At 53.0% G+C, this 42,701-nt stretch carries 38 protein-coding genes; 30 read left to right on the top strand and 8 right to left on the bottom strand.

Translation table 11 applies throughout. The features are described from left to right. Window positions 1-192: 192 nt before the first annotated feature. Both PRECH8_RS07950 and PRECH8_RS07945 read right to left on the bottom strand, forming a co-directional pair. Window positions 193-735, bottom strand: a complete 543-nt coding sequence (locus tag PRECH8_RS07950) for a nitroreductase family protein (protein WP_200966560.1) — start codon at window positions 733-735, stop codon at window positions 193-195. A gap of 110 nt (window positions 736-845) precedes the next feature. After that, complete coding sequence (locus PRECH8_RS07945; protein ID WP_200966559.1) at window positions 846-1,295, bottom strand: V4R domain-containing protein; 450 nt, start codon at window positions 1,293-1,295, stop codon at window positions 846-848. Window positions 1,296-1,703: 408 nt separating this feature from the next. Between PRECH8_RS07945 and PRECH8_RS07940 the strand changes: the two genes are divergently transcribed. The 3 genes from PRECH8_RS07940 to PRECH8_RS07930 all read left to right on the top strand — a co-directional run bounded on the left by PRECH8_RS07940 (window position 1,704) and on the right by PRECH8_RS07930 (window position 2,927). Continuing rightward, the gene (locus tag PRECH8_RS07940) at window positions 1,704-1,937 is read left to right on the top strand and encodes a DUF2249 domain-containing protein (protein ID WP_200966558.1); all 234 of its coding nucleotides are present in this window, start codon (window positions 1,704-1,706) and stop codon (window positions 1,935-1,937) included. A gap of 121 nt (window positions 1,938-2,058) precedes the next feature. Further along, window positions 2,059-2,388 (top strand): hypothetical protein, encoded by a 330-nt coding sequence (locus PRECH8_RS07935; RefSeq protein ID WP_200966557.1) that lies wholly within the window; start codon window positions 2,059-2,061, stop codon window positions 2,386-2,388. A gap of 233 nt (window positions 2,389-2,621) precedes the next feature. Next, window positions 2,622-2,927 (top strand): hypothetical protein, encoded by a 306-nt coding sequence (locus PRECH8_RS07930; RefSeq protein ID WP_200966556.1) that lies wholly within the window; start codon window positions 2,622-2,624, stop codon window positions 2,925-2,927. A gap of 75 nt (window positions 2,928-3,002) precedes the next feature. On the opposite strand, the gene PRECH8_RS07925 is transcribed toward PRECH8_RS07930, so the two are convergent. Beyond that, complete coding sequence (locus PRECH8_RS07925) at window positions 3,003-3,884, bottom strand: helix-turn-helix transcriptional regulator (protein ID WP_200966555.1); 882 nt, start codon at window positions 3,882-3,884, stop codon at window positions 3,003-3,005. Between the two features lie 208 nt (window positions 3,885-4,092). On the opposite strand from PRECH8_RS07925, the gene PRECH8_RS07920 reads away from it, so the two are divergent. Further along, window positions 4,093-5,640, top strand: a complete 1,548-nt coding sequence (locus tag PRECH8_RS07920) for a glycoside hydrolase family 28 protein (protein WP_200966554.1) — start codon at window positions 4,093-4,095, stop codon at window positions 5,638-5,640. Between the two features lie 63 nt (window positions 5,641-5,703). Here PRECH8_RS07920 and PRECH8_RS07915 read toward each other — a convergent pair whose 3' ends face one another. Beyond that, window positions 5,704-6,816, bottom strand: a complete 1,113-nt coding sequence (locus tag PRECH8_RS07915; protein ID WP_200966553.1) for a PRK06851 family protein — start codon at window positions 6,814-6,816, stop codon at window positions 5,704-5,706. 428 nt (window positions 6,817-7,244) lie between these two features. On the opposite strand from PRECH8_RS07915, the gene PRECH8_RS07910 reads away from it, so the two are divergent. The 8 genes from PRECH8_RS07910 to PRECH8_RS07875 all read left to right on the top strand — a co-directional run bounded on the left by PRECH8_RS07910 (window position 7,245) and on the right by PRECH8_RS07875 (window position 18,165). Next, a complete protein-coding gene (locus tag PRECH8_RS07910) occupies window positions 7,245-8,285 on the top strand; it encodes a nucleotidyltransferase family protein (protein ID WP_200966552.1) in 1,041 nt (346 codons plus the stop codon). Next, window positions 8,282-9,442, top strand: a complete 1,161-nt coding sequence (locus PRECH8_RS07905; RefSeq protein ID WP_200966551.1) for a glycosyltransferase family 4 protein — start codon at window positions 8,282-8,284, stop codon at window positions 9,440-9,442. Before PRECH8_RS07910 ends, PRECH8_RS07905 begins: the two co-directional genes overlap by 4 nt. Beyond that, window positions 9,417-10,556: a glycoside hydrolase family protein gene (locus PRECH8_RS07900; protein WP_200966550.1), complete on the top strand. Its 1,140-nt coding sequence runs from the start codon at window positions 9,417-9,419 to the stop codon at window positions 10,554-10,556. Before PRECH8_RS07905 ends, PRECH8_RS07900 begins: the two co-directional genes overlap by 26 nt. Window positions 10,557-10,723: 167 nt before the next feature. Next, window positions 10,724-11,347 (top strand): NAD(P)H-dependent oxidoreductase, encoded by a 624-nt coding sequence (locus PRECH8_RS07895; protein ID WP_200966549.1) that lies wholly within the window; start codon window positions 10,724-10,726, stop codon window positions 11,345-11,347. 157 nt (window positions 11,348-11,504) lie between these two features. Next, window positions 11,505-12,209 (top strand): ABC transporter ATP-binding protein, encoded by a 705-nt coding sequence (locus tag PRECH8_RS07890; RefSeq protein WP_200966548.1) that lies wholly within the window; start codon window positions 11,505-11,507, stop codon window positions 12,207-12,209. Between the two features lie 6 nt (window positions 12,210-12,215). Then, window positions 12,216-15,113 (top strand): ABC transporter permease, encoded by a 2,898-nt coding sequence (locus tag PRECH8_RS07885; protein ID WP_200966547.1) that lies wholly within the window; start codon window positions 12,216-12,218, stop codon window positions 15,111-15,113. Between the two features lie 265 nt (window positions 15,114-15,378). Beyond that, entirely contained in the window at window positions 15,379-17,448 is a 2,070-nt protein-coding gene (locus tag PRECH8_RS07880) for a thioredoxin domain-containing protein (RefSeq protein ID WP_200966546.1), read from the top strand. A gap of 162 nt (window positions 17,449-17,610) precedes the next feature. Beyond that, a complete protein-coding gene (locus tag PRECH8_RS07875) occupies window positions 17,611-18,165 on the top strand; it encodes a DUF309 domain-containing protein (protein ID WP_200966545.1) in 555 nt (184 codons plus the stop codon). A gap of 40 nt (window positions 18,166-18,205) precedes the next feature. Here the strand turns inward: PRECH8_RS07875 and lplA are convergent, their stop codons facing one another. From lplA to PRECH8_RS07860, 3 genes are all read right to left on the bottom strand, one after another. Beyond that, window positions 18,206-19,216 (bottom strand): lipoate--protein ligase, encoded by a 1,011-nt coding sequence (gene lplA, locus PRECH8_RS07870; RefSeq protein ID WP_200966544.1) that lies wholly within the window; start codon window positions 19,214-19,216, stop codon window positions 18,206-18,208. A 66-nt stretch (window positions 19,217-19,282) separates the two neighbouring features. Further along, window positions 19,283-19,849, bottom strand: coding sequence for a beta-class carbonic anhydrase (locus PRECH8_RS07865; RefSeq protein ID WP_200966543.1), 567 nt, complete (start codon window positions 19,847-19,849; stop codon window positions 19,283-19,285). 43 nt (window positions 19,850-19,892) lie between these two features. Further along, window positions 19,893-20,228 carry an iron-sulfur cluster biosynthesis family protein gene (locus tag PRECH8_RS07860; protein ID WP_200966542.1) on the bottom strand — a complete coding sequence of 112 codons (336 nt, stop codon included), beginning with the start codon at window positions 20,226-20,228 and terminating at the stop codon, window positions 19,893-19,895. Window positions 20,229-20,415: 187 nt separating this feature from the next. Here PRECH8_RS07860 and PRECH8_RS07855 point away from each other — a divergent pair, with 187 nt between their 5' ends. The 17 genes from PRECH8_RS07855 (at window position 20,416) to PRECH8_RS07775 (ending at window position 41,130) form a co-directional block, all read left to right on the top strand. Beyond that, complete coding sequence (locus PRECH8_RS07855; protein ID WP_200966541.1) at window positions 20,416-21,933, top strand: carboxypeptidase M32; 1,518 nt, start codon at window positions 20,416-20,418, stop codon at window positions 21,931-21,933. Window positions 21,934-22,395: 462 nt separating this feature from the next. Beyond that, window positions 22,396-22,941: a methylated-DNA--[protein]-cysteine S-methyltransferase gene (locus PRECH8_RS07850; protein ID WP_200966540.1), complete on the top strand. Its 546-nt coding sequence runs from the start codon at window positions 22,396-22,398 to the stop codon at window positions 22,939-22,941. A 315-nt stretch (window positions 22,942-23,256) separates the two neighbouring features. After that, window positions 23,257-23,820 carry an outer spore coat protein CotE gene (locus PRECH8_RS07845; protein ID WP_200966539.1) on the top strand — a complete coding sequence of 188 codons (564 nt, stop codon included), beginning with the start codon at window positions 23,257-23,259 and terminating at the stop codon, window positions 23,818-23,820. A 148-nt stretch (window positions 23,821-23,968) separates the two neighbouring features. Next, on the top strand, window positions 23,969-25,378 hold the full coding sequence (locus PRECH8_RS07840; protein ID WP_200966538.1) for a putative amidoligase domain-containing protein: 1,410 nt from the start codon (window positions 23,969-23,971) through the stop codon (window positions 25,376-25,378). A 217-nt stretch (window positions 25,379-25,595) separates the two neighbouring features. After that, window positions 25,596-28,328: a DNA mismatch repair protein MutS gene (gene mutS / locus PRECH8_RS07835; protein ID WP_200966537.1), complete on the top strand. Its 2,733-nt coding sequence runs from the start codon at window positions 25,596-25,598 to the stop codon at window positions 28,326-28,328. A gap of 15 nt (window positions 28,329-28,343) precedes the next feature. Then, window positions 28,344-29,882 (top strand): S41 family peptidase, encoded by a 1,539-nt coding sequence (locus PRECH8_RS07830; protein ID WP_200966536.1) that lies wholly within the window; start codon window positions 28,344-28,346, stop codon window positions 29,880-29,882. Between the two features lie 54 nt (window positions 29,883-29,936). Next, a complete protein-coding gene (gene mutL / locus PRECH8_RS07825) occupies window positions 29,937-31,826 on the top strand; it encodes a DNA mismatch repair endonuclease MutL (RefSeq protein WP_200966535.1) in 1,890 nt (629 codons plus the stop codon). Next, window positions 31,826-32,602, top strand: a complete 777-nt coding sequence (locus tag PRECH8_RS07820) for a class I SAM-dependent methyltransferase (RefSeq protein WP_200966534.1) — start codon at window positions 31,826-31,828, stop codon at window positions 32,600-32,602. The genes mutL and PRECH8_RS07820 overlap by 1 nt, the downstream gene beginning before the upstream one ends. Further along, on the top strand, window positions 32,602-33,588 hold the full coding sequence (miaA, locus tag PRECH8_RS07815) for a tRNA (adenosine(37)-N6)-dimethylallyltransferase MiaA (RefSeq protein WP_200966533.1): 987 nt from the start codon (window positions 32,602-32,604) through the stop codon (window positions 33,586-33,588). The genes PRECH8_RS07820 and miaA overlap by 1 nt, the downstream gene beginning before the upstream one ends. Window positions 33,589-33,752: 164 nt before the next feature. Then, on the top strand, window positions 33,753-33,989 hold the full coding sequence (gene hfq / locus PRECH8_RS07810; protein WP_200966532.1) for an RNA chaperone Hfq: 237 nt from the start codon (window positions 33,753-33,755) through the stop codon (window positions 33,987-33,989). Window positions 33,990-34,168: 179 nt separating this feature from the next. After that, window positions 34,169-34,867: an alpha/beta hydrolase gene (locus tag PRECH8_RS07805; RefSeq protein WP_200966530.1), complete on the top strand. Its 699-nt coding sequence runs from the start codon at window positions 34,169-34,171 to the stop codon at window positions 34,865-34,867. A 162-nt stretch (window positions 34,868-35,029) separates the two neighbouring features. Then, window positions 35,030-36,016 carry an AAA family ATPase gene (locus tag PRECH8_RS07800; protein ID WP_242457490.1) on the top strand — a complete coding sequence of 329 codons (987 nt, stop codon included), beginning with the start codon at window positions 35,030-35,032 and terminating at the stop codon, window positions 36,014-36,016. Window positions 36,017-36,067: 51 nt separating this feature from the next. Further along, window positions 36,068-37,363 (top strand): GTPase HflX, encoded by a 1,296-nt coding sequence (gene hflX / locus PRECH8_RS07795; protein WP_200966529.1) that lies wholly within the window; start codon window positions 36,068-36,070, stop codon window positions 37,361-37,363. 143 nt (window positions 37,364-37,506) lie between these two features. Continuing rightward, window positions 37,507-38,775 carry a methionine gamma-lyase family protein gene (locus tag PRECH8_RS07790; RefSeq protein ID WP_200966570.1) on the top strand — a complete coding sequence of 423 codons (1,269 nt, stop codon included), beginning with the start codon at window positions 37,507-37,509 and terminating at the stop codon, window positions 38,773-38,775. Between the two features lie 149 nt (window positions 38,776-38,924). Further along, a complete protein-coding gene (locus tag PRECH8_RS07785) occupies window positions 38,925-39,338 on the top strand; it encodes a MerR family transcriptional regulator (protein ID WP_200966528.1) in 414 nt (137 codons plus the stop codon). 33 nt (window positions 39,339-39,371) lie between these two features. After that, a complete protein-coding gene (gene glnA / locus PRECH8_RS07780; RefSeq protein ID WP_200966527.1) occupies window positions 39,372-40,700 on the top strand; it encodes a type I glutamate--ammonia ligase in 1,329 nt (442 codons plus the stop codon). A 238-nt stretch (window positions 40,701-40,938) separates the two neighbouring features. After that, a complete protein-coding gene (locus PRECH8_RS07775) occupies window positions 40,939-41,130 on the top strand; it encodes a hypothetical protein (protein WP_200966526.1) in 192 nt (63 codons plus the stop codon). A gap of 230 nt (window positions 41,131-41,360) precedes the next feature. On the opposite strand, the gene lexA is transcribed toward PRECH8_RS07775, so the two are convergent. After that, window positions 41,361-41,981 (bottom strand): transcriptional repressor LexA, encoded by a 621-nt coding sequence (lexA, locus tag PRECH8_RS07770; RefSeq protein WP_200966525.1) that lies wholly within the window; start codon window positions 41,979-41,981, stop codon window positions 41,361-41,363. A 192-nt stretch (window positions 41,982-42,173) separates the two neighbouring features. On the opposite strand from lexA, the gene PRECH8_RS07765 reads away from it, so the two are divergent. Next, on the top strand, window positions 42,174-42,632 hold the full coding sequence (locus PRECH8_RS07765) for a LysM peptidoglycan-binding domain-containing protein (protein ID WP_200966524.1): 459 nt from the start codon (window positions 42,174-42,176) through the stop codon (window positions 42,630-42,632). Window positions 42,633-42,701: the final 69 nt, after the last annotated feature.

The raw sequence follows: 42,701 nt of genomic DNA, 5'->3' as shown, positions 1-42,701 counted from the left end.
TCCTAAATTTAGGACAAAATCTGCTATCTGAACAAAATAAAGCGATCGTGTCAATCACTTAACCGTATTCTAATCCGTTGCACAATCATGCAACTCCCTGGAAGAATAAAGGCACAAGTAACTAGTGAAGGATGATAACCATCCCCATTGACCTAGCCGAGGATTGTATCCGTATTGTTGTTTATGATGGATTCACTTTATGGAATTCACTCCGCCGAACCGCTCCCGATGCAGGACTTCATCCATCGGATCCATGTCTTTAGGTGCTGGTTCCGCTGCCGGGTATCCTAGGCCGATGATCGCAACCACTCGATATACATCCGGTATGTTCAGCTTCTCCCGTGCGTAATCTTCACGACGTTTGGATTCTTCGTCGTCTTCTGAATGATAGACGGCTCCCCAGGCTGCTCCGAGCTCTAAGGATACTGCGGTCAACCATAGGAAACCGCCCGCGATCGAAGCATCTTGCAGCCAATATTTGCTCACATCGGGACGAGCGATGATCACGGCCGCTGCTGCTGCTTGTTCTAACCATTTCATATATGGCGTGGTTGAGGTCAACTGGTTCAGCATCTCGCGATCGGTGACGAAGATGAATTCCCGCGATTTGAGGTTATTGCCCGCCGGCGCCAGATACAGCGAGCGCTGTAGTTTGTCTATGATGTCTTGGGGGAGTGGATCCGGTTTAAACTGGGTAATCTCACGGCGTTTCTCGATAGCCTGCAACACATCCACGACTATCCCTCCTGTTATACTTTGTTTAGTTCAGTATCCTACTTTTTCTAAACCGTTTCAACACAAAGACTTATGAAATGATCTGTTTTTGTAATTTTGCATTGTTACATTTACAAACGTACTTCATACTCACAATGCTCGTCCCCGTTCACATTGCACTTGATCTCTCGCACGGATACGCGCTTGTCCATGATTTTATTGAGCGCTCCCTCCATGATCGCCCCTTCCAAATCGCACACAAACTTGCCTTCTAATACGGGAAGCCCGCTGCAGAAACAATCCTCAATCACGATCTTCATGGTATGTTCGCCGTGTATCACCTTTGGGATCCCGATCCTGAGCTCTTCGAATAGAGCAAGAAGATCATCGAGCGTATGTACAGGCAGATTCTCACCGATCTTGCGGCCGATGGTCACCGTCGTTCCCCTGCCGCCGAGCGGAAGACCCTGATACATTCCGATTAGACGGATCGTTCGAAACAGCTCCAACGGTACTTTATTACCAAGTTTAGCGCGCTCGACCATCTTCATATCGTCAAAGGTAAATTGCTCTGCACTCATCTCTTTCTCACTCCTTATTTCCCAATTCTACCTGTAATCTAACACAGCCCAATACCGCTCTGTGTGACCCGCATCACTGCATTAAGCCAAGATTTGATCTGTGTCTGATGCTCATATCTGCTTATCTCATATATATCGTCTATATTTTTCTCTTCAGTGCTTGATCAGCAATCTCTATACATCTTCTGCCTATCGCCTCCATTACCTCGGATTAAACTCTAAATTTTTTTAGCCCTGCCTAGCATCTACCGCCCATCCATGATTATCTCTTGTTAATCTCAATCTTTTGCTTTAAGCTGGCCCCCTATGTTCTGTGTTAGAATGTGATGAGCATCACTCGAGCGGTTGATCATGTTTGTTATCATGAATGCCATTGAAACCAGTTTGCACTACAGGAGGATGAATGAAATGAGTGAATTTAAAGCAACAGTACGGGTAACCGAATATCCGCCGCAGTTGAAACATAAAGTGATTTTCGAAACTTTCCACAGCCTTGCATCGAAGGAAGCCATGTTGATCATCAATGACCATGATCCTGTACCGCTTCACTACCAATTGAACGCGATGCACCCAAACGAGTTCACCTGGGAATATCTCGAGCAGGGTCCGGAAACCTTCCAAGTGAAGATTACTAAAGTTTGATTGTGTATTTTTGAATACACCTTTGGATGCGTACTTCAAATATACGCTTGCAGTATGGAACGACGGGGTTAACTGCGGAAATGATATGAATTAAGAAGATGAGCAAAAGGAGGCCCCGGTAATGGCGAACGTGACAATCGTTGATGAGAGAACCATTAAGATTCAAGTTTCCATTGAGGATGCCGTATCGATGATCCAAGAAGCCGCCCGGCATCTTGATGAATATGCAGCTGAAGTCGTCATGATTTATGAGAAAATGCCGGATTTCCAGTTCACGCATTTTTGCTTCTATGCTTATGATACCGCACGTCTATTCGAGAAAATGTTGGGAGACACGGATCCCAAGCAATACCTTTCCTTCTCCCTTGACGCCCCGGACGGCTTCTTCTATACATTGTATGGTGGCATGGCCGGCCTATATGAACAAGCCAAGCAACGCATAGCATCATAAGCTGCGTTATAAGCAGCGTCAAAATCATGATATCATCTATCGTACCCCAAAACACGAAAGACCCGCACCACTGTGCGGATCTTTCGTGCAGCAGCATGACGTTCCGTTAGTAGAAAGGGTTGGAGATGTTATTGCGCGTTGCACAATCATGCAACTTCCTGGAATAATAAAGGCACAAGCAACTAGCGAAGGATTAGAGAACCGCCTAAGCCAATGATTATGGAGTGATGATGATGAGAAATGCGAATGGCATCTTATGGCTCTGTTTTGTTCCAGCGGTATTAATCAGCATATTCGGTCAGGATATGGCTTACTTCTTGAACCGGCATATGGCTGATCTGCCGCCGGTCACTTATCTCAATATCTTAACAGCAGTGAGTTTCATCTTAATCGTAAGCTCATGTGTGATCTTGTATACCCGTTATAAGCGCGAACGAACTCAGAAAGGTACACGATACTTTATGTATCCTATACTGGGTGCCGTCGGTGTGCTGACTTCGTGCTGGTCGATCTTGGTGCTGGTGTTGTGGAACGGTTAATGGGGAAGTGCTGCGGAATGCTTGGCTATAAATATTAGGTTGTGCAAATTAGGTACAGCATACGATGATCGAGGATCAGCGTTTGGTGTGTTCGTGTTTGCGATGGGCTTTGCGATATTTGAGCGGTGTTGTGGACGTCAGCTTTTTGAAGGTCTTGTTAAAATGTGCGATATGTTCAAATCCCACTTGCTCCGATATGCGCTGAACCGAATCATTGGTTTCAACTAATCTCTTCTGTGCTTCACGGATGCGCACCACTTGAAGGTACTCGCGGAAATGAAATCCCGTAAGCTTCTTGAAGATCCGGCTTAAATAGGAGGGACTGATGTAGAATTGCTCGGCGATCTTGTCGAGGGTTAACGGTTCATGGAAGTGCCGATTGATATACAGTGCGATCTCTGAGATCTTATGATGCATCGGATGCGCATAGTTGATCGTCGCGCCTTCCATGCGGCTGACGCGGCTGATGATGATGATCAGCTGGCTCAGCAGCGATCGGACATAGGATACATAGTTCGGTTCCTGCCGCTTGCATTCCAGGATCATCCGCTCCAGAATCTGCTCTACAAGCGTCTGTTCCTGCACGGGGAAACGGATCAAACGCGATTGTTCAAGAGGGAGAAGCGCAGCGACTTCCTTATCTGCTTGTTTGACAAAGTCATGGGAGAAGTTGACAAGAATTCGCTCAAACTCCGGCATGGTCTCTGAACTGGCCGTTGAGTGGAGATCATCCGGATTGATGAACATCATCTCTCCCTTCGACACGGTGGTGACATTGCCGTTCATAAAATATACTCGTTCGCCCTGCAGCAAATAGTAGATCTCATAAGCATCATGCGAATGGGGCCGCTTCATCGCATTGAATCCTTGCCTGTACATTCGCTGAATCGAAAAATTCCACTCGTCTTCGATGCGGTATTTGGGCTCTAAGCGTTCGTTCGCCGAACCATCGGTCATCGACTATCCCTCCTGATATCCCCAAAAGGACAAAAAAAGCAAAATTTAAGGCGATAACAGCAAAAAATCAAGAAGAGTTTACTATAAATACTATATACAATAAATTTAAAGATAGACAAGGATGAATCTATCACATCACTTGGACAAGTAGGTGGAAGCAATGAACAATCTGCATGTAAATTCAATACAGGATTGGAAGCGTTTCAACATGCCTCCTGTACGTCTGCCTGAGATCCCGGACCGCTCCGTATCCATCATGGATTTTGGTGCTGTTGGAGACGGATTCACGGACAATACCGAGGCGATCAACAAGGCTATCCAGCATATGGCCAAGCAAGGCGGGGGCAGGGTGATCATCCCGAAGGGCGTGTGGCTTACCGGCCCCATCGTATTCCAAAGCCGCATCGAATTGCACACGGAAGCCGGGGCACTCATTATGTTCAGCAAAAATTTCGATGATTATCCGCTGGTGCTTTCCAGCTTCGAAGGACGGCAAACGGTGCGCTGCCGCTCACCGCTGGATGCCGAAAGCGCGGAGCATATCGCGATTACCGGCGACGGCATCTTCGACGGCGGCGGGGAAGTATGGCGTCCTGTTAAGAAGTGGAAGATGACCGAGAACCAATGGAACAGATTAGTGGCTTCCGGCGGTGTAGTGGACGACAGCGGGACGACCTGGTACCCGTCAGAGGCTGCATGGAAGGGCGGCGCCCTTGTCGAAGAGCTGTTTGCCAAAGAGATTCATGATCCCGAAGCGTACAAGCCTGTACGTGATTTCCTGCGTCCGAACATGCTCAGTTTCCGTTTCTGCAAGTACATCCTTCTGGATGGGCCGACGTTCCAAAATTCTGCTGCATGGTGCCTCCATCCTTGGGCATCCGAGCACATCACCGTGCGCAATGTCCGTGTGCGCAATCCTTGGTATTCGCAGAACGGAGACGGTCTGGACGTTGAATCCTGCAAGTATGTTCTCATCGAGAACAGCACTTTCGACGTCGGAGATGATGCGATCTGCCTTAAGTCAGGCAAGGATGAACCCGGTCGTAAGCTTGGCATGCCGAGCGAGTATATCCATGTGCGGAACTGCACCGTCTATCATGGACACGGCGGCATCGTGGTGGGCAGTGAGATGTCCGGTGGGGTGCGCAATGTGCGGGTGACGGACTGCACTTTCATCGGCACGGATATCGGAATCCGCTTCAAGAGCTGCCGGGGCCGCGGCGGTGTGGTGGAGAACATCGTGATCGAGGACATCCGCATGAAGGAAATCGACGGCGATGCGATCTCCTTTAATTTGTACTATGACTATCGTGAGGGTTCCGGTGAGTACGGCGGCGATGAGAAGCACCCCGTATCCGAGGAGACGCCGATCTTCCGCAAGATCTACATCAAGGATATCGTCTGCCGCGGCGCAGTGAAAGCGGTATTGATCAATGGATTGCCGGAGATGCCGATCGATCAGATCACGATGGTGAACCTGAAGATCCTTAGTGAGGAAGGCATCGTATGCCGGAACGCCTGCAATGTCGAATTCTCCAATGTCACTGTCCAGACCAGTAAGGGTAAGGCCGCATTGTTCCATCAATGTGCTAATGTGAACATCGATGAGATGCATCTGACAACGGAGAAAGCAGAGGATCAGATCGTTGAGATCACGGGTCCGGAGACGAAGCAGATTCAGATCAATGGACTGACTCCATCCCTGGAATTGAAACTGGCCGCAGAAGTGAATGAGGAGCAGGTTGTACGCAGCTGATTCATTTGTACAAAAATGGAGGACCCGCCGGCGATGGCAGGCGGTCCTCCCTTTGCTGCACCCTTAAAGAGAGTTAGCTATCTCTTGCAACTGTTTCTCGATCTGTTCGCGGATCTGATTAACCAGATTAAAATCCATCGCTTGGCTATAGATGGCTTCCAGCTTGCGATGCAAGCGATTGGCCTCCGCTAACAGCTGCGTTGAATGCTTCATTTTCGTCCTGTACCGGGATTCGATATCCTGAAGACGCTGCGCGAATCGCTCATCGGTTCCCGGTTTGATGCAGGCAGTGTACATATCAATGATCGTATCGCCGCTTCGTTCTGGATGATACTCATGGGGCTGCGTGCTGTCGAATACAGCAAGGCCTAGTTCGCGGACGATGATCATATCCACGCTGTTCGGATCAAAACCGCAATGATAAACCTCCACATCGAAGCCGCGTTCGCCGGCTTCCTTGGCTAGTCGCTTGAGCATGGTCGATTTGCCCGAACCGGGGCGTCCTTTGATGAAATATCGCCGCGGCAGTCCCCGTGTCAAGCTGGGGACGTAATCCACTGCCCCAATCGGCGTAGCCGCACCGAGGAAACGATGATTCGCGCGGCTTGGTCCTTCCTTTCGCTTCTTGTCCGCAAAGAGCAGTTCAATATACCGCTCAGCGAGCCGATCGGCGGCAGCGAAGTCCATATGTTCGATATAGATCGCTTCCCACTCATCATGTACTTGCAGCGCTTCGGCGAAGCCAGCATATGCTTCGGCATAGCATCGATCGATCTCATCTTGAATGCGCATCAGCTGGTCTCGCTGCTGACGCAGGAAGTGAGCGTCCCAAGCTTCGGAGAGATGGATGTATTCCTCCACAGCCCCCGGCAGCCGCGGTTCGACGACGTGGGGCGGGGTGCCGTCGACGATGCCGGCTTTCAGCTGCGGAATGATGACGCCGTCCAGCGAAGTATGGTCCCTTGCGCAGTGGAGCAGCCAGACCTCATACCCCCTGTCCCGCCAGGTGCGGGCGATCCTTTGGATCAGGGTGGATTTGCCGCTGCCCGGGCTGCCTTTGAGGATGTAGATTCGGTCGAGGTCTTGCAAGGATGAGTCAAACAAGCTGACAGAACCGCGGGCGGTATTCCCCTCAGCGAAATAGTGAAGCGCAGAGCCCTGTACCCGATTCGTCATATTCCATCACACCTTTCTAGACGAAGATCACAGGTTATGCCATATCGTATTCCCATCCCCGTAAAACGTGCTTGTATGTAGGAGATCTGAATGAAGCAACCAATATCGTTTGCGAGAAGAGACCAGAACTGCACCTAACACTAATTTGGAATTCCCAGCACCGTGATTTCGCAAGAAAATCCCTCATACAACGATCTAAATTAATAAAATCCTTCATAATCGAAAAATTTGAAATTATTCAAACAAAATCAACGTTTGAAGGATTAAATTATGGTTCGATATCATATTATTAGCACTCGTTTTTGTTGAGTGCTAATAATTGCTTATAATTTCTTGAAGAGGGGGTGTTGCAGGAGATGGCATAGTGTCCCTTGGCAGTGTCGCTGGTCCATCTCTATCACGTTAGGAACGGGGAGTTGATATGCAAGATGAATGTATTGCTGTTAGCTGGCGGTCTAGGTACGAGGTTGATGCCGTTGACGGAGCATCTGCCGAAACCGATGGCGCCCGTTGGTAATCGTCCTTGGCTTGAACACCTGATCATCCATTTGCGTGAACAGGGATTTGAACGTTTCGTCATTGCCGTAAAACATCATCCTGACAAGATACGGGATTATTTTGAGGACGGCAGCAAATGGGGCGTCTCCATTCAATATGCTTTGGAGACTACGCTGCTTGGCACCGCAGGTGCAATCAAAAATGCTGAACGCTATTTAGATGATGAGTTTGTGGCGATCAATTCGGATATCGTCCATGAGATCGAGATGAAACCGCTCTTGGACTATCACAAGTCCCATGGCGGCATGGTAACGATTGGACTTACGGAAGTAGAGGATCCGACGCAGTTTGGAGTCGTGGAACAAGATGAACAAGGAAAGATCCTGAGATTCGTTGAGAAGCCGAGTCTGAAGGAAGCACCGTCGAATCGCATTAATGCTGGCATATATATCATGAACAAACGCGTATTGGAGTTGATCCCGGCTCATCGCGAAGTTTCCATCGAACGGGAGACGTTCCCAATGCTCATCCAACAAGATGCTGGAGTATACGGCACCTTGATTCAAGGTTACTGGGCAGATATGGGAACGAAGGATCGATACCGGCAGATTCACTGGGACCTGTTGGATCGCAAGAATGGGATTGCCATTCCCGGTGAACCACGTGGCGAAGGGATCTGGGTTGGAAAGAACAGCGTCATCGGTTCTGGAACGATGATCGTCCCGCCCGTGCTGATCGGTGACAATGTCGTGATCGGGGAGCGTTCTGTGATCGGACCTTATACAGTAATCGGGGACAACTGCCGTATCGCGGATCATGTGCGCTGCTCGGAGACGATTCTATGGGATGGCTGTGTGGTGAACGAAGGAGCGATACTGAAGAATTGCATCTTCGGCTGCGGTCTGGAGATCGGTTCACGGCATATCCTTCATGAAGCGATCATCAACAGATGGGGGGCACTGCAAGCATGACGCGTGTTGCTTATATCAGCACTTATCCGCCCAAACGCTGCGGCATCGCAACGTATACTTATCACCTAAGACAAGCGGTCCATGCAGCGAAGGAATGGAAACCGAAGGACCCGGTTGTAGTGTTGTCTGACCATCTGTACGACGGCAATGGGGACACCCTTCTGTGGCCGCTCCCGCGTGACAGCGAGGATGATTACATCAAGCTGGCCAACCAGATCAATCGATCGGATGTTGGTGTTGTTTCATTGCAGCACGAATTCGGCATCTTCGGCGGCGAAGCCGGAAGTTATATCCTGTCCCTCATTCGACGATTGAAGAAACCGCTTGTTACGACTTTCCACACCGTATTCAAGCAACCGCGTGAACCTTATGCCTCGGTTCAGCGTGAAATCGCTGAGCGAAGTGCACGTATCATCGTCATGAACCGCAAGGCCGTCACCTATCTCCATGAATCCTTCGGCATCCCGCAGGACAAAATCGTCTTCATCCCCCATGGTACACCGGAGCCTGATCTCGCGCGACGTGGTGTTTACAAGAAACAGCTCGGCTGGCAAGGCCGCAAAGTGTTGATGACCTTCGGACTTCTCAGCCGCGGCAAGGGCATCGAGCGAATCTTGGAGATTCTGCCGGATATTGCGGAGGAAGTTCCTGATGTCTTGTATGCGATCGTCGGTCAAACCCACCCGGAAGTAAGAAAATGGGAGGGCGAAAGCTACCGCGAAGAACTGTGGTCGATGATTCGCAGCAGCGGGATCGAGTCCAATGTCGTCATGGTCGACCGTTATCTTGAAGAGAATGAGTTGATCCAGATGTTGACGGCTTGTGACATCTATGTTACCCCATACCCAGGGATGGAGCAGATTACAAGCGGAACGCTCGCCTATGCAGTTGGTCTTGGGCGACCTGTACTTACCACGCCGTACAGCTATGCGCAGGACTTGCTGGCGGATGAGCCTCAACTGTTAATACCTTATGAGGACGAAGAGCTTTGGAAGGAGAGGCTGTTGGAGCTGCTTCGCAACGAAGTGAAACTCCAGGCCGTCGCACGCCGCATCGAGAAGATCGGCGAAACGATGTACTGGTCAAAATCCGGCCAGGAGCATCACCGACTCTTCACAGAGGTGAGCAAACTTGAACCGGTATTCGGTTCGCTTTGATCATCTGGCGCGGCTGACCGATGATACCGGCATCATCGAACACGCCTTGGGTATCCTTCCTAGACGCGAGGAAGGATACAGTACAGATGATCAAGCGCGAGCCCTCTGGGCTTGTATCGACTGGTTGGAATTGTGCAAGGATGAGGATCGCTCTCTGCTGATGCGTCTTGCAGAGACCTATATGGCGTGGTTGGTGTGGGCGCAGCAAGAGAACGGACATTTTCACAATGACTATACTTACGAGCGGCTTCAGGAGCCGAGGAGATCCTCCGATGATTGCTTGGCACGCTGTATCTGGGCTTGTGCTAAGGTGATCACGAGCGAGCGGATGTCCTCTTACCATTTGGCAGCGAAGACGGTCCTCGAGCGGGCCCTTTCTATCGCCGACATCATCCACCATCCGCGGGGTCTTGCATATCTGTCGGCGGCATACGGACTGCTGTACCGCGCGAAGGTCGACGTCAAGGCAGTCGGTCTATCCGGTCAAGGAGAGCTGGAACAGCGCATCCGCACGACTGGAGAGCAGCTGGCCGATTCCTATCGGCGATACTCCTCGTCCAAGTGGCCGTGGTATTTGCCGGAGATGACCTACAGCAACGGCGTGCTTCCTTGGGGCATGTTGTGGGCGCATGAGGCGACGGGAAGAAGGGAATGGCTGGAGATTGCCCTTGAGAGTCTCGACTTCCTTATCAAGATTTGTCTGAACGAAAACGGGGATATTCGCCCTGTCGGCAACCAAGGCTGGTGCCGTTTGGATTATCGCGCGATGTGGGATCAGCAGCCGATCGATGTGATGAAGCTGGCCTTGGCTGCTGATAAAGCTTTTCGGCTTACAGGGAACGAGGACTATACGAGGATTGTTGAAAAATGCCATAACTGGTTCCACGGAAGCAACGACTTAGGCGTCATCATGGTGGATGAACGGGACGGCAGCTGTTATGACGGCTTGCACAGCAAAGGACCAAACCTTAACTGCGGTGCCGAATCCCTCATCTCCTATTTGCTTACAGAAGCGATCTATGCAGAGATGCAGCGTGATCGCGAACAGATTGCCAAAGGTATCCGGCAAGCGGAGGCTGAAGCTGCACGAACAAAATCCGCGTTAAGGTCTTAACATAGATGACACATATTCGGTGGAGATTTTCCATAGGTCTCCTCCGTTAATATTTATTTGGCATGGCTAGAAGTGTTAAGATGGATATGTCCGGTGCATGTTAATTGATAGGGCGCCGATCTTATGATCATCTAATTCGAAAAAGAGACAAAAGGAGAACAGAAACCATGGCCAAACTTCTAGTCATTCGCGCACATCCAACGGTGTACAATCGAGAATCCCGATCCATGAAGGTCACCGATGCCTTCGTGCAAGCCTACAGGGAAAGTCATCCGGAAGATCAGATCGAGGATGTCAATATCTACGATATCGAAGTGCCGGAGATCGATTCCGATCTGCTTAACGCATGGGATGATCTGGCTCAGGGGAAGCGGTTCTATGCTTTGACGCCGGCGCAGCAGCATAAGGTCACGCTTTTCAATTCCTTGACGGACAGTTTCCTCGATCATGATAAGATCGTTGTTGCCAATCCGCTGTGGAATCTGAGCATTCCAACCCGTCTGAAGGCGTGGTTTGACACGATCACCGTGGCCGGCAAGACGTTCAAGTATACAGAACAGGGTTCCGTAGGCTTGGTGGAAGGCAAGAAGGTGCTGCATATTCAAGCAAACGGCGGCGTATACAACGGTTCTGACCCGGCCAGCCAATATGTGAAGACGCTGTTTACCTTCTTGGGCGTTACGGATTTCCACCAATTGTTCGTGGAAGGCATGGATTACAATCCTGCAGAGGCCGATGAGATTGTCAGCCGCGCTGTAGAAGCAGCTCAAGAATTGGCTAAAACTTTCTAAACACATCTTAGAAAGGGGATAATCATGACCGAGCGGGGGGCATCCTGCTTGGTCTTTTTGTTTCTTGATCTTTAAGGACTATTTGATTTAGCTGGAGCAGTGGAAATATACTAAGGATTAAGGGAGTTTTTAATAGGAATCATGGAGTGGATGGACCATGGGCAGTTATATCGAATTTCGCAATGTCAGCAAAATATACAAGACAGGTGACGTGGAAGTACGGGCGATCACAGACGCCAGCTTTCAGATTGAGAAAGGCGAGATCTGCATCATCGTCGGCGAATCGGGAGCGGGCAAAACCACGCTGCTAAACATTCTAGGCGGAATGGATACGCTGACCGAGGGACAGGTATTCCTCGATGGGCAAGAGGTATCCGCCTTTAACAAGAAGCAGCTCGCCGCTTATCGCCGAAATGATGTCGGATTCGTCTTTCAGTTCTACAATCTCATCCCGAATCTGACGGCGCTTGAAAATGTGGAAATGGCCGCCCAGCTTTCCAAACGCCCGATGGACAGCCGTAAAGTATTGGCGGAAGTGGGCTTAAGCGAACGTGCCAACAACTTCCCTGCTCAATTGTCCGGCGGGGAGCAGCAGCGTGTCGCCATCGCCCGGGCGCTGGCTAAGAATCCGAAACTGCTGCTGTGTGACGAGCCGACGGGCGCCCTGGACTATATGACGGGCAAGTCCGTCCTGCAGCTGCTCCAAGATGCCAGCCGCAAGACCGGCATGACCGTCGTGATCATCACCCACAATTCGGCTCTCACGGCTATGGGGGACCGAATCATCCGCGTGAAGAGCGGACGGATCGTGGAAGAACGTCGCAATGACCGGGTCATTCCGGTGGCGGAGATCGAGTGGTGATGCGCCGTGAATAGAGCTTATCGCAAGAACATCCTTCGCACGATTACACGCAGCATGGGACGCTACTTGGCCATCTTCGCGATCATCGCTCTGGGAGTTGGCTTCTTCGCCGGTCTTAGGCAGACGAAACCGGCGATGATTGAAACGGTGAATCAGTATGTTCGTGAATATCAGTTGTTTGATTTCCGCGTGTTGTCCACTTTCGGGTTCACCGCAGAGGAGATCGAGCGGGCCGGCAGAATCGAAGGGGTGAGAACAGCGGCAGGCGCTGTATTCGAAGACTTCATCTATCAAGATGAGACGGGCAATACCGGCGTGCTGCGCGCTCATTCGCTCACAGCCGGTGTGAACCGGCCTGATCTGCAGGCGGGACGCATGCCTGACCAGCCCAATGAACTGCTGCTCGATGCCTCCTTCTTCCCGGAATCGATGATCGGTACCGTGATTCGCGTATCCAAGGACAACCCCGACGGCACGAAGAACAGCTTCAACTATTCCGAATACATCGTAACGGGATTGGCACGTTCACCCTATTATCTGAACACCGAACGCGGTACGACGGCATTGGGAAACGGGAAATTATCCGGTTTTGCTTATCTTCCAGAGGATGGGTTTTCCTTTGAGTATTACGAGGAATTATATCTGGTCATGGATCATGACTACGAAGTGTACAGTGAAGCGTATGATGAGGCTGCTGAGCGTTGGCAGGATGAACTTGAAGATGAGATCAGCAAACTGGTGAATGAGCGATATGAGCGCGAATTGGAGAAAGCGCGGCAGGAGATCGCCGATGCCCGCGCGGAACTGGCCGCTGAAACGGCGAAGGCTGAGGCAGAATTAGCAGAGGCCAAGGCGAATCTCGAGGACGCACTGGCCGAAATCGAACGCGGTGAACGCCGGCTTGCCGAAGCAAGAACCGTACTGAGTCTGAAGGAAGCGGAGCTTATGGAACAGGAGCAAGTGCTCCGCTTGCAGCTTGAACAGGCGCGTCAGCTCGGCGCTCCGGAGGTCGCTGCACCCATCGAGGCCGTACTGGGGCAGATTGAGGCAGGCCTCAAGGAGATTGAAGCGAATAAGGCGGAATTGTCGAAACAGGAGAATGAACTGGCGAAGGCGCGGCAGGAATGGACGGAGGCTGCGGCTGAATACGAAGAAGCTGTACAGAAGCTGGCGCAGGAGATCGAAGGCGCCGAGGCGGAGATCCGCGATGCCGAGGCAAAGCTCGATTCCTTCGCAGCGCCGGAGATCTATGTGCTGTCGCGGGAGACCAATGCCGGTTACGCCGCCTTCCGCACTGATGCTGGTACCGTAGAAGGCATCGGCAAAGTTTTCCCTGTCTTCTTCTTCTTGATCGCTGCTCTGGTTTGCTCGACGACGATGACGCGCATGGTGGATGATGAACGCACGCAGATCGGAACTCTGCGCGCCCTCGGATACAGCAATGCGGCCATTGCAGGGAAATATCTGATCTATGCGGGCAGCGCGGCGGTCATCGGCTGTATAGCAGGTTACTTCATCGGAATTCGGGTTTTTCCGCTTACCATATGGATGGCCTTTGATATCATGTACGGCTTTGCTGAGATCACGTTCGTGGGAGATGCGGCGCTCTTCGCATGGTCGCTGGCGGTCTCGCTGCTCTGCTCCATGGGTACCGCTTATGCGGCATGCCGCAGGGAGCTGAGGCATATGCCGGCGCAGCTCATCCGCCCCAAAGCGCCGCCTGCAGGCAAACGCATCCTGCTGGAGCGGATCGGCTTCATCTGGAAGCGGATGAAATTCCTGCACAAAGTCACCGCCCGCAATATCTTCCGCTTCAAGAAGCGCTTATTCATGATGATCCTCGGCATCGCCGGCTGTACGGCGCTGGTCGTGACGGGGTACGGCCTCCGCGATTCCATCATGAATATCGTCGATTATCAATTCGACGAGATCATGCATCATGATCTGAGCGTAACCTTTACGGAGCCGTTGACGGAAGAACGGGCAGAAGAGGTGTTGGCGGAAGCGGGAGAGGGGATCATGCGCCATGCGCTCTTACTGGAGACGACTGTTGATGTGATGCGGGCAGCCGGAGATGGCGTCAGCAAATCCGTCTTCCTGATCGCAGCCGATGGTACCGCGATGAAGGATTTTGTGCATCTGCACTTGGACGGTGAACCGGTTCCGTATCCGCAGCCGGGGGAGGCCGTGCTGAGCAGGAAACTGGCTGAGATCATCGGCGCCGCTGTCGGCGATGAGATCTCCGTCCGCTACGGCAATACCACCGCTGTGCTGAAGGTCTCGGGCATCTTCGAGAACTATGTACAGCATTATATCTATGTGGCAGCGGACCGCTTCGCGGAGACCTTCGGTGAACCCTATGAGCCGAAGACCCTGTATCTGATCTTAGAAGAAGGGGCGGACGAGTACGCTGCAGCTGCAACGCTGTCGGATCTGGAGAATACGGCGAATGTTACCGTGATCCAGAATATCCGCAGCACCGTTGAGAATACGATGCAGCAGATGAATTATGTGATCCTGCTCGTGATCTTCTGTGCGGGAGCCCTCGCCTTCATCGTGCTGTTCAATCTGACCAACATCAATATTACGGAACGGGTGCGGGAGATCGCCACCTTGAAGGTGCTCGGCTTCTTCCCGAATGAAACGCGGAGCTATGTCTTCCGGGAGAACATCGTCCTATCGGCCATGGGGATCTTCGTCGGTCTGCCCCTGGGCGTGCTGCTGCACCGCTTCGTCATGGATCAGATCAAGATCGATATGGTATCCTTCCAAGTGACGATCTTGCCGCTAAGTTACGTCTACAGCGTATTGACGGTATTGGCTTTCACGGTGTTCGTTAATCTGCTGATGAACCGCAAGATCGAACGGATCTCCATGGCGGAGTCGCTCAAATCCATAGAGTAAGGGGCAGCAGTATTCGGGCAGCTAGACAATTTTCAGCCGGCGTTGTCGGCTGATTTTATTTTTGATAGATAAGATTGAGTTTGTTTGGGGAGGCGTCGATGATGGATTGCATCGTTCGCAGGGCAATTGCTTCTGATGTTGAGCCAATATCTGCTCGATCTGTTCTAAGATGACGAGATTATAGCCGATGCGCAATTGAATGTTGTTCCATTGGTCGGGTAAGCTAAGGTTAAGAGGCTGATGCTGATGATAAGGAGATGGTCCGATGAACATGAAACAGAAAAAGCCCAACCGATTATTCGCTGAAAAATCACCGTACCTGCTGCAACATGCTTATAATCCTGTGGACTGGTATCCTTGGGGTGAAGAAGCCTTCGATAAGGCGAAACGTGAACATAAACCCATCTTCCTGAGCATCGGCTACTCGACTTGTCACTGGTGTCATGTTATGGAGCGCGAGTCCTTTGAAGATGAGACCGTGGCGAAGGTGCTCAATGAGCATTATGTAGCAGTCAAAGTTGATCGGGAAGAAAGGCCGGATGTGGACAGCGTGTATATGACCGTGTGTCAGGCGCTTACGGGACACGGCGGATGGCCGCTTACCATCATCATGACCCCGGATCAGAAACCTTTCTTCGCCGGTACATACTTTCCCCGGGAGCGAAAATACGGCCGTGCTGGCCTATTGGAAATCCTGGATGCTGTACATAAACAGTGGGTGGAAAAGGGAGAGCAATTACAGCAAACCGCCGCTTCAATCACGGAACAGATCGCCAATCAATTGAATGTGAAGCGAGCGGGCGAGCTCAGTGAGGCTTCGCTCCGCTTGGCGCTGGAGAACTACAAAGCAACCTTCGATCGAGCTTACGGCGGTTTCGGTCCGGCACCGAAGTTTCCAGCCGCTCATAATCTTTCGCTGCTGCTGCGTCTATATGAGAGATATCAAGATGAAGAGGCTTTGGAGATGGTCGAGCAAACCCTTGAGGCGATGTATCGCGGCGGCATCTATGACCATATCGGCTTCGGCTTTGCCCGCTATTCGACGGATGAGCGGTGGCTGGTCCCGCATTTTGAGAAGATGCTCTATGACAATGCCTTGCTTGCGACGGCTTATACGGAGGCGTACCTTGTAACGGGCACGGATTTCTATGCGGATGTTGCGAAGCAGATCTTCACCTATATCCTCAGAGAGATGACCCATCCGGAAGGCGGATTCTATTCCGCGGAGGATGCGGATTCAGAAGGAGAGGAAGGGAAGTTCTATGTCTGGACGCCGGCGGAAATCATAGATGTTCTGGGAGAAGAAGACGGCGAGGACTTCTGTAAAGTATACGGGATCACAGAGGAAGGCCACCTAGAGGGGCGAAGCATACCGAATATGCTGCGGCCCGATCCCCTGGTCCATCGCTGGGGGGATGTGAAGTCCCTGGAGCAGTGGTTCGAGGCCTGCCGCAAGAAGCTGTTTGCTGCAAGAGTAGCCAGAGTGCATCCGGCCAAGGATGATAAGATCCTGACGTCGTGGAACGGGCTGATGATCGCCGCACTGGCCCAGGGTTATCGCGCCTTCGGCGAAGAAGCCTATTTGCAGGCGGCGCGGGCTGCCGCAGCCTTCATCGATACGAACATGACAGATGTTAACGGCAGGCTTCAGGCAAGGTACCGCGACGGCGAAGCCAAATATACGGCTTATCTGGACGACTATGCCTGCTATATCTATGGCTTGCTGGAACTCTATGAAGCAACCTTCGAACTCCGCTATATGGAGCGGGCGCTTGAGCTGTGCCGGGACATGATTCGCTGGTATTGGGACCAGGAAGCGGGCGGGTTCTATATGAATGCCCACGACGGCGAACAGCTCCTGATGCGGGTGAAGGAAGTTTATGATGGCGCGATGCCGTCGGGCAACTCTGTCGCCGCCTATGTCTTGCAGCGGCTGGCGCGCTGTACGGGGGATGAGGCGCTGCAGCGGCTGGCCGATGAGCAGCTGACCGCCTTCGCCGGGGAGGTCAGCCGTTATCCGAACGGCTATGCGATGTTCATGCATGCGTTCCTGCTTGCCCTTGGACCGAGCCGGGAGATCGTGATCGCCGGTCATCCCGAAGATGAGCGTACGCAGGAGATGATTCGCATCTTAAGGGGACGTTTCCTGCCGCAAACGACGGTTATCTTGCATCCCGCGGGTCCCGAAGGGGAGGCGGCAAGAGCTTTGATGCCCGTAATCGCGGACAAAACCATCATCGAAGGGCTGCCCGCCGTCTATCTGTGTGAAAACTTCGCCTGTAAGGCGCCGATCACGGATCCAGAGGGGCTTCGCAGTGCATTGAATACACATTAAGAATTATGGAAGAAACTCGAAATGCCTGACATTTATAAACTATCATTCGAGGGAAAAAAGCTCGTACATGTTAAGAGAATATGGAAATAACCTTCAATACAAATGGCTGCAAAGTTACTGGGATCGGCTGTATTTTTATCAACATGGGAGGGGGGAGATGGGATGGAACAGCTCCATCAGAAAGACTATGGGCGCTATCCTGATGCGTATATCGATTATCTCGTACAGTTTCAAGCGGTGCGGGATTATTTTGAGTGCCATGAGATTCTGGAAGAATATTGGAAGGAGCACCCTGACAGTCCCTATCGAGAGACCTGGGTGATGCTGATTCAGTTGGCGGTAAGCATCTATCATCATCGGCGGGGAAACCTGCGAGGGGCTGTGAAGCTGATGAAGGGCGCACTCAGGCGCTATGAGGCGGAACACATGGCGCAGCTAGGCGTCGACGGTGCACGTCTCCGGGAGATGATGGAGAAGCGGTTGGCGGAATATATCGGACAGCCCGAACTGCCGTTCATAGATCTTAACATTCCGATCGCCGATGAAGCGCTGCGCGTGTGTTGTGTACGCAGAGCAGAGATGCTGGGTTATGCCTGGGAAAGAGCGAGCGACCTCACGGACCGCGCTTTGCTCGACCGTCATCTGCTCCGCGATCGCTCTGCAGTAAGCGAAGAACGCGAAGCTGCGCTTCAGAAGAAGCGGGATTCGCGTTCTTGAGAAGAATCGTTCTTAGGACAGCCGACCATCTTAGGATCATTCATTCTGGAATGGTCCGGTGGAAAAGCAGGGCGAGAAACTGCTCCGGTGTCAACTTGCCAAAATAATGGTTCAAATCGACCTCACGCAGCACTTCAAAGACGGCATTCATCTCATAGCGGGTTCCGCGCAGTTTGTCCTCCAGTTCCGAGATCTCGCCAACACCGAAGAAATCCCCATAGATCTTAATGTTCTCAAGTATGCCGTTCATTACCTCAAGCCGCACATCGATGATGCCGGATGGGAACTTGTAGGCGTTTTGGATATTGAACTTCGGCGATTTGCCGTAGTTCCAATCCCACTGGCGATAGCGGGAATCCGCGATCTTATGGACTTCTTCCCAGTCCTTCTCCGTGAGCTCGTATTCCGGCACTTCATCGGGTTCGCAGTTGAACAGATGGCGGAGCAAGGTGTCGCGGAACTGCTCGATCGTCATGTCCTCCTTCAGGAATTCCCTGATATTTGCCACGCGGGAACGCACGGATTTGGTGCCTTTGGATTCGATCTTCATCGGTTTGACCTTGAGCGCATTCGCCACATCGTCGAGGTTTAGATCGAACATCAGCGTCCCGTGGCTGAACATCCTGCCCCTGGTGGAGAACTGGGCATTGCCTGAGATCTTGCGGTCGCCGACCTGGATATCGTTTCGGCCCGTAAGCGCCGCATCGACGCCTAAGGAACGCAGCGCATCGATCACCGGCTGGGTGAACTTCGCGAAGTTATGGAAGGAGTCGCCGTCATCCTTCGTGATGAAGCTGAAATTCAGATTGCCGAGATCGTGGTAGACGGCGCCGCCGCCGGACAGCCGGCGAACGACTTGGATGTTGTTCTGCTCGACGAACTCCTCATTGATCTCCTCGATCGTATTCTGGTTCTTCCCGATGATGATGGACGGTTTATTAATATAGAAGAGAAGATAGGTATGATCCATCGGCAGATTGCGCAGAGCGTATTCCTCAAGGGCGAGATTGAGTGCCGGGTCGTGGTTGTTCTGGTTATTGATAAACAGCATCGTCATTCCTCCGTATAGGTTCCTTATATGATCTCCGGGAACTGCGCACTTCCCTTAGTATGCACATCACTGGGATTCGTAGCCGTTGATGACGACATCGAGCTTTCCGGTCTCCGGATGGATGAGCAAGCCGTGAACCGCCGTGCCCGGCGGGAGAAGAGGGTGATTGCGAATGATCCGCACGCTGTTTCGCACGCCTTCCTCGACGTCATTAAAACCGCGCAGCCATCTGCGCAGATCGATGCCTGCGTTCTTGAGGATCTCCATAATCTTCGGATCGACGCCGCGAACAACGGCCTGATCGATGATATGATCCGCATTCATCCCGGTCATGCCGCAATCATGGTGACCGATGACGAAGATTTCTTCTGCATTCAGTTTATAGATGGCGACGAGGATGCTTCTCATCACATTGCCGAAGGGCTGGAGCACGATGGCTCCGGCGTTCTTGATAATCTTGGCATCCCCGTTGCGCAGGTTTAACGCCTTAGGCAGAAGTTCAGTAAGGCGCGTGTCCATGCAGGTGAGGATCACCATCTTCTTGTTCGGATAGCGATTCGTCAGATACTGCTGATACTCTTTGTTCGCTACGAAATGTTCGTTAAATCTGAGGATATCAACTAAATTTGGCATCATACACCTTCCTAACATCCGAATCTGATCATATTCGATAAGATTAGCTTCGTTTGTCTACCACAGCGATGTCTCGGGCATAGATTTGCCCGTTGCTGCTTAAGGTAAGGGCTTGCGTTTCGGCTGTATACCTTAGATTCATCTGTTCTTCGAAGAATACCTCTTGCTGCGGATCGTAGATAATCTCTGCGGGATTCGTGGAAGCAAAGCTTACACCGGCCTCTTTGGCTGATGGACTTAAGATCCATAAGGCCGGCACGCCGTTCACACCGCAGCCGCAGCCATCTATATCGTACACCAGTTTGAAGACCGCTTCTTGATCTCCTGCAAGGGAACGAAGACGATTTGCTGCTTCAGGAGTTACCTGGATGTGGATCATCGGATCGAACCTCCTTTTCGAGGAATTGTATCATATTTCATCTGGAACGTCATTTTTTTTTTTTTTGCATGAACTTTTCACAGAATTTTACCTGAGCTTTTCGTCATTTGCAGTTGGTCTTTTGATCATTCATACTATATGAAGTGGAGTATGGATCCATAATGATGCAGTTGGGAGTGAACGATACATGTCGAATACGAACGAGATCAAAACAAGATTTATGGAACGCCTGCGAACGATCAAGAGCTACGGAGAAGCGGTAGGGCTCCTGCTCTGGGATCTGCGCACCGGCGCCCCAAAGAAAGGCGTGGCACAGCGTTCCAAGACCGTGGGCTTGCTGCATACGGAAGCGCACAAATTAACGGTCTCCGATGAGATGGGAAAGATGCTGGAGGCGCTTGCTCAGCCGGACGTGTTCACCGGTCTAAGCGAAATCGAACAGCGCGCGGTGGAGACGATGAAGCTGCAGTATGATCGCAGCCGGAAGATCCCTACGGATCAGTTCCAAGCCTATGTCACGCTTACCGCGGAGGCGGAATCGGTCTGGGAAGAGGCGAAGCGAAACGCTGACTTCAAAGCGTTCCAGCCTTATCTGGAGAAGATCGTCGATTATAACCGCAAATTCGCTGAGCTGTGGGGATATGAAGATCATCCGTATAACGCTCTGCTGGAGGACTATGAACCCGGCTTAACGGTGCGTCAGCTCGATGAATGGTTCGGTCAAGTGAAAGATCAGTTGGTGCCCCTCGTCGCTCAGGTGAAGGACAGCGGCATCAAACCGGATACGTCCTTCCTGAATCAACCGTTTGACAAAGAGAAACAACTCGCCTTCAACCGCTACATCGTACAGGAGCTTGGCTATGACTTCAACGCCGGCCGGATCGATGAGACGGAGCATCCTTTTGCTATAGGATTGAATCCGGGAGACGTGCGGATCACGACGCGTTTCAAACCGGATGAACTCACCTTTGCTCTTTTCAGTACGATTCATGAATGCGGTCATGCGCTCTATGAGCAGAACATCGCTGAAGAGATCGCTGGAACGACTTTGGCACAGGGGGCTTCCTACGGCATCCATGAATCCCAGTCCCGTTTCTGGGAGATCTTCATCGGCATGAGCCGTCCGTTCTGGAACCGTTACTTGCCGGAACTGCAGAAGCATTTCCCGGGGCAGTTGGATGAGGTTACGGTGGATCAATTCTACCGCGCCATCAACAAATCCGAGCCGTCCCTGATCCGGATCGAAGCCGATGAGCTTACTTATAATCTGCATATCATGATTCGTTATGAGATCGAGAAGCAGTTAATCGCAGGACAGATTGAAGTGAAGGACCTGCCTGAGATCTGGAATGCAAAATACGAGGAATACCTGGGGCTGCGCCCGCAGCATGACGGCGAAGGCGTACTGCAGGATGTTCACTGGTCCGGCGGCTCCTTCGGCTACTTCCCATCCTACTCGCTGGGGAATATGTACGCTGCCCAGATCACAGCGGCGATTCGCCGAGATCTGCCTAATCTGGATGAGCTTGTGGAGCAAGGGGAGTTCGCGCCGATCAAGAATTGGTTAACGGAGCGCATCTATCGCCATGGCGCGGTGATGAAGCCGGAACGCTTCATCGTTCAGGTAACTGGAGAAGAGCTGAACGTTCAGTATCTCTTGGATCATCTGAAGACGAAGTTCGGCGAATTGTATGAGTTGGAATAATGAATGGATGAAAAAGATATGATGCGAATGCGATGATGCCTTCGCATTAATCAAAAGATAAGCGGCAATATAACGAGAACGGGGTTGACGGATGCGTTGTATTGCCGCTTATTCTGGTTCTTGAAGATTGTCGGAGACGGCTAACTTTCGCAAAAATAAAAAGTTGTTTCTTACTCTCAAACCCCTTGAATACTAGTATACAAGGATGCAAGTATACCAGTGCTTTTGGATAATAAAAGAATGCAGCAGTACAGTGTTTTGGATAATAAAAGAATGCAGCAGTACAGTGTTTTGGTTACCAAAGGAATGCTAGAATAACATAGTATACCAGCCTTTTGGATACTAGTATACAAGGATACAAGGGGTTGAGGAGAGAAGATCATCGTCATCTAAATATCTATCGGGGTACTATTACAATTCTATACGCACGAGAATTTGAGCAAAGAAGTAAAGAGAGGAGGGATGCTGGAAGTGGAGACAGAGAAGAAGGTATGGTGGGCGACGCTTTCTTTTGAACATTGGAAATTCGTCGTCGCAGCAGTTGAAGAAGGATTGTGTTATATCGATCGGGAGGAGCAGCCCTATGATGAATGGTTGGCCTGGACTGGAAAGCACTGCCGAGGGTACACCCTTGTGCAGGATCCGGAACGGATGCGTCCATATATAGAACAAATTGAGGCCTATCTGAAAGGTCAGCTTAAAGAGTTCGATATGCCTCTGGTGTATAAGGGAACGGCTTTCCAGGAGGCGGTGTGGCGTTCCCTGTGCAAGATCCCATACGGGGAAACGGTGACTTACGCGCAGATCGCAGACGCGATCGGCCGTCCGAAGGCTGTACGTGCAGTAGGCGCGGCAGTTGGTGCGAACCCTTTGATGATCGTTATTCCGTGTCACCGGGTCATTGGGAAGGATCGGACGTTGACGGGATTCGGCGGCGGTCTTGACCTGAAAACGAGGCTGCTTGCGATCGAAGGTCTCACCGTGAGAGATGGGGTTGTGGAGGGTTGATACGAGCGCTGAGCTGATCGAATCCGAACAGACCGGCCTCTTCCATATAATTTGCGCCGACGCTGCTCATAAATGATTCATGATTTTCATATGGATGTCATATCGTGTATTAGAAGCGTCGATGGGTAATTTCATCTGTGTAAACCAATGAATGAATCGATACGACCGTGAATGAAAAAGGTGTTTGGCGCGATGCGGGATATAAGGGAGCTGAGGTGTCTGCAATTCTTCACATTCAGCAAATGTGTGTCACCCTAGACGAATGTCCTGCATACACTTGTTAGTGTATTAGATTGTATGGAGGAGGTTGAAAGGATGTCGATCGTAAAAGACACACGCTGCCGTGAGATCATCACCAAAGCAGTATGCGGCAAGGGTCGTAAGTTCTCACAAGTGACACATACCGTAACCCCGCCCCACAGACCGTCGAGCATTCTGGGCGCATGGCTTATAAACCACCAGTACGACGCGGTCAGAAGCGGTGACGGCATCGAGGTGGTAGGTACTTATGATATTAACATCTGGTATTCATACGACAAGAACACCAAAACGGACGTAGCTAAGGAAACGATCTCCTATTCCGAAATCGTACCGCTGTCCTATCTGGATCCGAAACACCGCACTTCCACGGAAGAAGTAACAGCGCAAGCGACGCAGGAACCAAGCTGTGTGGAAGCCAGCGTGTCATCCAACGGTCAACATGTGATCATCCGCGTGGAACGGGAATTCGAGGCGGAGATGATCGCCGAAACCAAGGTATGCGTGGTCGTATGTGAAGGCGGCTGCGATGATTTTGGTGATAAGACGCTTGATTTCGGCGACAGCATCTCGGGAGACTTCGACGACTTGGATGCAGATCTGTTGGATGATGAACTGTAATCTGGTCTCATTCAATCATATGCCGATTCTGGACGAATGGAGAGGGCGAGGGCCCTCTTTCTTTGTACTTTTGGCAGAACTATGAGTAGTCGGTTTATGGGTATGAGCGGAATGCGTGTGCAACAGTGAGAGGGGCGCAGGGTATAAGATGGCGACAGCGGCAGAACGGGCGGAAACGCTCGGATATGAAGCATATCAGCGTTGGCTGGGAAGAGTCATTCCACATCTGGGGCTTATGGGGACAGCGGCCTCGTCAGCCGAGACCTGGCTGGAAGGTTATGAGGGATGGCGGTACGCAGGGCGTGCTTATCAGCGCAAGGTATTCCGCCGGATCATGGCGTGGTGCGGGGTGCTGACAGATGAGGAGCGGGGAGCGGCAGCGATGACGCCGGAATACGAAGTGGCCGTCGTCGAGCACCGCGTGGTCGCCGTTTATCATCGCGTTGTGGCGAGGAGCGGCGGTGCACTCGGCTTGCCGCGGGAACTGCCGCTCCCCGCGGGCGGAGCAGACAGCGATCGCCTGCTCCGCCGCTTGGCGCGCACGGCGGTGCGCGCCGTATATGCGCTGGGCCTGGACTTTGGCCTGGTGCGCATCGTCTCCGCGCCGCGCGGCCGTCTGGCCGTACGCGGCGTGAATCCCTTCCCGGCGAGCATGCCCGAAGGGCTCGCCGGGAAATTCGCGGCGGCGCTAGCGGATAAAGCCGCCGCCGATCGAGCCGCGCAGCGCGTCAGCACGACCGATGTGATCCTCGGCCTCGATGTGGAGTTCGTGCTGACGACTTCGCGCGGCGAGTTGGTGCCGGCCGACCGCTTCCTGCCGCGCAGCGGAACGGCCGGCTATGACGCTGCCATGTTCGGCGGCAGCGTCGTCCATGCGCTGGCCGAACTGCGGCCGGCGCCGAGCGGCGAACCGCGGCAGCTGTTTGCCAATCTCCAGCGCGCCATGCGCGAAGCGGCACTTCGCATCACCGATCCCGCCCTCGAATGGCGTGCGGGCGGCTCTCCTGCGGCCGGCTGTTACACCGGCGGGCACATCCATCTAAGCGGTGTTCCACTTACCTTCGGGCTGCTGCGCAAGCTTGACGATTACCTCGCACTGCCGCTCTCGCTCCTCGAAGACCCGCGCTGCCTGGTGCGGCGTCCAACCTTTGGCTGGCTGGGCAATGCCCGTCTCAAACCGCATGGCGGGTTTGAATATCGCACGCCGGCCAGCTGGCTTGTCTCGCCCATCGTCACCCGCGGCGTTATCGCCTTAGCCAAGCTGATCGCTGCTCACGGGCATGTCCTTACGGCCAATCCGTCCCTTGACCTTCGTATACAGCGGGCGTACTATGAAGGCAGGAAAGAAGTGCTCCGAGAATGGATTCCCCTGTGGATGAACGAGATCAAGCAGGCGCCCTCCTATGCTTCGCTCGCTATGGATTTGGAGCCTTTCATCCACTTGATCGAATCAGGCTGGACCTGGAACGAGGATGACGATTTCCGCTCGGTCTGGGGAACCCCGGGTTTCTCAGATCTCTCCAATGATCGATTCACGTTCACAACGGGATCTGCGTAGATATGCATAGGGATCCGTATAGAAATCTGCACAGAGAGATGTTAGAGATCTGCGTAGATTCGCTAGAGAACTGCATAGAAATCTGCATAGAAATCTGCATAGAAATCTGCATTTAGATCTGCATAGATTTGCAGGTGTCTCTTTGTGCATATTCGTCGGGAACCTCACAGCAAATCATGATATAATAGACGAAGGTTATTCTGGAGGGATACGACCATTGGCCCAATATACCCCGATGATCCAACAATATTTGCAGATCAAAGCACAGGTGCCGGATGCTTTTTTATTTTTCCGGCTTGGTGATTTCTATGAAATGTTCTTCGACGATGCGATCTTGGCAGCGAAGGAACTGGAGATTACGCTGACCGGCCGGGACGGCGGCGCGGAGGAGCGCATCCCGATGTGCGGCGTTCCCTATCATTCTGCCGAGAACTACATCGCTAGATTGATAGAGAAAGGCTATAAGGTAGCCATCTGTGAACAAGTAGAAGATCCCGCCGAAGCCAAAGGCGTCGTGCGCCGCGAGATCGTGCGTATCGTGACGCCGGGCACGATCATGGAGGACAAGACGCTGCAGAGCTCGGCGAATAACTTCATCATGTCCGTCGCTGAGGAGACATTGCAAGACGGCGGGCAGCGCTGGGCGATTGCGGCCTGCGACTTGTCCACCGGAGAGCTGTACGTGACGGACTTCGAGGCCGATCAGGAGCAGCTGTACGAGGAGCTCAATGCGTACGATCCGGCTGAGGTGATCGCAGAAGGCGGCCTCCAAGCGGTCGTACATAGATTCCATGAACAGATGAACAAGAAGATGCTGATCACGACCAGCGGGACCAGGGATTCGGAGATCGCTGAGCGGCATTTTCCGCAGCAGGAGCTGGATGCTCTGTCTTCCGCAGCCCGGATCTGCATCGATCAGCTTATGACGTATCTCTACGATACGCAGAAGCGGTCTCTGTCCCATATCCGCGAGATTCGCCGCTATGACAAGCAGCAGTATATGATCCTCGATCCATACACACGGCGCAATCTTGAATTGACAGAGACCAGCCGCGACCGCTCGAAGAAAGGCTCCCTGTTGTGGCTGCTGGACAAGACGGTCACGGCGATGGGCGGACGCATGCTGCGCCGCTGGGTGGACAAGCCCCTGCTCAGCAAACAGCAGATCGAACAGCGGCAGGAGGCCGTGGAATGCCTGGTCGGACAGCTGATCACCCGGGAAGAGCTGAGGCAGCAGCTGCGCGAGATCTATGATATGGAACGGCTCGTCGGCCGGGTCGTCTATGGGACGGCGAATGCCCGTGACCTCAATGCGCTGAAGCAGTCTCTGAGGCAAGTGCCGCAGCTGATCGAACTGGCCGTATCTTCGGGGTCCGAGACCTTGCAGCAGCTCGTCCAGGACACCGACCCCTGTCAGGATATCGCTGAATGGATCGAGCAGACGATTGTTGACGATCCGCCGATCTCCGTGCGTGAAGGCGGTTTGATCAAACCCGGCTGCGATGAGAAGCTGGACCAGCTGCGGGAAGCCAGCACCAACGGCAAACGCTGGATCGCTGAATTGGAACAGCGTGAACGGGAGCGTACGGGCATCAAGTCCTTGAAGGTAGGATTCAACAAGGTATTCGGCTATTACATCGAAGTGACCCGGGCGAATCTTCATGCTCTGCCGGAAGGCATCTATGAGCGCAAGCAGACTTTGGCGAATGCGGAACGCTTCATCACCCCCGAGCTGAAGGAGAAGGAAGCGCTCATCCTGGAAGCCGAGGAGAAGATGGTCGATATCGAATACGATCTGTTCTGCCGGCTCCGCGAACGCATCGCGGCCGAGACCGGGCGCTTGCAGAAAGCGGCGGAGATGATCGCTGTCATCGATGCCTTGCAGTCCCTTGCAACGGTAAGCGCCGAACGACGTTATCGCAAGCCATTGATCACCGATCAATATGATATGGAGATCATCGAAGGACGGCATCCCGTCGTCGAAGCGGTACTTGGCGCCGATGAACCCTTCATCGCCAACGATACCAAGCTGAGTTACGATGAATGCCGGATGATGCTGATCACCGGACCGAATATGGCCGGCAAGAGCACCTACATGCGGCAGGTCGCTTATATCGCCATCATGGCGCAGATCGGCTGTTTCGTGCCGGCGGGAGAAGCAACGCTGCCGATCGTCGATCGCATCTTCACGCGGATCGGCGCTGCCGATGATGTCATCGGCGGGCAGTCGACCTTCATGGTAGAGATGAAGGATATCCAACAGATGACCGCTCGTGCTACACCGCGCAGCCTTGTGATCATCGATGAATTGGGACGCGGCACTTCGACGGGAGAAGGCATGGCGATAGCCCAGTCGGTGATCGAATATATCCATGACCGGATCGGCTGCAAGACGTTGGTGTCCACGCATTTTCATGAATTGGCCCATCTCGAACAGTCGCTTAAGTACCTGCAGAACTTTCGCATGGATGTGAAGGAAAGCGGCGAAGAGGTAACGTTCCTGCGCAAGTTAATCCGCGGTGCGGCCGATACGAGCTACGGAATCTATTGTGCGAAGATCGCCGGCTTGCCGGAATCGATCATCAGCCGTGCTTATCAGATCCTGAATACACTGGAGATCCGCACAAGCGAACTGCAATCCGCCGTGGCTTCCCAGCCCGTGCAGTTAAGTCTCTTCGATGATGTCGCGGCGATCCAAGAATCAAGCGAGCAGCGACAGCCGGATCTGCAGCACCATGCTGCCCAACCGCCAGCGATGCAGACCCTGCAGCCGGATGTTCAGCCAGCAGCAACTTCTGCAAATTCTGTACCTTCTGCACAGAATCTCCAGATAAGCGATGTGCCGCATCCCGCGGCAGAGGTGTACAAGCGTGTTCAAGAAGCTGATCTCATGAACATGACTCCGCTGCAAGCGATGCAATTCATACTGGAACTAAAATCCATCAAATAAATAAGGGTGAGCACAATGACGAAAGGCAAATTTTTCACGACTTTCAGCGGCAAGACGAACACGCAAACCACACTACTCATGAATCCCCGGGCGGGTTCAGCGATGCGCAGAAGCAGCAGCATGACGCTCAAGCGCAAATTCCTCATCTGCCTTCTCACCTTCGTCCTGCTGGCCGCTTATCCGATCTCGACCTATGCGGCCGAATCCTCTTCCAAGAACGGCATGCAAGTCCTTGAAGAGATCATGAACTTATTAAGAGATCATCATCTGCAGAATGTCAGTCAAGAGCAGCTGGTCGACGCTGCGATCAGAGGGATGGTTGAGTCCCTCGACGATCCTTACACGGTATATATGAATGCAGAAGAGTGGGAAGGGTATCAAAGCTCCATCGAGCAGGAATACGTGGGCATCGGAATCCAGCTTGGCGAGGACGAGCGCGGCGTATATGCACAGGATGTGTTCCCTGGCTCGCCGGCGCAGGAAGCCGGGATCCTGAAAGGGGACTATATCATCGCCGTGAACGGTCAGGATACAACGGCCATGACTGCCGATGAGATCGTTGAGATGATCCTCGGGGACGAGAACACCACCGTGGTAGTCACCATCTCCCGCGCCGGGTCACCGATGACCTACAAGATGGAGAGACGTCCCGTCAAGATCCCTAATGTGGAAACCCGCTGGTTCAGTGAAGGTTACGGATATATCCACATCAAGATGTTCTCCAACGATGCGGATGAATTGGTTGAGGAAGCTGTCAAAGAGATGAAGAAGAAAGGTCTCAAAGGACTCGTCGTCGATGTGCGCGGCAATCCCGGCGGTTACTTGGACACCGTGGCCTATATCACAGGAGAATTTCTCGCCGACGGCGTTGTCATGCATACGCGGGATAAGGATGGTCTGGACAGCCCGATCTCCATCCAGAACGGCAACCAATTGGATGTCCCTGTGGTCATCCTGATCGATGAGCGAAGTGCGAGCGGCTCCGAAGTGCTGGCAGGTGCGTTGCAGGATCATAAGCTGGCGAAGGTGATCGGGGTGCCTTCTTACGGCAAAGGCAGCGTGCAGTCGATCTTTCCGTTGTCGAACGGCGGCGTGCTGAAAACCACGGTTCAGGAATATCTGACACCGCACGGCCATCCTGTGAACGGCGTGGGGATTAAGCCGGATCTTGAAGTTCAGGGCAGCCTTCCTCAATTGTTAACCGGCTTGCGCGAGGTCGGCTTAACGAAGTTAACGCTTCGTGCAGCGCAGCATGAGCTGTTAATTAACGACGTTAACTTTAATGAATCTCTGCCGTACATCGTCCAAGAGGATCGCGTCTATGTTCATTCGCGGGTACTCGCTGCACTTTCGGGCTTGCAGGTGACGTGGGACGGCGCGGCCCAACAAGTGGTGCTGCAAGGGCATAATACCGATTACCGCTATTCCCTGGATGCACCGGAAGTGTTACAGCAAGAGGGTATGACCTATCTGGAGCTCAACAGCTTTGCAGATGAAGCAGCGGGATTCAGCTGGTCCTATGCCGACGGTGTCTTAACGCTGTCGATCGAGTAACGATATTGGACCATTTGACTAAGATATTTGACTACTAACCGGAGGTGGTTCGTGATGGGGATCATACATGTATTGGACGAGCACGTCGCCAATCTCATCGCCGCTGGCGAAGTCGTCGAACGGCCTGCCTCCGTGGTCAAAGAGCTTGTTGAGAACGCCATCGATGCGGACGCGGATCAGGTGCGCATCCAGATCGAGGAGGGCGGCCTTACCCTGATCCGCGTCACGGACAACGGCCGAGGCATCGCGCCGGAGGATGTGCCGACGGCCTTTCAGCGCCATGCGACGAGCAAGGTGCGGGACAGCCGCGATCTGCACCAGATCCGCACCCTCGGCTTTCGCGGTGAAGCATTGCCGAGCATCGCATCCGTCGCTCGCGTCGAGCTTATCACTTCAACAGATAAGAGCGGTCTCGGCAAGATCTGTGTGATCGAAGGCGGGGAAGTGAAGAAGATCGAGGATATCCGCACGACGAAGGGGACGGATATCACCGTGCGGGATCTTTTTTATAATACGCCTGCCAGGCTCAAATATATGAAAACCATTCAGACGGAATTCGGGCATATCTCCGATTATATCTACAGGCTGGCCTTCGCCCATCCGAACATCGCGTTCACCTTGGTTCACAATGATAAGCTCGTGCTGCGAACGCCGGGCGGGGGCGATCTTCTGCAGACGATCGCCGCCGTATACGGCACCGCCGCCGCGCGCAGCATGCTGCGGGTGCAAGCCGAGGATGCCGACTTTACGCTGTTCGGCTGGATCGGCAAACCAGAGCTTACGCGTGCCAATCGCTATGGGATGACGACGATCGTCAACGGCCGCTATGTGCGCAGCTACGCGCTGCAGACGGCGATCGTTCAGGCTTACCATACGCTGCTGCCGATCAATCGTTATCCGCTGGTCGTCCTGCAGCTGACGATGGATCCATCGCTGGTCGATGTTAACGTCCATCCTGCGAAGCTCGAGGTGCGGTTCAGCAAGGAACGCGAGCTGATGAAGTTCATCGAGACTGAGCTGGGACGCGTCCTGCGCGGCGCCGATCTGATCCCGCGCTTGCGCGGACACCAGGAGCGTCAAGCCGTCATCCAGGAGCAGCTCAAGTTCCAAGACAGCGTTCCAACACGAGGCTCTGGAAGCGAGACGCAGGAGCGGCAGGAAGGCGGCCGGATGATGCGGCGAGGATTAGACGGCCTGTATCAGCCGAGAACCGCAGATCTTGAGACTGGGACGGTTTATAACGGGCAGGCTGGGCGCAGAGCAACGGCATCGCCGCTCAAGTCATCGACTCCCGATGCCGCCTCCGTCGATTGGCAGCCGTATCTGGAGACCAAGGAACCGGCGGCATCGCCGGAATCCCGCAGGCTGCCGCAGCTGCGCGTCATCGGACAGGTGCACGGCACCTATATCATCGCGGAGAATGAGGAGGGACTCTTCCTCATCGATCAGCACGCCGCCCATGAGCGGATTAATTACGAGCGCTTCTACCGCAAGTTTGGTCAGCCCGAGCAGGTTTCCCAAGAACTGCTCGTGCCGATTACGATGGAGTTCACACCCTCCGAAGCGGAGGTGCTGCGATCCCGCTCCGCATTATTTTCGCAGATCGGGGTTTACTTCGAACCCTTCGGTGGGAATACATTTATAATAAGGTCGGTGCCGGAGTGGATGCCGAAGGGCGAGGAACTGGAGATCCTGCAGGAGATCACGGAATGGGTGCTGCAGGACAGATCCCTGGATATAGCCAAGCTGCGGGAACAATCCGCGATCCTTACCGCTTGCAAAGCTTCGCTCAAGGCCAATGACTATCTCAGCCGCGAGGAGATCGAATCGCTTCTCGCGCAGCTGGCAGCGTGCGACAACCCCTTCACCTGTCCCCATGGGCGCCCCGTCATCGTCAGCTTCTCTACTTACGAACTTGAGAAAATGTTCAAAAGGGTGATGTGATGATCGTGACAACTTCCTTCCGTCCTTCACCCAGGCTGGTTGAAGAAGCAGAGCGCTGGGCGGAGCAGCTTGGGCTCAGGCTGGTGAAGCGGGGCAATCGGACGATCTCCGCTTTACAGCGCCGATATAAAGTGAGAGATGTATTGGTGGTTACCGAGGAAGGGCTGAGGTGTTACCGGGAGGCGAATCCGCCGCTGTTTTTTCATCCCGGCTCGGCCTTCTTCCGCATCAAGCGGATGCTGGCCACAGGTGAACAGGAACCGCTGCTTACGATTCCCGGCGTTCAGCCTGGGGACACCATCGTGGACTGTACCGCCGGCCTTTGTTCCGATGCGCTCACCTTCTCCTATGCGGTCGGCGAGCGCGGCCGGGTGATCGCGATCGAAGCGGATCCCACCGTCAGCCTCATCGTCCGCGAAGGGCTTCGCACTTACGAGACGGAACTGCCCGAAGTCAACGAAGCGATGCGCCGCATCGAGGTGATGCAGGGCGATCATCGCAAGATTCTGAGTGGGATGCCGGATCGCAGTGCAGATATCGTGTATTTCGATCCGATGTTCCGCTCGCCGATCGAAGAATCCAGCGGCATCGCGCCGCTTAGAAGCTTTGCGTGCGAGCAGCCGATTACCGCGGAAGCCGTGGCGGAAGCAAGACGCGTGGCGCGGCGCGCCGTGGTGATGAAAGAACTGCGGGGGAGCAGCCAGTTTGCGAAACTGGGCTTTGTCGAAGATGATCGACGCAACTCGAAAATCGCGTATGGAGTGATTCGCATCTAATGGATACAGCAGGACAGGTGAATACAACACAACAGGACAAACCGCGGCACAATTTGCTGGTGCTTGTTGGACCGACGGCCGTCGGCAAGACCGCTCTCAGTCTGAAACTGGCCGAAAGCTTCGATTGTGAGATCATCTCCGGCGACTCGATGCAGGTGTACCGGGGCATGGACATCGGCACGGCGAAGGCGACCCCGGAAGAGCGGGCGAAGGTGCCCCATCATCTGATCGATATTCGCGATCCGGATGAAGCCTATTCTGTATCGGACTTTCAGGAGGAATGCACGCGGGCGATTGAAGCGATCGCCTCCCGCGGCAAACTGCCCTTCATCGTAGGCGGGACGGGACTTTATATCCAGTCCGTGGTTTACGGCTATCGCTTCAGCGAGGCTGGACAGGATGAAACCTTCCGCCAGGAACTAAAGGCTTATGCCGAGACCCATGGTGCCAAGGCGCTGCATGACCGCTTGCGGAAGATCGATCCTGCATCTGCTGACCGCCTGCATGAGAATGATATCCGCCGTGTGATCCGCGCTCTCGAAGTCTATCATCTGACGGGGCGCACGCTGACCGAATACCTGGCCAAGCAGCCCAAGGAATCGCCGTATCATACCTGCATCATCGGTCTGACGATGGAGCGCAGCCAGCTGTATCGCAATATCGAACAGCGCGTGGATCTAATGATCGAACAGGGATTGATCGAAGAAGTGCAGCGTTTATTGGACAGCGGATATGGTCCGGGATTGATTTCTATGCAAGGTTTGGGGTATAAAGAGATCATAGGATATCTGCTCGGCGAATATAATAGGGAACATGCGATCGAACTGCTTAAACGCAACACGCGTCGCTTCGCCAAACGCCAGTTGTCCTGGTTTCGGCATATGCGCGGCATCATCTGGATCGACGTCACGGACCGGGCAAAATTCGATTCCAATCTTGCCAGAATTAATGATATAATTAGGAATAAATTTTACTCTGATGCATGATCAGCGGCCGTCGGCAGCCTCCATCACCTTATAAACAGGAGCTTTGCGCGGTGAAGACGATGCGAACGCTGCCCGCCCGCCATTCATCATTCAATCGTATGCTTTAAAGTCAGCTGATTAAGCTCGGACTTATGATCGCCAATATATATAGGAGGTTTCATCCCATGAACAAACCCATTAATATTCAAGACCATTTCCTGAATCAACTGCGTAAGGACAATGTACCGGTCACCGTCTATCTGACCAACGGCTTCCAGATCCGCGGAGTCGTGCGCGCCTTTGACAATTTCACGGTTATCCTTGACAGTGAAGGGCGGCAGCAGATGATCTACAAGCATGCGATTTCGACCTTTACGCCGCAGCGCAATATCAATCTGATGCCTGAACCTGCAGAATCCTAATCCGGGTGATGTTGGTTAGGATGATGTAAGGGCTTACGAAGCTGATTCGGTTGCTGGTGCGACTGGAGTCAGCTTTTTTGCGCTTTGCGAACCTGTTAATCTTGATAAAATATAGCGATGTATGGAAAAATAAACAGAGATCATAGATTACCATACGGATAGGAAGGTTACGAGATACGATGAGTTTCGAAACCGAGGAGGTTCAACATACGATTCCTGCAAACCGAAGTGCATTGCTCCTGCACGGGTTTACCGGCGCCCCTTCCGATGTAGAGCCGATTACGCATATGCTTGAAGCCCATGGCTGGAACTGCCGGGCACCTTATCTGCCGGGACACGAGGATGGGTTCGCGAGGATCGGCGAAGTGAACTGGATGGATTGGCTGAAAGAAGCGGAGGAAGAGGCAGAGACCTGTGCTAAACGATACGGCTCTTTCTCCGTTGTCGGGTTCTCCATGGGCGGCCTGCTCGCTGCCTATATCGCGAATCGCTATCCGGTGGATCGGGTCGTTCTTCTGAATGCCGCAGTCATCTATATCAGTCCGGGCAGGTATATCTCTTTCTTCCTGGAGAAGTTTCGCCGCCGGGATCTCTCCCATTTTCGCAGGATCGCGAAGATCCCTCAGTCGGCGGTGATGCAGTTCGTCAGGCTGGCCTCTAGGCTGCGCCGCGAGTTCCGCTCCGTCAGACAGCCGACCTTGATCTGTCAATCGGGCCGCGATCAGATCGTGCATCCGCGAAGTGCTGATTACCTGCGCAGGGTGATCCCCGGCCGGACGGAAGTCATCATGTTTCCGCGTTCGAAACATGTGATCTGTTGGGATGTGGAACAGGAAGAGGTCGTCACCTCCGTTGAGCGTTTCCTGGTTCACTCATAGGAGATCTAAGCAAGTTCATGTCACGATTTCTGGGCTGCTGCGTATATATAGCTTATAACCTGCAGCTGATCACATACGGCATACGGGCGACAGCCTGCGGCTTATGTCATGTTAGTTAACGCGTGCAGGTGATAACATGACGATCAGAAGGTGGTGCCTAGATTGAGCGATCATGTAGTGGCTTCTGTAAGAACATCTCCACCGCCGTCCCGTCAGATCAATGTCATCCTGCGGCGAGTCGATGAAGCGGAAGCAGGGGCGAGGACGAAGGCGAAGCGCTGGTCGGAGACAGCGGGTGCACCGGAGCCCTTCGCAGAGATTGCGCGCGAGTTGGATGAGATGGTCGGCATGGAGCAGGTCAAGGAGACGATCTTCGAGATCTATGCGCTTCTGCAGATTGCTCAATATCGGGCGGAAGCCGGGCTCGCTTGCAGCCCGCAAGTCTACCACATGATATTCCGCGGCAATCCCGGCACGGGGAAGACTACCGTCGCCAGGCTGATCGCGAAGCTCTTTCGCACGATGGGCGTACTGAGCAAGGGACATTTTATCGAGGCGGAGCGGGCGGATCTGGTCGGCGAATATATCGGTCATACGGCGATTAAGACCCGGGAACTTATCAAACGCTCCCTCGGCGGCGTGCTGTTCATCGATGAAGCCTACAGCCTGACGCGGGGCGGAGAGAAGGATTTTGGCAAGGAAGCCATCGATACCTTGGTCAAGGCTCAGGAGGATTATAAGGATCAGTTTGTCTTGATCTTAGCGGGATATCCTGATGAGATGGATGAATTTATGGCGATGAACCCCGGACTTCCTTCGCGGTTTCCGATTCAGATTGATTTTCCTGACTATACACTGGATCAGCTGCTGATGATCGCAGAGAAGATGCTGAAGGAGCGGGAATATGTCTTCCTGCCGCAAACCTTCATGCGGTTCAAACACTATCTGCAAGAGGAAAGGGCGAAGTTCCTGCGCGGCTTCAGCAATGCCCGGTTTGTGCGCAATACGATCGAACGCTGTATCCGCCAACAAGCGGTGAGGCTGCTTAAGCAGCATCCGTCCGGGTCTATAACCAAACAGGAATTGATGCAGATCTGTCCAGAGGATCTTAAGATCGACCCCAGCGGTCGCCATCAGATCTACCTGTAATCGGGATCTATGATTAGAACCACCCAACATGTTACATAGGAGCTAAGCGATATGAGAAGATCTCCCATCGAAACCCAATCAACCGTACAAGAAAGAGCGATTCTTGTCACTGTCGAGATGAAGGCGAAAGAGCAGCCTGAAGAAGCCGTACAACATTCCCTCGAAGAACTGCGGAGCTTAGCGGAGACGGCGGGCGTAGAAACGGTAGAAACGGTCGTCCAATATCGGGACAGCATCGACGCCGCTTGGTATATCGGCAAAGGCAAGGTTGAAGAGATCCGCATGCTGAAGGAGATGCATGAGGCCAACGTCATCATCTTCAACCAGGAATTATCCGGCGCTCAGGTGCGCAACTTGGAGTCGGCGATCGATGCGAAGATCATCGACCGCACGCAGCTCATCCTCGATATCTTCGCTCAACGGGCGAAGACAAGAGAGGGAAAGCTGCAAGTGGAACTGGCGCAGCTGCAGTACCTGCTGCCGAGACTCGCGGGGCATTACAAGAATCTCTCCCGCCTCGGCGGGGGCATCGGTACCCGCGGTCCCGGGGAGACGCAGCTTGAGACGGACCGCCGACATATCCAGCGGCGGATCCGCGACCTCAAAGAGCAGATCGAAGAGGTGAAGCGCCACCGACAGCTGCACCGCACAAAGCGACGTCGTTCCGGAGTCACACAGCTCGCGCTTGTCGGCTACACCAATGCGGGCAAATCGACGCTGCTCAACCGCTTGACGAAGGCGGATGTGTTAGCGGAGGATAATCTGTTCGCAACCCTCGACCCAACGTCGCGGCGATTGACGCTGCCGAATGGATTGGACCTGGTGCTGACCGATACCGTCGGCTTCATCCAGAACCTGCCTCACGACCTGGTTGCCGCCTTCCGCGCTACGCTGGAGGAGGTCAATGAAGCGGACATCATCCTGCATGTCGTTGACAGTTCATCGCCGATGCGGGATCAGCAGATGGCCGTTGTCGAAGAGGTGCTTGCGGAACTCGGAGCACAAGGCAAGGACAGGATCGTCATATTCAATAAGATCGACCTGCTCACGCCGGAAGAGCAGGATACGCTGATCGCGAAGGATCCCTGGATGAGGATCTCTGCCTACAGCGATGAGGATCTTGAACGCGTTGTCCAATATCTGCAAGACAGGTTAGAGGAAGAGGAGCACCTGTACCGCATTCCGATCATCCGCGGTGATCTCATCGCAAAGATCTATCGCATAGGCGGGGTCGTTCGTCAGGAAGAAGAGGAGGCGGAGGCGGAATCGATCCTGCTCCGGGTAAGCGCGAGGTCCTCGATTCTCGCGCAAGTTGCCCGCGAGCTCGAGGATTATCGTGTGGAATAGCCGCGGCGGATGTTTTTGTCATGACTTTATGCTATGTTGGTGAATGGGCTCTGCCATAGGCTGGTTAGAGTCCGCACTTATATGCTTGCGTTATCGATTGATTATTATCAGGGACGAGGAGAGTAGACACATTGACAGCACGAATGCGCGAATTGTTCGAACGATACAAAGATCTAATCGAAAGAGCAGAGAATTTAGCCAAGCCTTATTTTGAAGGGGTGGAACGCACTGCGGAGTACAATCAAGCGAAGGTGATCGAAGCTTTCCAAGCACAGCGGGTCAGCGACTTCCATCTGAATTCCTCCACAGGTTATGGATACAATGATCTAGGCAGAGAGGTGCTGGATCAGATCTATGCGGATGTATTCGGTGCAGAAGCTGCGCTGGTAAGGCCGCACTTCGCATCGGGCACCCATGCGATCGGCACAGCGCTCTTCGGGGTGCTGCGGCCGGGAGATCACCTTCTGTACATCACAGGCACGCCTTATGACACGCTTCACAAAGTGATCGGCCAAGAGGGGGACGGAACCGGCTCCATGCGGGATCTTGGGATCTCCTACAGCGAAGTGGCGCTGCGCGAGGATGGTTCCGTTGATTGGGACGCTGTGCGGCAGGCAGTCACCCCGCAGACGAAGGTGATCGGCATACAGCGTTCCCGCGGATATTCTTGGCGGCGTTCTTTCAGCATCGCCGATATTGCGGAGATGGTGAATCAGATCCGCGCGATTCGCCAGGATCTCATCATCTTCGTTGATAACTGTTACGGCGAATTTGCGGAGATCTATGAACCGACGGAAGTCGGCGTTGACCTGATGGCAGGCTCCCTGATCAAAAACCCCGGCGGCGGCCTGGCGCATACCGGCGGCTATATCGTCGGCAAGAAACGCTATGTGGATCTTGCGGCTTATCGTCTGACGGTGCCGGGTCTCGGCGGTGAAGTAGGTGCGATGCTTGGGGCCACGGCGCTGATGTATCAAGGGCTGTTCATGGCTCCTCATACCGTTGGACAAGCTCTGAAGGGAAGCATCCTGACTTCAGCGGTCTTCCAAGAACTAAGCTATGTGACCTCGCCGACGGTGGATGAACCGCGGACGGACATCATTCAGGCGATTCGCTTCCATGATGCGGAGGAATTGATCGCTTTTGTTCAAGGGATCCAGCGGGCTTCGGCCATCGATTCCCACGTCGTGCCGGTTCCGTCGGATATGCCTGGATATGAACATCAAGTCATTATGGCTGCGGGCACTTTTATCCAAGGGGGAAGTTTGGAGCTTTCGGCGGATGCGCCGATTCGTGAACCTTATATTGCATATGTACAGGGTGGACTAACCTATGCCCATGCGAAGCTGGGAGTACTAACAGCGCTTGATCATCTGGTCCAGAGCGGGCGAATCGATCCGGCCAAGATCTGAGGACGACCTGGATCACGATCCGCTCATATCTGGGTTGCCCAGGCAAGCAGTAACAGTGTGTGTTCACAAACCTCACATCGATTGACACCTTATCTGAACATGATACAATGATGGGTAACTTCAATAACTAAATTAGGTGGTGTGGTCCCATGAGTGATGAACTCCGTCGCAACATGGCCTTGTTTCCGATCAGTACGGTGATGAAACTGACGGACCTGTCTGCGCGGCAGATTCGTTACTATGAACAGCATGGACTGGTTAGACCTGCACGCACCAAAGGCAACCAGCGTCTGTTCTCCTTTAACGATGTAGAGCGATTGCTGGAGATCAAGAGCCTCATCGAGAAGGGCGTCAATATCGCGGGGATTAAACAGATGCTGAAGCCGGTCAATTCGGACTCAGAAGAAGCGACAGTCATCACACCGCAGAGCGAAGAACAACGGCGGAAATTTGCAGATTCCAAGCAGTTCCGCCGGTTGATGAAGCACCAGATGCTAACGGGCAATCGATACAATAGGACAACCTTATTGCAAGGAGAGCTTGCAAGGTTTTTCAAAACATAACACGCGTTCGACAATGATGAAGGAGTTGTTCATGTGGGGTATACAAAGGAAGACATCCTCAAACAAGCAAGAGATAATAACGTAAAATTCATCCGGCTGCAGTTTACAGATCTGCTGGGAACGATTAAGAACGTTGAGATCCCGGTTAACCAGCTGGAGAAAGCCTTGGACAACAAGATGATGTTCGACGGTTCCTCCATCGAAGGATATGTAAGGATCGAGGAGTCGGATATGTATCTCTATCCGGATCTCAACACCTGGGTTATCTTCCCCTGGGTGACAACGGACCGCGTCGCGCGTCTGATCTGCGACGTCTATCTGCCGGATGGACAGCCTTTCCCTGGGGATCCGCGCAACATCTTGAAGCGGAACCTGAAGATCGCCGAAGAGATGGGGTTCACCGCGATGAATGTCGGTCCGGAACCGGAGTTTTTCCTGTTTAAGACCGATGAGCGCGGGGCCCCGACTCTGGAGCTGAATGATCACGGCGGATATTTCGATCTTGCGCCTACGGACCTCGGGGAGAACTGCCGGCGTGAGATCGTGTTGACGCTTATGGAGATGGGCTTCGAGATCGAGGCCTCCCATCATGAAGTATCCCCGGGACAGCACGAGATCGACTTCAAATATGCGGACGCCGTAACGGCCGCGGATCAGATCCAGACCTTCAAACTCGTCGTGAAGACCATCGCCAGACAGCACGGCTTGCATGCCACATTCATGCCGAAGCCGCTGTTCGGGATGAACGGCTCCGGGATGCACTGCCATCTCTCGCTGTTCAAGGGCGATACCAATGCTTTCTACGATCCGGATGATGAACTGGGTCTAAGCGAGACCGCGCGTCAATACATGGCGGGCATCTTGTACCATGCGCGGGCCTTCACCGCGGTGACGAACCCGACGGTCAATTCCTACAAACGCCTCGTACCCGGTTATGAAGCGCCCTGCTATGTGGCTTGGTCGGCAAGCAACCGCAGCCCGATGATCCGCATCCCTGCCTCCCGCGGCTTAAGCACGCGCATCGAGGTGCGCAGTCCCGATCCATCGGCCAATCCTTATCTAGCTCTCGCGGTTATGCTGCGCGCCGGTTTGGATGGTATCGAGAAGAAGATGGAACTGCCGGAGCCGGTGGATCGCAATATCTATATCATGTCCGAGGAAGAGCGCATCCAGAACGGCATCCCCAGCCTGCCGAAGTCGCTGCGGGAAGCGATCGATGAACTCGTGCGCGATGAAGTGATGTGTGACGCCCTCGGCGAACATGCCTTGACGAATTTCCTCGAACTCAAAGAGATCGAATACGATATGTACCGTACCCATGTTCATCAATGGGAACGCGACCAATACATGACTTTATATTAAGGACATATTAAGATAAAACGGACAAGCCCTTATCTTTAGACTGCCGATTCCCACGATTGGCAGTCTTTTTTTGCTGTGCATGATGGAACACGAGAAAAATTTGATCATTCCCATTGAATGCGAACGTATATTCGAGTATATAATATAGATAAGAGACAGAATGTATGTTCGCATGAATGTTGGATCACACGATGACCGCTGAATCTCGCTCAGTCCATAAGCCCAGGAGGGGGACATGATGAGGATGGATCGCTATATCGGCAGAAGTGTGGAGCTCATCTATATGGATCGGATGCACAGATGCAGTAAGCGGATCGTCACCGTTCACCGCGTGAAGGGCAGCCTCGTGCTCGCCTATGATCAGGAGAAACGGGGATATCGCACCTTCCATATGGATCAGATCCTCGCTTTATTTCCGCTTTCGGCATGATCGATGGAGATGCTCTGGTTCGGCGCGTTTTAAGCCTCGGCAAGTCCGGATAGTTTTATACGAGTTTTCTTAATAATGATCCATGCACAGCCAGCTTTTTGCGGTTATTGTCCTAATCAATATAGACCGAGAAGTGAAGGAGAAGAACTCGATCGAAGGTTTTTGTCCTTGGGGCATTGCCCATCACATGAACAATCGGCAGCGCTATTGCACTGCCGATCTGCTTGTGATTAATAGATCTCCCTATAAAGTCCGATGACCTTGCCGAGAATCTTCACATTGCGCAAGCGAATCGGTTCCATGGCTGAGTTCTCCGGCTGTAAGCGAATATGGTCGCTTTCCTTGTAGAACCGCTTCACCGTCGCTTCATCATCCTCGGTCATCGCCACTACGATATCGCCGTTGTTCGCCGTTGATTGCTGGCGGACGATGACATAGTCTCCGTCATGGATGCCTGCCTCGATCATGCTGTCGCCGACGACGGCTAACATGAATACCGTATGGTCGCCGACCATATGAGCAGGCAGTGGATAGTAATCCTCGATATTCTCGGTAGCTAATATTGGAACGCCAGCAGTTACCTTGCCGATGAGCGGTACGCGTGCAACGGATTCAGGGAAGACATTGCTGTCCAGAGAACCGTCCGTGATCTCAATCGCGCGGGGTTTCGTAGCATCCCGGCGGATGAGGCCTTTCTTCTCCAGGCGGTCGAGATGACCATGAACCGTAGAACTGGAGGCCAAGCCAACCGCTTCACCGATCTCTCTGACGGAGGGAGGGTAACCCTTGGTGCGTACTTCGTGTTTAATAAAATCAAGGATTGCTTGCTGTCTGCTCGATAGCTTGGTCATATTGTAATCACTCCGTTTACTGGATTCTCCTAGGTAAATAATAACACAGAACCGCAGTTCGTACAAACATAAGTTCGAGTTTTTACTTATTTATATTCATCACGGTCTTTCTAACTTTTTCATATTTCTTATTGACACAAACGTTTGTTCGTATTATGATATAACCAGAACAAATGTTTGGAGGATGTATCTATGGTTGCAGTGACTGTTTTGGGATATATGGGAACGGAACATGACCACCATCATAGATCGAAGACGAAACGAGGCCAGCGCGGCCGTCACAGGCATTATGCTTTATTTTTTATGAACCGCAAGATGACAGCCGTTATCTTGACCGTTTTGTTCTTAGGCATATTGATCGGCATGCTTATAGGCAATAGTTCCGTATTCGCTTCATCGGCTGCGAATCCTTATGCTGAAGCGAGGGTCGATCAGATTCAGCCATACGGCGGCGATGAGGGAAACCCAGGGGACAGCGGATTTGAACAGGGGGCCACGGTGAAAGTGCAAGCCGGTGATACTTTATGGAAGATTGCCAGAGAACATAAACCTAAGCACGTCCATATCCATGATTACATCGGACGATTGAAGGACATGAACGGCTTAACGGGCAGCATACTGTATGAGGGGATGCTGCTGAGGCTGCCATAACCGCTGGGGGCAGCGGGATGGAGGATCTCGAATCGATCATATGCCATCTTTGAACTGGATCAGCCAGCG

Source organism: Insulibacter thermoxylanivorax (genome assembly GCF_015472005.1).
GTDB lineage: Bacteria > Bacillota > Bacilli > Paenibacillales > DA-C8 > Insulibacter > Insulibacter thermoxylanivorax.
This window is presented reverse-complemented; position numbering and strand designations above follow the sequence as displayed.

Excerpts from the sequence above, each read along its gene's own strand:
- PRECH8_RS07930 (WP_200966556.1), top strand. The coding sequence starts at position 2,622 with ATGAGAAATGCGAATGGCATCTTATGGCTCTGTTTTGTTCCAGCGGTA.
- PRECH8_RS07935 (WP_200966557.1), top strand. The coding sequence starts at position 2,059 with ATGGCGAACGTGACAATCGTTGATGAGAGAACCATTAAGATTCAAGTT.
- PRECH8_RS07920 (WP_200966554.1), top strand. The coding sequence starts at position 4,093 with ATGCCTCCTGTACGTCTGCCTGAGATCCCGGACCGCTCCGTATCCATC.
- mutL (WP_200966535.1), top strand. The coding sequence starts at position 29,937 with ATGGGGATCATACATGTATTGGACGAGCACGTCGCCAATCTCATCGCC.
- PRECH8_RS07775 (WP_200966526.1), top strand. The coding sequence starts at position 40,939 with ATGAGGATGGATCGCTATATCGGCAGAAGTGTGGAGCTCATCTATATG.
- PRECH8_RS07890 (WP_200966548.1), top strand. The coding sequence starts at position 11,505 with ATGGGCAGTTATATCGAATTTCGCAATGTCAGCAAAATATACAAGACA.
- miaA (WP_200966533.1), top strand. The coding sequence starts at position 32,602 with ATGGATACAGCAGGACAGGTGAATACAACACAACAGGACAAACCGCGG.
- PRECH8_RS07840 (WP_200966538.1), top strand. The coding sequence starts at position 23,969 with ATGGCGACAGCGGCAGAACGGGCGGAAACGCTCGGATATGAAGCATAT.
- PRECH8_RS07895 (WP_200966549.1), top strand. The coding sequence starts at position 10,724 with ATGGCCAAACTTCTAGTCATTCGCGCACATCCAACGGTGTACAATCGA.
- PRECH8_RS07845 (WP_200966539.1), top strand. The coding sequence starts at position 23,257 with ATGTCGATCGTAAAAGACACACGCTGCCGTGAGATCATCACCAAAGCA.
- lplA (WP_200966544.1), bottom strand. The coding sequence starts at position 19,216 with ATGCTGTTTATCAATAACCAGAACAACCACGACCCGGCACTCAATCTC.
- PRECH8_RS07820 (WP_200966534.1), top strand. The coding sequence starts at position 31,826 with ATGATCGTGACAACTTCCTTCCGTCCTTCACCCAGGCTGGTTGAAGAA.
- PRECH8_RS07925 (WP_200966555.1), bottom strand. The coding sequence starts at position 3,884 with ATGACCGATGGTTCGGCGAACGAACGCTTAGAGCCCAAATACCGCATC.
- PRECH8_RS07860 (WP_200966542.1), bottom strand. The coding sequence starts at position 20,228 with ATGATCCACATCCAGGTAACTCCTGAAGCAGCAAATCGTCTTCGTTCC.
- PRECH8_RS07830 (WP_200966536.1), top strand. The coding sequence starts at position 28,344 with ATGACGAAAGGCAAATTTTTCACGACTTTCAGCGGCAAGACGAACACG.
- PRECH8_RS07940 (WP_200966558.1), top strand. The coding sequence starts at position 1,704 with ATGAGTGAATTTAAAGCAACAGTACGGGTAACCGAATATCCGCCGCAG.
- PRECH8_RS07910 (WP_200966552.1), top strand. The coding sequence starts at position 7,245 with ATGAATGTATTGCTGTTAGCTGGCGGTCTAGGTACGAGGTTGATGCCG.
- PRECH8_RS07805 (WP_200966530.1), top strand. The coding sequence starts at position 34,169 with ATGAGTTTCGAAACCGAGGAGGTTCAACATACGATTCCTGCAAACCGA.
- PRECH8_RS07915 (WP_200966553.1), bottom strand. The coding sequence starts at position 6,816 with ATGACGAATCGGGTACAGGGCTCTGCGCTTCACTATTTCGCTGAGGGG.
- lexA (WP_200966525.1), bottom strand. The coding sequence starts at position 41,981 with ATGACCAAGCTATCGAGCAGACAGCAAGCAATCCTTGATTTTATTAAA.
- PRECH8_RS07880 (WP_200966546.1), top strand. The coding sequence starts at position 15,379 with ATGAACATGAAACAGAAAAAGCCCAACCGATTATTCGCTGAAAAATCA.
- PRECH8_RS07945 (WP_200966559.1), bottom strand. The coding sequence starts at position 1,295 with ATGAGTGCAGAGCAATTTACCTTTGACGATATGAAGATGGTCGAGCGC.
- PRECH8_RS07905 (WP_200966551.1), top strand. The coding sequence starts at position 8,282 with ATGACGCGTGTTGCTTATATCAGCACTTATCCGCCCAAACGCTGCGGC.
- PRECH8_RS07850 (WP_200966540.1), top strand. The coding sequence starts at position 22,396 with ATGCTGGAAGTGGAGACAGAGAAGAAGGTATGGTGGGCGACGCTTTCT.
- PRECH8_RS07865 (WP_200966543.1), bottom strand. The coding sequence starts at position 19,849 with ATGCCAAATTTAGTTGATATCCTCAGATTTAACGAACATTTCGTAGCG.
- PRECH8_RS07875 (WP_200966545.1), top strand. The coding sequence starts at position 17,611 with ATGGAACAGCTCCATCAGAAAGACTATGGGCGCTATCCTGATGCGTAT.
- PRECH8_RS07855 (WP_200966541.1), top strand. The coding sequence starts at position 20,416 with ATGTCGAATACGAACGAGATCAAAACAAGATTTATGGAACGCCTGCGA.
- hflX (WP_200966529.1), top strand. The coding sequence starts at position 36,068 with ATGAGAAGATCTCCCATCGAAACCCAATCAACCGTACAAGAAAGAGCG.
- PRECH8_RS07785 (WP_200966528.1), top strand. The coding sequence starts at position 38,925 with ATGAGTGATGAACTCCGTCGCAACATGGCCTTGTTTCCGATCAGTACG.
- PRECH8_RS07765 (WP_200966524.1), top strand. The coding sequence starts at position 42,174 with ATGGTTGCAGTGACTGTTTTGGGATATATGGGAACGGAACATGACCAC.
- hfq (WP_200966532.1), top strand. The coding sequence starts at position 33,753 with ATGAACAAACCCATTAATATTCAAGACCATTTCCTGAATCAACTGCGT.
- PRECH8_RS07790 (WP_200966570.1), top strand. The coding sequence starts at position 37,507 with ATGCGCGAATTGTTCGAACGATACAAAGATCTAATCGAAAGAGCAGAG.